Raw genomic sequence first — 57,671 nt, 5'->3', positions numbered from 1 at the left:
TTTGTATTAGTAAGCATTCTAATAATCCAAGCATAATGACGACAGATGCTAGTCAAGAATCGTAATATCTTCTTTATTACCTAGATTTTCAGTTAGCTCTTTTAGCAAGTCTAATAAGTCTGAGTCCTTATCAGAAAATAAATTATGCCTAGTGCTTACAATAAAATTTTCATGAGCTACATCAGTGAGCTTATTCTCACTAAGGAGTTCGTCTAGTTTTTGACATTCAAATCTATAAGCATCATCAAAAATCTTACCCGCAGGCGTCTTTAATTTGAAATCACTTATTTTCTCATCTTGGACTAACAGAAATTTGTAGATGGTATCTTTTGCTGTTTTTCTTTCAAAAACACAGCAGAGAGAGTTAAAAGGAACGTCATAATCCTCTTTATCTTCATTTTTTCTCCATTCAAATAAATGAAAAACTGCTGTCAATTTGCCATCAACATCATCGTTAGTACTTTCAATAACATCCTCAAAAGAACTATTAATGATTCTTTTGTAGTAGCTAGAAAGAGGAAGCAAAATCGTCGCCTTGCTCATATGATTGTCATCCAGTCGTGCAATCATACCTAAATCAACTAAAGTGTTATTCCAGGTGTTTACAGTTTTAGCTGTCACTCCTAGAGATTCTGCTATAGTACTGACCGAATGCCAGGAATCTCCTCCTTCATTCTTTGCCTTAAAACAGTAATAAAGATACAAATTAATGGCTTTATTATTCGGCAAATATTTCTCAAGTTCAGTTGGAAGAATAAAGTAACTATCATTGATATTTTTCCTGAACTGTCTCCAGTCTCTATAATTCTGTTTATAAAGTTGTGGAATGGTTTTTCCACCTTTAGAAAGCCCTGCTATCCTAATCAATCTTGTTGCTCCTTTCTTGAATATGTCATGATAATACAGTAAATTTTACCTACAGTCCAGCACTGTAATAAATAAGCCTATGTAATTAATTTCGCATAGTGTAGATAATATTTCTATTTAAGTTCGCTACAATTAAACAAATATGTATAGCAAACTACGACTAATAGACTACTAAGAAAACTATAACGAAAACTTCTAAGACAACTATTACAAAAACTACTAAGAAACTGAGTACACCGAATTTTCTGTTTTCAAGGAAAGTTTTTTCTTTCTTACATTTCTTAACTTTTTCTAATGAGACAGAGCAAGATTGGTAAATAGGACACTCAAATACAAATTTTCATAGGATTAATGAGGAGTATCAATTAGAAGAAAAACGAAATCTTTTTTTGCTACCTACACGATATCTTCTCAATTATTAAATATGCTATACTTAGATTTACGTAATCAGACTTGCGCTGCCCGTTGTTGAACTTCCCGGTAGCGATCTTTTGGGGTGGTCAATAATGGAAGAAGAAGTGATATTTAAAAAGCGTTGGCAACTAGCTTCAAGTGAGCAAAGAGCAAGATACAATAATCTGTTGTCCTCCTACCCTGGGATTGAATGGAATTATAAGGAAAAGAAGTACTTACTTTGGTTGTGTCAGCTCGATATAGCTACCTTTGAAACATTTGAAGTGATCCTGGACAAAATTAAACATAGCAATGACAAAAGAGCGAATCTATAAAAAATCCGCTCTTTTTTATTTTGCTACTTCTGTCCGATTTAATTCAGGCATTTCAGCTGTAAGATAATTCCGTGCAAAATCTAAATCAGTGGTCCATTCTTTGATGTGATCCTTTTGAATGATAAGCGGCATGCGATCATGGATAGGTGAAACTGATTCATTAGGTTTGGTCGTCATTATGATCGATTCCGTTTCGAATCCTGCACCAGTCTTATGGATACGGTAAAAGCCGCCTAAGTAAAAAACGTCACTATCCCTTGCAGAAAATAATAGTTTTCGCTTCTCGGAATCCCATTCATAGAATCCTGATATCGGAAAGACGCAACGTGTTTCTCTGAAGGCTTTTGAGAAAGTCTTCTTTTCTTCTACTGTTTCCGCACGTGCATTGATCATGAGCTGTCCTTTTTTAAATCCTTGGAATCCCCACTTAGTAACACCAGGAACAAGTTCGGAATCCTGATTAATTGCTAAGGTGACAACATGATTGGAAGGGAAAATTTCGTTGTATCCAACTCGAATTTGCTTGCTTGCAGCGTTCGGAATTACTTGATCATAATAGTCCTTCAGCTCGGAAGATGCTAAATCAAAAAAATATCGGCCACACATGTTCTTTCCTCCTAATTGAGTAGTTGTTTAAAAAATAGGTGTTCAGAGAGCAATTCTAAGGCAATTTTGGACGGGTTCAATGCATAGTTACCTTGAATCGTCCTCTAAAAACGGCTGGTAATACTCATTTTTGACTATTTCTATCTCATTTTCTATTTTACTCTCTTTTTGGATCTTGCTGTTGTTTGAAGAATCTGAGTTGGAAAAGTAATCGATATTAAACCACTTCTTTTCCTTTTTAATTTCGATATGTCGGACGTCCGGCCAAAATATTAGTTGATCATTGAGTACAAAATAATCTTCATAGGCTTCTCCAACAAACTGTCCTTCGATAGGATCTAAAAAGCGGCCAAATTCGTCTCTTGTATTCAGCTGGATAGACACTGCTTTGTTGTAGAGGAAAGACTCAGATAAAATTGCGTCGATCTCTTCTCTAGTCATAAGGTCGAGACCAGCAATATCTTTTGTCGCCCAGGATTCATTTTCTTTGATTCCTTTGACCAGCTCTTCCATGGCATATGCAGTGCCCCACTTAAGACCAAACGGTCGATCGCGGTACAAGTTGTAATCGATAAATGTTTTTTTAGTTCGCTTGACCATGGCTTTCTCCACCTTCAAGGCCGGCCATTCCTCCGGCATGTCCACCTACTAGGCTACTGCGTGCGATCGCACGTCCGCCTTCTAATAGACTGTTGGCATGGATGATCGATTTAAAGCCGTATTTCTTTCTGATCGTGTCTACAACATAATCTACCTTAAGGTCTCGGACTTGCTCGTCAGGATCTGCAAAAAGGTCCAGCTGTAAAGCATTCGAAAACACGAGTTTTGAGCAATTAACGCCAACGTTACGTATATCTTGATATTTATAATGACGATCAAATATCTGAAGCAAATATTGGGCAATTTGTTTACTACTGTTCGTTGCTGGCACCTTCATTTGTTGGTGAAAGCCTCTGCTTCCTGATCGATCAACATAGCCCATTGAAAAGCCAATCCATAGCGATATGACTTCAGCTTTCGCTCCTGCACGCCGTAACCTGGTTGCTACTTGGTCGGCCATTTCTTTAATGACGACTTCGATTTCTTTACGACGTGTGTAGTCACGATTCAATACCTGACTATTTCCTATAGACTTTGATTTGACAGTATATTTCTGACCTATAAAAGAACGATCGATGCCCCAGGCATGAGCAAATAATTGAGTGCCTAACACACCAAAATTTTGCTTCAGCTGGAAATAATTTGCGTGAGCTAAATCGTGCATGGTAAATATGCCCATACGATTCAATCTAACAGCTGTACGACGTCCGATCCCCCACACGTCGGTTATGTTTTCAACAGCCCAGAGTTTTTTTTGGACGTCTTCGTATCGCCATTCTGCTTTCATATCTAAGTTCTTTTTGCTTTCGAGATCAAGAGCAAATTTCGCTAAGAGTGGATTATCCCCTATTCCGATAGTCGTGAATATGCCTGTTTGACGATAAACGTCTGTTTGGATCATTCTAGCTAAGTCTCGAGCGTTCTTTGCGCCAAACAGTTTTAAGGAGTCTGTGACGTCTAAAAAGCTCTCGTCGATGCTGTATACTGCATGATTTTGTTCGTCAGCATACTTTTTATAGATATTGTTAATCTCCATATTTTTACGCATATAAAGTGCCATTCTTGGCGGTGCAATCACCAAATCCTTCGGATACGGAAAAGGAAGATCACGAGATCGACTGACGTTTGAAATTCCGTATGCTTGTTTTGCAGCTGGACTAGATGCCAGGATCAAGCCGCTGCCCCGCTCAGCTGGATTTTCGGATGGATAAGACATAACAACAAGCTTGGTTTTTAATGGGTTAAGTCCTCTCTCAACGCATTCTACTGACGAATAAAAGGACTTGCAATCGATACAAAGAATATCTCGGGAAGGTTCTTTAGTATAATCAAATTTTGGATTTACACCAAACTGCATAACCATAAGAAAGCCCCTTTTCTAAAAATGATACGTTTTATATACACATTAGAACACACGTTCGCTTTTTTAGTCAAGAGAACAATATCAATCTATATTTTTTACTATTTGTATATTTTACTATTTGTATACAAATATCTCGACCAATTTCATTAAAAATAAAAGAACGGAGAATTGAATTACAAACAATTCTCCGTTCTTTTTAATTCGATTTCTTCTTGTCTCGAGCTTCATATGTTTTCATATACATTTCAAACATAGTACGCTCTTCAGAAGACATAGAATTTTCTAAACGATCTAAAACACTTGAAATTAAATCGTCTTGTGTCTCAAAATCTAACGTGTTTTGCAAAGCATTTACTCTGTTGACATTATACTTTTGGATTCTTACGGTTCCGTAAACTTTGTTCTTTTTTGGTCTTCCTACTTTTTTTTCAGATGAATCAATCGGTTTTTGTACAGTGTGTGCAAACTCGTCGATATTGAATGTTTTTTTTGGTTTAGATGTTTCTGCCTCAGGAATTTCTTTTAAATTTTTCTTTCTGCTAGGATCTGTTTCAAATTGTTTTACCATGGTTTTATTCTCCTATTCTCTGAAGAAACTCTTCGGTAATCTCAGTATAAAATTCATGTAACTTAATATCATGATAATCCCATGTTGCAGTGTAATCCTTATCAGCTATGCCTTTTCGGTCATAGCCTTTTAATCGTTCCATATGTTTAACGATGTGAGTAAAAACGTATTTTTCTCCGAAACTGTCTAAAGCGTCTTTAATAATTTGATTATCAATACCGGAGTCATTTTTCATAAGGACTGGTAAAACCCCTGCTATATCAAAGTCTGCATTTGTATATTTATTGTAAAAAGTTTGGGCATACTCCCAAAACGCTTCGGCTCCGTCCAAGGATCGTTGTTGAGTTTGCAATACAATTATCAAAAAATCCGCAGTATATAAAGCTGTATTTGTATAAAGAGAAATTGTTGGAGGACAATCAATTATTACAAGGTCATAATCATTTTCAATCTCCTTAAGAAGGTTACCGAAATGGGCAATTCTCTTCTCTTTAAAATTTTCAAGAGTAGTTGGATAAACTAATTCAATAAAATCAGGATAATCAACAAAATCTAAATGTGACGGAAGAAGAAATAAATTTGGCATGACTTCAACAACAGCTGAAGATAAATCTTCTTCTTGAATAGCTACCATCATAGTTTTTTCATTTGGCATTTCTGAGTTATTCTGTCTGGTGTACGTTCTATTTAACATTTGGGTAGAGTTAGCTTGAGGATCAAGATCGCAAAGGAGAACCTTCTTTCCAAGCTTAGCTGCTTCATAAGCAAACATTACTGAATTTGTGGTCTTTCCGACCCCGCCTTTGAAATTACCAAAAACAACTTTTTTTGTCATACGTTTACACTCCTTGTCATCATTTATTACTACAAAAATATTTTACCATAAATATTTTTGTACTACAATAATTATTTAAAGAAATTACTATTTGTATATTGTACTATTTGTATATTGTACTATTGATATACTCTACTATTTATATATTTTACTATTTGTATATTGTACTATTTGTATACATTTAACTTTTGGAAAAATGCACATAATGTCTTATATATCAAGATATATTATTTGTATATTCTACTATTTGTATATTCTACTACTTATATATCTGTCTATTTGTATATTCTACTATTTGTATATTCTACTATTTATATATTTTACTATTTGTATATTCTACTATTTGTATATAAAAATTATTTGGCTATATACTTTTCTAAAAAAATACTTTATACCTTAATGTAATAGTAAACATAGACAAGGTATGAAGAAAAGAGGCGATAAAATGTCAAACTTTAATTTCTACACTGCTAATGAAGTCTACGCTGAAAAATACTTCCAATTACCAAAAGTATTCTTCACCAATGAGAAATACAAAAAGATGAGCAACGATAGCAAAGTAGCATACGCTATTCTTAAAGATCGATTTTCATATTCCGTTAAAAATAAATGGGTCGATAAACAAAATAGAATTTACTTCGTGTTCACAGTCGAGGAATTAAAAGATATGTTGAATTGCGCGGAGGGGAAAGTAGCAAAAGTCAAAAAAGAGCTGACAGAAATGAACCTGCTGTTTCAAGAACGCGGTGGATCAACCTGGATAAATGGCGTAAAATTAAATACGCCAAATAAGCTATATCTAGGAAAGCCGGAAGCTACAGCTGAAGATGTTTATTTAATAGATCAAGCAGAGTCCCAAGCGTCTTCTGGAATTGCGAAAACCGCAAATCCAGAGAAAGCCCATTCTAACAACGAAAACTCTGGAATTGCGAAAACCGCAAATCCAGAGAAAGACAATGATACCAAGGGTTCTTCTGGAATTGCGAAAACCGCAGACAATCTATACTATACTCCTTCTTTAGACACTAATAGACACATAATAGACACTAGAGAAGCAGAACAAGAGGCTGTATTGCTAGAAAATTTTGTCACCCTAATGCAAGACGATAGTATTGCAACTTTCATACCTGAAAATGCTTTGTCCTTGATAAAAACATTTTCAAGTACGTTGAAAGACGCTAAGAATACAGTGAAAATTATTCATAATGGCAAATACAAAGCTGAACAAGTGTTACAAACAAAAATTGTCTTTGAGGAATTGCCATTATACGGAGTAAACACAAACGAATTGTATAATACATTGCTAAAAGCCTACCAAAAACAAAAAACAGAAAAAGTAACTAGCATGGATAATCTTATTTTCACGTATGTTAAAAATTGGTTTATTGAAAAAGCAGGGCAGGCAGTCTTACAAGCAAACCAGCAACAGCCAAAGAGTGGTCCTAAGATCCCCATGCATGATTGGTCAGAGTCTGTTTGATGATTGAGAACATGAAAGAAAAGGGAAAGTCTAAGGTGTGTCTTTAGGTGTCTGCCCCTAGCTGCTTGTTTTGAACTATGGTATTATTACTGCAAACGTAGTAATAATGCTTAAGGAGGCTTGCCGGCGATGTCTGTCAATAAGTACGTGTATCCTCATCCAGTCAACGTTTTTGTGATTCGGCAGTTAGGGATGACCATTGATGAATTTTGTGAGCTGCATTCGTATAAGCAGGGGACAGTGTCCAGCTGGATCACTCGAAATCGAACCGTAAAAACACTGCCTGGTGATTTCTTTTATTGCTTATCACTCTCTTCAGGACAGTCGATGGACCATGTCTATCAAGAACTACTTATGCTCGAGCAGGATTTTTTGAAGAGTTTAAAACCAAAGAAAAAGAAGACGAAGTTAGATTGAATAGAGATCTTGAAGCCTGATTGATAAGTTAAAAGCGAAATTGTCGGCTTTTCTTCACGAAAAATTTGAATTTCCCCTGTAAACTTTTATTAAGTGAAGCTATTAACTTAGTAAAGGAGGGACTAAAATGGGTTTATTAAAGTCTGCTGTAAAGTATAAAGCTGCAAAAAAAGTAACAAACAAAGCTTTAGGTGATGGCGTATTATCGAGTGTTGTAGCTGCAAAAGCCGTTAAGAAAAGCAATCAACGAAGCAATGAGCGCCGTAACAAGCGTTCCTAATCTAATCCCTTCAGAAAGATCAACTAGACAGTCCAATTGGATTGTCTGTTGTTTCGCTGTCACGTGAATGATAGGATACTGAAAAAGGAGCGGATGAGCATGAACAGAGCAAAGAAAGTAACTTTAGGATTGAGCCTAGTAGGATTGACTACTGGTCTAGTTGTTTCTAAGAAAATGATCAACAAAATTCATAATGTATCAGATCGTCATAAAATAAAAAAAGTTGTGACGAATAATTTCGACGGAAACGAAAAGCTGTTGGATATCGTCGATCATTTATCTGAGGATGAGATAAGCACTGTTGCAAGAATTATTAAAAAAAGTGATATTTGACCGTTCGTCTTTATACTAAAAAAAGCGCACAGCTGATTGAAAATTGTGCGCTTTTTCTTGTTTTTTTATCGTTTTAAAGTTGCAATGAGTATGTCTTAAGCTCAATCACGTAAATTATTACGCAAATTCCATTGTTTGATTGGTTCCACTCATGATAGACTAAATAAAAAAATGTAGGAGGCGGCTTATGGAATACAAATATGTTCGAGATAATATACAAATCACAAGACCCAGAAGTTAAAATCAAACACTATTGATCTATCAAGAGTAAAATATGTTAAAAGCAAAATAAAAGCCGACTAACTCCTTTTCGCGAGATAGCCGGCTCTTTTGTTAACTTTTACGAAAATAATATAGCGGTTTTCCTAGAGAATGGCCGTCTTTTAACCTGGTGTATGACTGTTCTATTTGCTTGGTTTGATTCATATCAGGAAACAAGATTTGTACAGTTTTTAGAAATTCACCTATTTCGTCTAGAATTTTCTTTTGATCATCAATTGTCTCTGCTGAAAAATAGTTTAGACGATATTCAAAATAATCTGCCAACAGTTTGTATTGATGATCATTGAAGTAGTCTATGTATTGTCTATAAACTGATAAAACTTGTTTTGCTTGTGTAAACTGATGCTGGTCAACAAGTATATCTAGAATGTTTGTTAAAGCTTGAGGTAGGTAGTACTGTACTGTTTTTTGAATAGAGTATACTTCCGAAAATTTAATATCGATCAATTTAGTGACTATTTTTTGAAATAAATTCTCATTTGCTGATAAAAAGATTGTAAAGTCACCGATAAATTGATAGTCAAGGGTAGTCAGATAATCTGTTTCAGCTATCTGATTAAAGATGTTAGTTAAAACTGAGTAATCTACAGGTGGGATTCCAGAATACCGATCATGAAAGTGGTTTTCGATCATTAGTGAAAAGCGTAAATGTTCGATTTTTTGATGCTTACTACTTTCGATCTTTTGATAAAAACAGCTTATTTTTTCCTCAGTCGGATGGTCTAAGGCGTCACGAAATTCTTTAACGATTATGAGATCCTCGTTTTCTATCAATCCAATAATGTCCTCAATATCCTGGTTACGTGCGTTTAACCTTAGCAGAAGTTTTTCAGTTTCATCCATTCTCAATCTCCTTGATCCGTGTTTTATTTTTGAGTAAGCAGATTGAGTAATGACCCCATCGATTAGTTCGGGGCGAGGAATTTTCTTTTTCTCTCTCAAAAACTCGATTGCTTTCAATTTTATTTTATCCAGAAGATTCAAAACCTTTCTTAATTTAAGGAAATATTTAGAGAAATTTTCCATAAATGGAAAATTTTTGGTCATTTTGCTCGCTTTTTAGAGCATAATTTGACCAAAACTTGTCAAAATTTAAAAATTTGTTACGCTTATTTCAGAAGCCGGCATCTAATAACAATTGAGGAGGAACTCACAATGTTAAACACTTTTAGTTTATTTGATTTTTTACGCGATATTCAAGTTATTAAGCCTTAGTGGAAAAGCATTAAATTATAGCAATAATGTCTGTAAAAAATTGCATTTAGTGATCAAAAACAATTAGAAATTTATTGCATATGATTTACAACTGTGATATTTTGGAGTTAACTTAACAACTGATTTTTGTGCGTCTTATATCAAAGGCAAACAAAAAGGAGCCACCGATGATCTTCTCGCTCTATTAGGACTGCAATCCTTTTAGAGGTCGCTGAAGTTCAAAGGTGTCCATTCAACAAGCTACCACCTTGCTGAACGGAGATCGCTCCTTGTTGTTATAGCATAAGCTACAACGGCATTATTATAGCAAACTTACAAGTAATTATCATGAGATTTTGGAAATTTTTGTTTTTTCTCAAGGAAACTCTCTCATTGAGAAGAAACGATTGTCCAAGTCTTACGGATAAATACTTGTCCTTAAGCAATGGGGAGACAAATGTTCTTTATTCGAACATTTGATTTGGGGCTTTAGGTGATTTGCAGCGGTGTATGCAGCTATAACAATTGAGGAGGGGATTTCACGTTTACGTGAGATCCCCTCCTTTTTGTTTGTCTTTGAACAGTTTTTTAGTTAAAAATCTTAAACGGGGAATGATTTCAAATGTCAAAAGGATATACGATTCAATTAAGTGACTTGACAACTAAAAACGAAATAGTTGTGCAGTTATTCAACGGACAACGATGGAAGATACGGAGAAATGCGGCTATACGCTTCACAACCATGCTTCAAGATGGAAAGACCTATGACGTTGAATTCGCTGAAGGAAGTACAGAAGCGATATTTGATCAGATCAAACTTATTTTTGATTCAAAAAGCCGCGTGATTGGACAAAGGATCCAAAAAGAGTTGCCCTTAAAAACAACACGGGTGAATGATATTTTTCACGTACAAAAACCAGGTTATCCAAAAGTACCTATGGCTATTTATCATATGATCGACGAGCAACAAAACAAAGAGTATGGTGAGTCGATGGCTAAGTATTGGTACTCGAGCAAGAACAAAAGGTATGTAAAAAAATAGAACGTTAAGCTAAGACGTTTTATATTTGCTAGTTTTAGCAATAAATCCTCTGCTGAAGGTTGATAACGAACCGTCAGTATTTCTAATTGAATAGGGCGAAGGACAGCCCCTCTGGACTAATCAGCCTGGCTACTAAAGGGTCCAGCGACCATAACCAACATTCGTTTGGTGTGCCAAAATCATTGAAGGATTTGCCAAGACTTACCGTTTGTAACGAGCAAATATCCGGCCTTCATAGGAGTTAGACTTCTCCGGTTGTAAAAGTTTGCGCTTGATTGTCCTATAAAACTAGTAAATATAAGACGTTTTAAAAGAAAGGAGTGGATCTGAATGAAGGGAATTGAAGATTTTGTTGCGGACGGATGGGAAATGACTATGGAAGTGTACAGCGACACAACAAGTAAAAAGTTTCATGTGTTTTTGTTTGGACATAAAACATTTACTTGGGAGTTAGTCGGTGAAGGGAATACGTATGATGAAATGATGGTCGATCTGATCGATTGCGAGAAAGAATTCATGGAAACGTATCTCTTGTCACTTTTATTTCAAAGGAGTGTGGAAAATGATGGAGCAATACTTACCGAAGAAACAGCAGCTTGATCAACGTTTGGATCATTATTGTATCTGGTTTTGGCGAATTGTTTTACTGGGTTTTGTCGTAATGATCCTTGGATCATACTTCTTAAGAACAGAAATGTTCTTTGGAGTCTTGTGGGGACCATTGGCTATGTATGCAGCATGGAACTTGTTAATTTCTATGCTAATTTGTATAGGTATTAAAATTTCATGAGAATAAACATGCATTTTATAGTGTATTTCGATATTTTTGTTATTATTATTAAGTAATTACGTTTAAAATTCATAATATTGATAATATTTTAAGATATATGTTGTAAATTATATTTAATCGTGTAATAAAATATTTTCTATTTGTCTGATGTGTCTTCTTGACTGAGATTTGCCAAGGAAAGCAAATCTTCTATCTACGTAATTTGTTAAAACAAGAATGGCCTGTTTTAATAACCAGTATCATTTGTGTAACTCTTTCATTTGAAATCTCTCCTAAGACTCGATATATGAAAGAGTTCCTTGGTGAACTTCAGTTAAGAATTTCCATCAATTGATTAAAGGATAGTAGTAAAACTCTCCGCTTTGATCAGTAGCAAGACCAAAAGTATCTCCGATAATAAATGATTCAGGGCTAGCAATTAATGTTTCAATACTAAAATTGTTCAATTCAGGATCAGTCACAGTCAAGGGGAAGGTAATATCTTTAGTTTCAGTCGTTACGGTGGCAGCATTGACATCATCAAAATGAACAAAGGAAATTAATGCTTCTCCTAAATCGATTAGTTCTTTGTTTGTAGCTTTCTGCAGTTGTTCAAAGGCAGATAGCTCTACTGATGTTGAAGTCTCTAGGTTTTCTCGATAGTCATTTCTGGTGCTTCGTGTTTGATTGATTAGGATGGCACTAATGCCGATAAAGATAATAGGTAATAAGATAATTATTTTTTTCTTCATGTACTCCTCCATATGAAAAAAGTAGACCCTACTTATAGGGCGCTACCTTTTCTTTCTTATAACAGCTAACTGTTTTGCGTATGCCTCGACTTCACTTTTCAAATACAGGCGTACAATTGCAGGACCTTTACCTTCTTTACTTTCGTAAAAGGGCTTAATAACACCTGTTCGAACAGATTGTTGGAAAGTTTCTGGAGATTGTTGGGTAATTTTGATTGCCTCTCGTTTTGTTAGCAGATTTTCTGAGATCCAAGCTTTCAGTTCTGTGGGATTCGTAATATTCATGTTTTCACCTCTCATCGAAAGAACTAGGTAACAAATATAGTATATAAGAAAAAAATTTGAAAATCTAGATAAAAATACTTGTAATGCTATTATAGTAATGGTATTATATTAATATAATAAAAATGACAAAGAAAGAAGGAAGTAAATATGAAAATTTTAAAAGTGTTAGCAATTGGAATTACAGTTGGAGGTATGGCATTAGCCATTCATACCGAAAAGGCTGAAGCGACTGAGTGGTCCCCACGATCAGCGGAACAAATCAAAGCAGATATTTCAGGAAACAAATACACAATCGTTTGGGGCGATACACTTAGTGCTATCAGCGAAGCAACTAACATTACAGTCGAAAAATTAGCTCAATGGAATAGTATTAGTAATGTTGACTTAATCTTCGCAGGCAATACAATTTCATGGGATGGCAATGTTGCGACAATGGAAAATGCTCAAGGAGATACAATCAGCCAGGCTGTGATTCAAGAAACACCAGCAGACAGAGTGGATCCAACGAAACCAATCGGCGGTGGGACTGGATCAAACACTTCAAACAACGGAAGTAATGGTTCTGGAAATACGGACAACACAACGAATCCTCCATCAAACAATGATAATGGGGCAGGGAACGACAATGGTACGGTGACACCTCCTGCAGGCGGGGACAATGGATCCGGAGACAACGGGTCAACCACACCTCCTACAGGTGGAGATAACGGATCCGGCGGTGGCGGTACTGATGTAACACCTCCTCCAGGAGGAGACAATGGTACTGGTGGCGGTGATAATGGTTCAGGCGGCGGAGAAACAGATCCTGAAGAAGAATTGTACCGCGTGACACCATTAGGTAACAGTGGTATGGAGTTTGACACGAACATCGAAGCTGCTGAATGGGGTCTAGCTCAGACAATGGATCCAGAAAGTCCTTGGTTTGGGATGCGCTCAACTTCAAAACCATTGTTTTGGTCTAATGGTGAAGTATTAAGTTATTCAGTAGATTTTTATTAAAATAAATGGATGTAAAAGCAGGTGAAAGATAGTTTTCACCTGCTTTTTTGTGTCTGAAAGGAGTTGGAAGAATGATCCGCGCACCATGTTTTTACTTTTCACACAAGTTTGAAGAATTCCATTCTAGGAGGAGAAAAAATTGAAAATCAAAAAACTAAATAAGGTGACAACATTCCTTGCTCTTTTATTTACAATGGGGCAACTATTTGTCTCACCTGCTTTAGCAGTTGCGGATCATATTGAATCCACACGTATGACTGCAGTCTCTAATGAAGATGATGAGGAACAAATCGAAACAGTACCAACAGAAGTAAAGCCGTTCCGTTCCGATGAAGCAATCGACGAGATAAAGAGAAGTGCCGGTTTACAATCGGAAAATGCACGCGCTAACGATAGTCCAGATGCCAGTGAATTACCAGTCGTAGAGACAATTGGTGATTCACTTTTTATTTTGCCTTCAGGAACCGAGGTTAAGTCATTAGAAGATACAGAAGAAGTTGATGTGACCGGTGACTTTGATGAGCGTTATACGATGGATTATATACTCGAGAATGCGAAAAGCACGTCAGAACAAGAAGAAATGTTAGCTAAATCAGAAGAATATGCACGTTTAAGACAGAATTTCACTCGTGCAACTGGCTATACGATTGAAAATATTCAAACCATTAATCACCAAGTGTGGCGTAATTTGCCAAACGGAAACAACTTTTTACATGATAAGTTTTATATGTACCGGATTCGCGAAACTGGTCAGATTGCCTTTTGTATTGAAGAAGGTGTCCCGGCTGGGTTAGGTAGTGGAGCAACACAAGAGAACCTAGCACAAGTAGTTTCTAATCCACAACTAAGAGAACGTCTATCTATGACCGCTTATTTTGGGTGGTACGAAAATTCAGATCAATCAGCAGCTCAATATGTTGCTGTCCAACAAATGAGCTGGGAATTGTTCGGTGGAGAAACACTTTCAACTACTGTCCCAAACTATGCGAGTCGCAAACAATTTGTTGAATCAGAAATTTCTAAATACAACACACGACCAAGCTTTCATAACCAACGAGTAACAGTAAAAGTTGGTGAAACAGTCACAATTACAGATACAAATGGTGTTTTTGCTAATTACGCAATGAATAATTTGACTAACACCGCAAATGTCACGCTTCGTCAAGAAGGAAATCGTCTACACATTACAGCTCACGCCAATTCAAATACGAATGGTACAGTATCGATTGCTCGAATTCCGAAAGAATTCGCAAGCGCTGCATTGGTTTATCGTGTTGGAAACGGACAAAGAGTAGGGGTTTTGCATGTTGATGATCCGATTACAGTTAACCTTAACATTGACGTACTAAAAGAAGGACATGCTGAAGTCTTGAAAGTCGACGAAGAAACGGGACTTCCACTTGCGGGTGCTGTTTTCCGTTTTGTAACGTCCGATGGACAAGAAAAAGAACTTACCACCGGTGCAGATGGAAAAGCGCGTTGGGAAAATCTTATGGTGGATACAACGGTAACCATTACAGAAATCAAAGCACCAAATGGTTATATTTTAAATTCAAACCCACAAACATTGACGATTCGGGCCAATGAGACAACCACTGTTCGATTTGATAATAAGGAACAGCTGGCGAATCTGACGGTCATCAAAGAAGATGAAGAAACAGGAAACGCCCCACAAGGTGCCGCAACGCTCTTTGGTGCGAAATATGACTTGACGGATGCAGATGGAAACTTCGTCGCAACTTTGACGATGGATAACGTTGACGGGATCTCTCAAGCAGAAATCAAAGGCTTGAAACTAGGCACTTATTTCCTACAAGAAGTTGAAGCACCAGTTGGGTACAACTTGGATCCAACGAAACACGAAGTTCAATTAACGTACGCTGGTCAAAATGAAACAGTTGCGATTCACAGCCGTACTGTCACAGATCGTGTAATCAAAGGGCATATCGAAGGCTACAAATTCGGTTCTCGTCCATTGATTCCAAACTCTTTAGCAGACATATTGGAACGAATCTCAGGAACCAATCAAGACATTAAACCTCCTTTAGAAGGCGTTGAATTGACCGCAACTGCTCACGCAACAGGACAAGAATATGTGGTTACTACAGGCGAGAACGGCTTCTTCCGTTTTGAAAACCTGCCGTATGATACCTATACGATTTCAGAAACAAAAGGTCCAGATGGCTATCTATTGATTGAACCATTCGATGTAACTATCTCTGAAGACGGCTATACGCACTTCTTCTTACTGGAAGACCGAATCATTGAGTCTCGTTTGCACATTGTTAAAGTCGATGAAGAAACCGGGGAAAACATTCCTTATGCCGGCGCACAATTCAAAATCTTTGATACCTGGGCAAATGATGGCGAAGGGGCATTCGTATCGATGCAGCGTCCGAATGATACGGAAAGCACCGACGTCTTTGAAACAAATGAAAAAGGTGAGATCGTCACAACCGAAAGCCTTGCATGGGGCGTTGATCGCTATGAATTGCATGAAGTAAAAGCGCCAGAAGGGTATGTTTTACTTGAAGAGCCAATCGTCTTCAGTGTGACGCAAGAAGATTCTGACGGGATGATCCGAATTGAAGTGCCGAATCGTTTAGCACGTCAAGACGTCCAATTGATCAAACGCGATCGCTTGAACGAACAACCTTTAGCGAATGTACCATTCAATTTATACCAAATTGAAAAAGATGGGTCTGAAACGCTTGTTGATGCGTTCTTAACGGACGAAGAAGGCATGATTTCACTTGAAGGATTACCTTACGGCGAGTATAGATTCGTTGAAGGGCAACCATTACCAGGGTACCTTGAATTAGAAGAAGACATTGACTTCTCCGTTACTGTCGAAAACGACGGTGAATTGATTGTGCTAGAAGTCGTGAACGAACGTGAAGACTTAGAAATCACGACATTATTTGCGACGGTTGATGGTGAAAAAATCGTGGATCCTACGATCGATAACCGATTGGAAGACAAAGTATGGATCAAAGGGGACGCCATTGAAATTGGGCACACCTATACGATCGTTACTGAATACGTGAATCGCTTAACTGGTGAAGTTGTAAGCCGTGATACAACGCAATGGACAGCGAAAAGCAAAGAAGATGAATTGTCTGTTTTCCTTGATTTACCGGCAAACACCATGAAAGATGGCGACGAAATGACTGCCACTCATGTCCTTTGCTATGATGAAGAACAAGAGGAAGAAGTTGGCCGTGAGGTTGATTTAGAGAACATGGATCAAACGGTTCATTTTGTCGCACCAAAACGTGAAGGGGAGCTGCCGAAAACAGGAAGCACAGCTGGTATGATTCTAACTGTACTAGGTGTGAGCATTGTAAGTATTGTCGGTGGATTCTACTTCTTCCGTAAGAAACAAGCGTAAGAGGACAACTACGTGCAGAGGAAATAGGCTGCACGTAGTTGTTTTGTCATATAACTGCTTAGGAGAGGGAATATGATACTAAATATTATCCAATATTTTAGGGGAAACATAGTAGCTGGTATCTTTATTTTTCTTCTAGTGAATACTTGTATCTATTACGTGAGATATAAATTGAATGAGAATGGATACAATACAATTGAAGCATACTTCATTATTGTACAAACAATACTTATGGTCACCATCCTAGTAGGTATTGCTTGGCATTTTTTCATTGATAATTATCACTAAGGAGACAAATCATGGATAAATCACTTTGTTACCTAAAATTGATTGACCTTTACATGACCTAATCACCGCTCAAACGTCGAATTTATAAAAAGGAAATAAAGAAGCTGATCACCTTGAGCAAGCCAAAAAGTATGTCATTAGAAACATTGATTGATCACGAATTATTAGATTTGTTAGGTCAAATTCCTTTGAGGAGATCAATCTTGTCCCCATTCTATAGTCAATTGGAGTTTTACGAGAAACTATCAGAACTCCTATGATCCTAATGCATTATAGGTTACGTACGCAACAAATGAACAATCGATTGATCAAAATACTTATTTTTCATACGAGAGTGAAAAAATTGATTACACATTGCCTTTTATCTTCGGTATGATAAGAGAGGAAAAAAAGGAGGATTTTTTAGTGAAACAATCAAAAAAATGGATCGCACTTGCACTGGTTTGCAGCCAGTTTTTAACATCTATTCCAGCTTCAGCTGCACTTGTTGGTCCAGAGGATATAGCAGAATCAACACCAACCGAAGAACAATCACCGGCTACTCCTGAAGACCAGGAGTCACAACCAAGTGAAACACCTGAAGAAACACCAAGCGAACCGGTGAATCCACCTGTTGAAGAAGGCCCTGCTGTTCCGGAAGTTCCTGAAGAAACGCCAGAAGAACCTACACCAGCACCAAAACCAGAAGATCCAAAACCGGTGAACCCACCAAAAGAAGAAGTGAAACCAGCACCAACACCGAAGCCAGATCAATCAACGAATCAGGACGCAACGCCGGAGACCGTGCAGCCAGCGCCCGTTGAAAATCAACGTCCGACTTTACCAGAGCTAGCAGAAAGCACGCCAGCTGAAGCCAATCAATCAACGGCCATTGAAATCACTCCTGTCAAGGAAACGTGGGATTTCATTAAAGAAATTGGCGAAGATGCGCGAAAAATCGGTTTAGAAGAAGACCTCTACGGCTCAGTTATGATCGCACAAGCGATTCTTGAATCTGCCAGTGGTCAAAGTAAGCTTAGCCAAGCCCCTTACCATAACCTTTTTGGGATCAAGGGAACCTATGAAGGAAAGGGCGTCACCTTCAAAACACAAGAAGATGATGGAAAAGGTAATCTGTATACGATCGATGCAACGTTCCGTCAGTATGAAGATTACGAAGCGACCTTCAAAGATTATGCGAAGCTTTTAAAAGAAGGTTTAGCGCATGATAATGACTTTTATAAAGGTACCTGGAAGTCAGAAACGGACTCCTATGAAGACGCAACAGAATTTTTAACCGGCCGATATGCGACGGATACACAATATGGCGAGAAGTTAAACGCCCTAATTGAAGCCTACGCATTGACTAGCTATGACAAAGAAAAAGCTGAATTACCAGAAGGCACTGACGAAATGATCCACCCTGTGGCTAATCCGGTCGTATCTTCTTCCTTTGGGCCACGTGGGGGAGGATTTCATCGAGGCGTCGATTTTGCGGCACCACTAGGCACACCAATTTTTGCAAGTCTTGCAGGGACCGTGATTCGATCTGAATACCATGCGTCATGGGGCAATTACGTTGCTATTGAACACGAGAACGGACTAACAACACTCTATGCCCACAACAATCAAAACTTAGTGACCGTTGGTCAAACCGTTGAGCAAGGCGAAATCATTGCTTCCATGGGCAGCACCGGAAACAGTACCGGTCCTCACTTGCATTTTGAAGTGAGTTTATCGCCAAGTTTGACACAGGATCAGTTGATCGATCCTATGACTGTCTTACCAAAATAAGCGTTACCCAAAAGAAAGTACTTCGGTGCTTTCTTTTTTTTATTTCTAAAAGAAAGGAAAAAACACATGACCGAAACCACAGAAGAAAAAGTCCTCCATTTAACCGTCGGAAAGGAAGTCCGACTGACCTTCACCGCAAAATTTGAGCGATTACGCTCGATCCAATTGAGTTTAAACAAAGTATCAGAATTGATTCGCAATGGCTTAGTGACGCAGGAAACATTGACTGAAGTCGATCGAATCGGGTTGATCACGAAAAGCAATCATAATACCTACGTTCAAGTAAAAGATATTCGGCAGGTTCCGATTGATCCAATCGAAGTCATGGTGCCAATCAATAAGAAGAAAACGAAGGCAAAATTTAATCCCGATGAGTCATGGGCGCGGCAGGGCTGGTTTGAATATATCGTCTCGGATACTCAAGAAATATCACGAGAGGATTTGTATAGTTTAAACCAGCTAAATGAAGCGTCTCAAAAGAGGAAGAAGAAAGGATCTAAATGATATGGAAGGGTTCGTTTTAATTAGCACATTTGTCTTAGGCATTGTAGCCGGCTATTCACTGCAATCGGTCATTTTACCCGCATTGAATATAGAAGACTGGCTCAAAAATCGTTCGATTCAAAAGAAATTTTCGTGTAAGAAGAATGACTATACCTTCTTTGAGGAAGGAATAGACGACTTCTACATTCTTACCATCAATAATAAGGAACGTCGGATCAAATTTTCCAAAAATCGACCGTATACGATCGTGTACGATCGGGAGGTTGATATGGCATAGGAGGTAATTTTAATGGACTGTCGATTTATAGAAGTAGAAGGATTATCCATGGCTTGTCCGAAAACCATGTCATTAAAAGAAGCAAATCGAATGCTTTTCAAAAAAAATGAAGAAGTCGATATGGAAGGTATTGACGTCACATTCCACTATGAATTGATTCAAGATGAACGAGTCGTCTTACGATCGCAGCTTTCCTTGCCGGTTTTTGATTTTGACTGGTGGGAATTATTGGAAGAATTTCTATTTGAAAAAGGTGCTTCAGAAGAAGTCGTTAATCAATTTTCAGAATCATTCAAAAATAGCTTAGAAGATGTTCCTGAAATAAAGACGGTCAAACCTAAAAAAGAAAAAAAGCCAAAACGTAAGAAAGAACGAATCTCAAAAGAAAAAGTACAAAACAAAAGGACACTGACCAAGTGGCTCTATGGTGTGGGGATGGTGTTTGTGTCCCTTGCACTACTTGTTGTTCTTGGCTTTGGTGTGAACCAAGTCTTTTTCACTGAAGGGCAAACCTTGACCTATGAAGAGCTTATCGACCAACAACAATTTGAGGAAGCCTATCAGCTGTACCCCAAAGAACAACAAAAAACAGAAACCTTTTTCTATTACTATGCGCTGGATAATCGCTCAGAAGCGACGTTACGACGCTTTCGCGATTTTCACGAAGAAAACGAAACGACGTTTGGTTCATTTGATTTGGCTATTTTGCAAAATAACTATAGTCGAGCTGTTTCAGCCTATGAAGAACAAACCGAAGCTTTCTCAAATGATCCTGAACGTTTGGCTATCGTTGGGTATTGTTACTTGAAAGTAGGAGAATTGGATGAGGCGAAACAAATCAATACCCAGATCAACAGTATTGAACTTGAGAAAAAAATCGTTTTATACGAACAGCTGACCCTTCAAATACAGGCGGCTGAAAAAGAAATAGAGGCTTTACAAGAAGAGGCAACACTTGATCGGGAAGAACTTGAACAACAATTGAATGACCTGTTTGACTTAAAAGAAGAACGGCTAAATTTATGAAAGAAGGGAACGACGTATGACAAAAGAAACGTCTAAAAAGATGACCAAATGGCAAAAAATCGGATTAAGTTTGATTTGCATTACAGCTATTACAGGTTTTATGTATCCAGCATTTTCTCAAAATGATCAGTCAACACAACCCCAGCCAGAACAAGACACGAGAAAGCCCCTTGAACGCTTAGATGAGCAAGAGAACGATCGATCACCCTTAGATAGGGTCACTCAAGAAAACGATCGGTCCTCACTCTTTGATCGGGTATTTGGCAATGACGGTACCGAGTCGGTTTTCCAACAAGTTTTTGGTAACCAGACAAACCGTGAAACCATTGATCGAAGCCCTATTTTAGACGCATTGGCACAAGCCGATGACCGTGAACAGAATCAAAACGTTGTTCATAACCCTGGAAATGAAGGGCCGTCATTAATTGATACAAATCGACCAGTGACACCAGATGAGCCGGAATTGCCGATCACGCCCCTTCCTCCTCTTCCTGAAGAAAACGATCCTTTAGAACCAGTACCGCCAATCAATCCAGAAGAACCAGTTATACCAGAACCACCAGTGAACCCGCCGGTCAATCCGCCAGTAAACCCTCCTGTAGATCCACCGGTGATTGAGGTAAACTATGACCGCCTTGAGACGTTGGTTAGCCAGGCGCAATCGATCAATACGAATCTCTATTTGTCTTCTGGTGTCTCGACGTTTGTTTACGAACGTCGCGTGTCTGAAAGAATGTTGGAAGATCGTAATAGTACGCAAGCACAAGTAGACTTACAAATCAGTCGCTTACAACAAGCGATCGATCAGCTGGTTTTAAAAGGGGATTCGACGACATTAAAAGCAACGATCCAACAAGCCGACACGATTGACCGTGAACGGTTTACACAAGAGAGTCTTGCTCGATTGGATGAACGTGTCTTAGAAGCGAATCAAATGCTTCAAACCGATGAACACACGCAAGATGCCCTTGACCGGATGAATCGGCGACTCGTCAGAGCCATCGATCAGCTGGAAGAGCGGCCTTCATTGGAACTTGCTTTGCTTGATTTACAACGACTGATTGATCAGGCAGAAACGTTTGAAGCGCAGAACTATACAGCTGACAGTTTCGCTCGTTTGACAGCGACAATAGAAGACGCGAAAACGTTGGTAACCGAAGGAACGGCTTCTGAAGAAGCGATTCTATCCATGCATGAGCGTTTAGAACAAGCAATCGACCAATTGATCGAAGTAGCGAACACAGATCAACTGGCTTCTCTAATCGCACACGCACGGTCATTAGATAGCGGCAATTACACACAAGATAGCTGGAACGTCTTAATGGACGCCTTAAATCAAGCAGAAGGACTACTCCAAGCACACGAGCCAAGTCAAAGTGATGTGGATCAGGCTGCTGAGAATCTCAGATTAGCGATTGATCAATTAGTCGTATCAGAAATAGAAGAACCAGCTCCGGATCCTGAGACGGACAATGATGAACCGCTATTACCAGACCTTACTGAACTTGAGTCAGTGTCAGAAAGTGAAGTTGAACAAGTAACTATTATCGAATGGTCTAACGAACCCTGGTCAAATCCTAGTACAAACGAACTTGATCTACCAGAAAGTACAGACACTGAAGAAAGTGAAGCACCAGAATTGATTGATGTCAGCCTAGAAGCGTTCTTTGATGAAGCGCCTTTGGAGCTGGATTCAGAATGAAAAAATTTATTGCCTGGCAAATCGGACCAAGTCTCCTTATAGGAGCGCTTGGTCTTTTATTATTGATTGGTCTTATCGGTGGAGGAAACCAACAGACGCTACGATCAGAAACTGCTTCAGGAGGCAGTATTTGTTCCCCCTCAGGCGATTATGACAAAGATAAGATCGATGAGGTCTTGGAGCGAGCCGGAGCCTTTAAAGGCAAACGAGCAGCCTTTGAACATGCCTCGGCTAAGCATAACGTTGATCCTGTCTTAATGATCGCCATTTCTATACATGAAACCGCGTGGGGAACGAGTCGTGCCTTACTTGAGCATAATAACCCTTCAGGGCAGATGCGTGGAAACCAAATTATTCACTTTGATTCGCTTGAAGATGGGTTAGAAATGACCGGACAAACCTTAAACAATTTATGGAATGAACGCGGCTTGAATACGATTGAAAAACTAGGTTCTGCTTATGCACCTGTGGGCGCTGGTAACGATCCAACGAATCTAAATATCCATTGGGTACCAACAATTCATAAATTCATTGAAGAATTAGGTGGCTTGTCCGGTGGCTGTGAAGGCGAAAGCGTAGAAGGGGATTTGATCACTGGTGCAGATGGTTTTGTGGTGCCAATGAAGAATTTCACGATCACTTCTCACTATGGCCCAAGATGGGGAGCATTTCATCGAGGAATCGACTTAGCTGCTCCTGAAGGCGAACCAATCTATGCCGCAAAAGATGGCATCGTTACTCGCTCGGAATATCATTTTTCCTGGGGAAATTATGTGACGATCACCCACGAAGGCGGTGCAACGACACTGTATGCCCATAATCAACGAAATGTAGCAACCGTTGGTCAAAAGGTCAAGCAAGGGGAATTGATTGCGTATATGGGGAATACGGGACATAGTACCGGTCCGCATTTGCATTTGGAACTTTGTTTAGACAACAGCCTAGCCCAAGACCGATTGGTAGATCCCTATCCAGTCTTTTTCGGAAATAAATAAGAAGAAAGGAAACAAAAATGCAACCGTCAAAAAAAATAGCCCTTGTGGTCATGTGTGGTGTCTTGTTGCTTTTGTGTGTCTTTTTTCTCTCTCGTCTGTCACTTAGTGATAGTGAAGAAACCCTTCAATCGAGCAATGATACAGCGATACAAGGGAATCGGGAAGTAGAGCAAGAGGCGCAAGAATCCACTACAAAAAGCACAACCACAAGTGAACTTAGACAACCAAGAACTGAGTTAAGTGACGAATCATTCACCGATGTCCATGCAGCTCTTCTACAAGCGGCATTTATCTATGATTCGTTAGATACACAAAAAGAACAAATGAAGCCCTTTGCTTATAGTGAGAATCGTTATCCAGCATTAGGAATAACCGAAGGCGTGCCCGTCTATCAAGACCTTGCGTGCAAAATTATCGAAGAGACGAGCTTCTTTCGCCAAATTGATGAACAAAATCAAGAAGTGCTAACAAGGATCCACGTACTCTACGATTCGGACCATAATCACGACCATGAAACAGGGGAACACGCCCATAAAGAAACCAACCAAGTCCTGCTTGTCACTATTCATTATCGACGTTCCGGAGAGACCTGGTTGGTCTATGACTTAACCTACGAAGAAGATCCGTCCAATAGCCAATTCTATTCAAATTAAAAAGGAGACTTTCAATGAACAACCAAGAAACCAACCAGGTGAATGACCAAATAAATGAGAAAAAAGAACAATACGCGCCACACTTTGATCAATATGAAAAAAAGGAACAAACCATTATCTATATTCTTTGGCAGATCCAGAATCGAAAAATTCGTGTCGGGAGTAAGTTATTCTTTGAGCCATTGAACAAAAAATTCGGATTATCAAAGTCACAGTGGCCACTCGTTAAAGAGTTTTTATCCGGTGCTGGACTGCTCGTCGATCAAGTGGTCATTGCAGAATCAATTCCGAAATATTTGAAAGAAAGGTACGGCATTGTGAATGAGTGAAACAGATTTTTTTGATCCCAGTGCGTTGCAGGGATCCACCCAGGGACAAAAGAAAAAGAAAGAAAAGCCGAAAAAAGAAAAACGACCAAAAAAGAAAAAGAAGAAAAAAGAACCGAGTAGCCTTCGCTTTCATCCAGTAACGGTGAGACAATGGCTCACCTACTTCTTTTACTTCACATTTTTGGTCATGTGCGTCGTTTCTTTTCTTTCTTATAGCCGTATGAATCAGCTCGCTCATATTGCCGCTACGGGTGTCCAAGAGGCAAAGGCAGTAGCCGAATCAACGTTAGAAGCAACGCAAGAAGGAGATTGGAGCCGTCACGTTGGCGAGGAGTTCTTGACCCATTATTTTACGATCGAAGAAGGAACGTCACGCAGTGATCTGGAACAAGTCCTTTCCCCTTACCTGGCACAAGGTCTATCCATGAATGACTTGATTCAATTTTCTGTTGGAAATACGCGATCGATCCAATCGATTCAAGCAATTACGCAGAAGGAGAAAGAAGCAGACGAGATAGGCTTCACCTTTGAAACGACGTACGACGTTGTCTTTGTTGAGAGGGAACAGACAAATCAAGTACGTGTGTCCTTACTTACCAATATTGAGAATGGCGAAGTGAAAGTCTTGCAGCCACCTAGTTTCTTGAGCATGACATTCTCTGAGAATCATGAAGGAAACACGGCAAAAGCAACGATTGATCCATTCCTGACGGAAGGAGAAAGTCTTGAAGAAGGGGAAGCTGCACGTGTGGTTTCATTCGTTGAAGACTTTTTAACCCTTTACGTTCAAAATGATCCGAATCTGAAGCTAGTGAGTGACGTCGCAGGTGTCGGAGCGGATCAAGTCAGAAATATTCAAGTATTAAACTTAGTCGAAAAAGAGGGCCAGTTGATTGCTGAAACGTCCTTCCAATTATCATTTATTGAAGGCAATTTCTTTACCTCAACTGCTCGTTTAACGATTTCTGGGGAAGCAGGCTCTTACTTTGTCGATTCTGTGACCCCTTTTTAAAAAAATAAACCCTATTTGGAGGAATGAAACATGTTTGATTTTAGTAATTTATTTAGCGAATTTGCCCCACAGCTCGTCTTTATTTTAGTGGTGGTCGCAATCTTTATGGCCATTGCAGCGTTTATGACCCAAGGGATCGGACGAGCAATCGCATCGATTATGTGTGTGCTTGTGTTGATTGCCTTGATTATTGTTCTTGATAACGCATGGGAAATCGGAAATTGGTTCAAAGACCAATTCTTTGACCCTTCCGCTTCAAGCACAGCCATTTTTCTATCGCGTTTTTACTTGTGAGGGATAATCAATGGAATATAACTACACAAGGGAATGGAAACAGCCTCATAAAGTCTATGCCATCGGTGCAATCAATCTGAGTCGCTTTTTCCCTGAAGGGGTCAAAGTCTCATTTTTGATTGGTATCGGGGTCATTGCAGGACTTGTTTTTGGCTCCTGGATTCTCTCTTTGGTGTTTGGGATTACTTTTTTAAGTAATCTCTTTCGCCAAACATGGATCGTTCTCATTTTCTTCCTGAGCGTTGGTTTGTGGGTGCTGTTTAGCTTGTCATGGGATAAGAAACGCTTCTCCTCTTTTCTGATGGGGCGATTTAAGGCAACCGCAAGAGGAAATACGCAAACAGAACATGGTCATAAAGTAGGGTTCATGGAAACACCACTTCAGTTTGTAGATAAAAGGAAAAAAGGACGTGTCTATCAATGGAAACCCAAGTAGCCTACGCACAAACCCCTCAAGACAGCTGGTTTCGCAACTTTATCTTTATGAAGGACGGTCATGTTTGGGTAGCTTATGTGATCGATAAGACCTACTTTCCATTGAATGAACCAGAATTTTTTAAGCCTTATATCGATGATGGACAAGAACTGTTTGCCCATGATGAATATGAATACCGGGTACTTGATATCTCTGAGCGATTTCCTTTGAAGAAACAGTTCGACACAACAAAAACAGAATTGGTCCGTGGCCCCTTAAAGGGCATTGGCGATTACTATTATGACGAGGCCTTCAGTATTTTGAATCAAGAATTGAAAATCTCTCGATCAAAAACACTCTTATTAGTGAAGTTGACAAATAAGCCGATTCCAGTAGATCCAATCGACTTCATTCGACTATTCAAAGATGATTTTGCCAAAAAGGTTCGTGAGGTGGTGACCGGTCAACCGGCACAAACCCAAGTAAGTTCTAAGGTTTATATTGAAAAAGAAGAAGCATTGTACCAGGATCTTTTACATGCCAAACGTGTCCGACGTGCAACGGAAACAGAGCTGAAAAAAATTCAATACCACCTCTATCACCCCAACACAGCTGTCATTCCAGAAGAGTTCAGCGACGCTGAAATGACCGAGGGGATCGTGACGATGCATAAAGGGTATTTGACCATTGAACAGATGGATCAAACCCACTATACCGTCTTTCTTCCACTTGTGGGGATGCCAAGCTCGCTATTTGGCAGTGGCTTTATTCATGAAGTGAAGAGCAGCTGCTATTTTCCGATCGATATTTTCACACCAGCACGCTTTACCCCGACGGAAAAAGATATGAAGCATGTCCGAAAAATGTTCAAGCGAATCAAAGAACAAATGGACGATCATGATACGGCGAATGCCGAGTTAGACGACGATGAAGTGATTCTGATTGGGGACGAACGATTGAAGAAACTTCATCATGATCTAAAAAGAGAAAACCGACGAAAAGTCGGTTTTTCTCTTTGGTTTATGATCAGTGCTAACTCCTTAGAAGAGCTTGAAGAACGAATCGATCACTTAAAACTCGTCTTCAAAGGCACGGACTATAAGCTTTATCGTCCACTGGTCGATCAACTGACCTATTTCTATCAAAGTCAGCTAGGGGCGCCTTATACCTTCTTTGACTATGAACAACATGCCACGACGAGTTATCTCATGGATCTCGGCTTTGATCTATACAGAACAGTAGGAAATAAATATGGTCTTCCACTTGGTCGAATCATCACTCATAAGGATTTTAAAAATGTCAAAGAAGCGATTCAGTTCTCAAGTAACTTAGTCTACTTTTCACCTCATTTAACGAAGAAAAATGTTGAAGGAAGTGTCCATGCCAACGGGAATACCGTCATTACTGGACCTTCAGGGGAAGGGAAATCCACCCTGGTCAAATATATTTTCCTTTGGCTTTTATTCTTTGGTCAAAAGACCCTCTATATTGAGCCAAAGAACGAAATGGTGAAATATGTTCACGATGCCAAACGCAAATATAGTCATTATCCCGAGTTTGTGGCGCTTTGTGATAGTATCCATTTCCTTACCTTATCAACGGATGATCAATACCGAGGCATCTTGGATCCATTGATGTTATTACCAGGGGAACAAGGCATGTTAGAAGCAAGACAAGTCTTGTTTCAACTAGGAGAAGTGAATCAAGACCCGTCAAAAGCTGCTCGCTTGAAGCGAATCATTATTGATGCCATCGAAGCAGTGGATCAACAAGCAGACCACCGGCACCTCAGTGCCGTTATTGACCTGATCCGACAAGAGGATAAAGATTTGGGGGCAGTATTAAACAGCTACAAAAAGGGGATCGGGAAAGTCATTATTGGAGATGATGACAGTGAATCCATCGGGTTTCATTCCCAGGTCACCGTTCTAGGGATCCAAGGACTCTCTTTGCCAACAAAAGAAGAAAAGGAATATGGCAACTTAGGTCCTGATAAAATCGCTAGTGAAGCGATTATGGACGTGATCATGCATTTAGTATCGATCTTCTCAACGAATATGGAAGAAGATGCGAGTGTCATTATCGACGAAGCCAAAGGGTTTATGGATACGCCACGTGGAAAATACCTGGCTGAAGACAACTTGCGTAAAGGGCGGGCATATGGAACGGATATGACGATCCTGATGCAGTCTTTCGCCGATTTCGACAAAGAAACGGCGAATGATCTGATTTCCTATAAATTTGCCTTTAAACCAAAAGCCAAGGATCAACAAGAACAAGTTCTCTCCTTTTTTGGCATGTCCGTCAACAAAAGCAACAAAGAACGGATCGAATCCTTGAAGCAAGGAACCTGTCTGTTTCAGGATCATAAGGGTAGAAATCAAGCCATTGCGATCGATGTCTTATTCGCAGAATGGCTTGAGGCAATCAAATCGACCGATACGTCCGATGAAGGAACACAAAAAGCTTTAGCGCTTGAGCAAGAGGATGAATTCTAGAAAGGAGGAACTTATGAAGAAAAAGTGTCTACTGTTTCTTGTCTTACTGTTTTCGTTCATCGGATTCAGTGCGTCACACCCGATTCAGGCAGAAGCGAAAACAGAAGTCATGTATGTAGCCGTCAGCGAAGAAAAAGGCTTTCCAGTAGTGAACAAAGAGCCGACAGAAGACAAAGATGAAATCTACAATAGGTATGAAGAAAACTCCTTTTCTTTAATGAATAAGGAGTTTTCAAGCCTGAATAAAATCAATGAATTTCGACAAAACTTAGATTCCATGATCAAAAATTGGGTGTGGTCGGCTGCTTCAGCAATCGGACGGTTTAACGCGCGAATGGTGAAAGGTCTTTTCTCCTTGGATCTGGCGACGCAAGTGAAGGAACCCTTTCAGGAATTGTCTTTAGACTTAGCCAACTCTCTGGTCAACGTAGCCACAACCTTTGGTTTGGTTATGGTTGCCCTTTTTATGGTCATTAAATACGCAACGACCGGACAATTCTTTGAAGCCGTTAAAATCTTTGGACTAGCGATACTGACTATGATCTCGTTTGCGATTTTTACGGATCCAAAAGGCAATGAGTTTTTCTTTGACGGCGTGATCTCGATCGATCACCAACTGGAAAAAGCTCTTGCAGGGGTCAATCCTAACTTCAAGCCGGAAGGACAAACTCACTTTGTCCCTGGAAATGGTGAAGAGGATGACAATGATTTAGCGAACCGATTGGCTGCAGAGGTCTTTTACAACAATGTGTACGTGCCATATCTTTACATGCAATATGGTACCGCAGATGAAGCCGAGATACGAGAACAAGCCATCGAGTATAACGGTCAAAGTTTTGATCGGATTGGTGCATTATTAGATAATGATTCTGCTTCAGAAGCCCAGGTAGCGTTTGTAGAAGACGTGACAGACTATGAGGTGGATGAACTAGGAAATACGAATCCGATCTATACAAACGCCTTTCGATGGACTGGACTTGCGTTTTTGTATGTGATCACGAACGGACTTCAGTTTTTCATTTATGGTCTTTTAGGAATCGTACGAATCGCCTTTCAGTTCTTATTGGTTGCGATTCCTGTCTTTTTCCCGATCGCATTGATATTTGCCATGGTGATTCAAGGAAAAGATGTCTTAGGGAGTTACTTCAAAGGGCTTGGGACGATCATGTTTATCAAAGGTGGGATCAGCCTACTGATGGTGATTTTTATGAGCTATGTGACATTGGCTTATAGTGTAATGAATACCCAAACAACGGATCCGCTAGACCGTGTCATTACGTTTATTGCTTGGATCTTAGCACCGCCATTTCTTTGGACCTTTCGACGGTTCTTAGGCATTATCTTCACACCTGGACCCTACGCAAGCAAATTAAGTCGTATGGGAATGGCTCTACGACACCCGATTCAAGCAAATAGGCAAGCGAAAGCTGAACAAGCAGCGCAAAAGGCTGCACGTCAACAGCAACGAGAAGATGCCAAAGAGCGGTATAAGAAGAAACAAGCTGCAGCTGAAAAGAATGGTGCTTCCAGTCATGGGTTGAACGAGGTAAACAAGAAAAATAAACCTGAAAATGCCCTTAGAGCCGAACGAAACAAAGCCGCAGAAGCGAGTAAAAAAGCTGAATCTACGGACAAAGAAAAAGATGCAAATGGCCAAGATTTGAATAAACCAACGGACAAAGACAAGCAGGACTTGCGCGCGCAACGCGCCGCTCGTAAAGAAGTTGATCCAAAGGATTCAGAACAGCCAGGATCAGATGACAATGAATTGAATAAGACAAATGGTCAATCTGGACCGGTCAGTGATCGACGTCAAAATAGACAGCAATCCACAGATTCCCCTCAACAATCTACGCCTACTCCTGAAGAAGCGTCGTCTCAAGACTTGAATAAACCACGTCAGGGACAGGAGGAATCGGAGAAGCGGACACAGCGTAAGGAACAGTCAACTGGTTCTGGAGAAGCGCAGGGCAGAGAGAAACAATCAGAACGAGACTCTTCTAAGGAAGCTGCCGTTGAATCCAAAGTCGCTAAGACAGGAAAGCAGACACCTGCTCAACAACGTCAAGAACGTAGTGAACCGACACAAAGTACTTCAGATGTTGGCGCAAAGACAAAGAGTGTCGAAACTAATGCTCGTCAAGTAGATCGTACCACAGGAGAACCCACGTCGAATCAAGGGTCAAATTCAACGCATAAAAAAGGACAAACGGTTCGAAATCCAGCGAAGGCACCGAAAAAAGAACGCGGGAAATCCGCAAAGAAACAAGCAACGAGTAATGAACAAAAACATGTCGGAGCAGACAAATATCTTAAGAAAGACAATCAAACCGTCCGTCAACCAGTGAGGAGAAAGTAACTATGAGTATATGGAATCAAGGAGCATTTGACGCCGCCTTTTCAGATAAGTCCCCTTCAGGAGGCGGCGCAAAAGAGCCACAAGGAAAGTTAAGTCAGATCAGCCTAATCGTTTCTGGGCTGTTGTTGGTCTTCTATCCTTTCACGATTGTCGGGCTCATTCCTTTTTGCTTTTTGTATTGGATCAGTCAAAAAGAAAAGAATGGCGCTTTAGGGAAACGTGACTATATCCCCTTATTTGAACGATACCTTGTGCTATCGGCCGTCGTTTATTTTGGTGGATTACTCGTCAATTTTCTTCTAGCGTTTCTTTGGACACCAATTATTTACCTCAGCTGTTACAACTTCTTTCCGCTTAATTTCTTACCAAACAAGCTGCCATTTACCGTTGGCAGCTTGTTTGCGTTATTGCTTGGATCCGTCACACAATGTGCATTTTTTGCCCTTGTTGTTGGATTCGTCAGCAAACGGAAAGTAAAGTCCAAAGAAGAAGAACTATCAATGATTCGAAAAAGTAAAGACTACAAGAAACGAAAAGAGAACAAGTTTGACATCGTGAAAGAAGAAAATGAACGATTTAAAGAAGAACAAAAAAAAGAAAGAACTCAGGCACGAGAACGAAGAGGCATGGGTGAAACCACGACCAAAGAACCGCCTTTGTTCGTTGGTGTTGAGGAATTCGGTCATCCTTATACCATGTCATTTTCTGAGTTGAATCAACACGCGACCTTTACCGGAACAACAGGGAGTGGGAAAACCACCTTGAATATGATTTTTATCGACTATGCGATTGAATACAATATTCCGATCTTGTACATCGATGGAAAAGGAGCCAAAGACACCTTAGAATCGATTGAGGGAATCGCTAATAAGTACGGAAAATCAGTCAAAGTTTTTAGTGATACGGAAAACGTCCGGTACAATCCTATCAAACACGGGAACAGTGTTATGGTGCGGGACCGATTGATCACACTTGCCGAAACAGAAAGTGTCTTCTATTCTGGTGCAGCGAAATCACTGATTCAAGCAACGATTCAATTCTTAGACTTGTTTGGAATCGATCGCACGCTTCAACAAGTGTCCGAGTACTTCCTACCAAGAAATGTATTAATGAAGTTTTTGGATACGCAGCTAGACGAGAAAGAAGACTTACTGTTCATGGCTGTCGAAGAAAAAGAAGAGAAGAAAAAGAAATCCACTTCAAAGAAAAAAGAGACAGAAGACAGCGAGGAAACCGATGACCAGCGAAAGAAAAATCGTTTGGAAGAGTTGGATATTGAAGATGAAATCAGTAGTGATCCCGTCGGTGAAACGTTGATTGAGATCAATCCAGACCACTTGCCATTAGAAGAGCTGTACTATTTGATCCGGCGCTTTCGCTATCTTCTTCCTCAAAAAGAAAAGGATATGTTCAAAAAATTGTTCATGCGCTACGAACATAAAGACAATCCATTTTACCTTTATGCCACGTCCGAAGCCCTGCAGACAAACATCAATATGTTGATCGATAGCGAACTAGGATACCTGTTTGATACGTCTGAAGAAGGCGTTGAAGAGCTTGATTTATTAAAAGACAGCCAAAATAATGAGGTCATGTTTCTGACATTGAACGGGTTGGTGTACAAAGATTACATTAAAACGCTCGCTCAATTTTTTGTTTCCGAAGTGAATTATTTAGCTTCTGAGAATTATATCTACAGTGAATTTAAACCTTTCTTACTTGTTTGTGATGAACCGTCTGTCTACATGAACGATTCATTTTTAGATACGGTAAACAAAGGAAGAGGAGCCGGCCTTCATACAATTTTCAGCCCACAGATGTTAGCAGACATTGATCGAATCGATCCAATACTGACAGAACAGATGGTTGGTAACTGTAACACGTACTTCATCGGTCAAGTCAATTCAGGAAAAGAAGTCGATCAATGGACGTCTTTAATTGGAACCTATAGCGACGTCGAGAAGACCTCAATGGTGGAACAAGAGCATGGCTATAGTGACGTTGAGAAGACCGATTGGGTAGCTTCACGAGGAACGGTTCGTAATGTTCGAAACTTTTTGGTCCATCCAGACGAGTTCAAAGATTTACGTCAAGGCGAGTTTGTGGTCTACCGAAAATCTAAAAGCGTACGTGAACAAGCCGTGCGTGTGTACGTTACAAATCCAGCTAATCGTTAACTCTAAATATGAAAGAAACAGTTAAGTGTAAGACATTTAATCAATATTTTAGTCGATTATTTGGGATTCACCTGGGATTCAGTCGGGATTCACTTGGGATTCACCTGGGATTCTAGGTCCGTGGGCGCCTTGCCGCTGAACGTTGTCACACCAAGGTTTATTCTTCCTTTTTGCTAAAGCAAAATTCCTGACCATTTACGGACAACGTGGGAAAAATCCCCAGTTTTACCGTAAATGGTCAGGAACCGGAATAATAAACCAGTGACAACAGCGGCAAGGCGCCCACTAAGTGGAACAAATTATGATAGATCAAAGTGAGGAGAGTAGATAAATGGGAGATGGAAAAGATTAAAGGGATCAACCCCCTACCCCCATTCATGGGGGTCTCTAACTATCACCCTCCGCCCTCTTTCAATCATTGAAAGAGGGAACTTACAACTACCCCTTGCGCCAACGCCCCTTCACCAATTCTTGAAGGGGCTGGCACAGAACCATAACCCTAAATGAGATAATGATGCCTTAGTTTTGATTGTATCTTAGTGTAGTCCTAACCATAACCCAGAAAAAGATAGCCTACACTTTTACTAGATAGCTTAAAAATATTGGTTCGAGGCAACAACAACCCCTTGCGCCCGCGCCCCTTCACCAAACCTTGAAGGGGCTGTCGCTGTTCTATGTGCCAAAAATGGTAAGAGTATATTGTCTGGCTGATTTGGCCACAAATTTACGAAACAAACCAAGGCAAACGAAAGGTGTGATTAAAATTCGAGAATTACTTTATAGCAAATATACTACTTTCGATAAAGAAAATGCAGAGTGGCTAATCCTAAATCTATTACACGAACTTAGGATCATGAATCGAACACAATTAATATCTCTAATAAATTTAGAATTTTCATATAGTCCATCTTCTGTTCATAGAAAAATTGCTAACCTTTTACAGCACGATCTTATATCTTATATTACTTGGGACGAAGATAGAGGTGAACGCTTTTTCTTTTTAACAAAAAAAGGACACAATTCGATTGGGGGAATATACTCCTTTCCAAAAGTCCCCGAATATAATTTGAAACACCATATAGAGGTTACAAATTATTTAATTGAATCCATTCGCTTGGCAAAAACAAAACCAACATTTCTGCTGGCTCAGTCAGAGCGTCGGCAAATGTACGAGAAGAAAGATATGTCCAAAGCAAAAAAAGGTACGCTCTTTCATGTTTCAGATTATATTTTACGATTTGAAAATCGAATGAACAAAATTAGTAATTGGCATTTTGAAATTGAGCTGACACTCAAGTCTCAAAATCGATACACCAAGGCAATCTTTCCTAAGTACCTTCGTGTTCTTACTCAGAAAAAAAATGCTCAATTAGTTTATGTGACACCCAGCAACATCATTTATAACTCCCTGGACACGTTCAAGGAATATTTTATATTGAAACAACAAGACGAAAAATTAAAGATAGATCCTACAGCTTTTGATCGACTGCATATCGTATCCAGTAATGAATTTACTTCAGTCTTGGAACGAATGCTAGATGAAAACGACTTTATCAATGAAAGATAAAATCTAAAGAATGGAGACCAGCTCTGAACGAAACGACTATTTAATTAAGATGATTTTTTTTGTTGCCCCGACACTCCGACCGCCTCCACCGCTTACGGGACAATAAAAAAAGGAAAGACAAGCTTTCCAGTTTCGGCGTTTATGTAGTTTTTTCAGTGATTTGATGATATAATAAGTATGTAAAGAGGAGTTGCGTCAACAACTCCCCTTATGACAGCACCGATTAAAGACGGTGGCGAATATAACTATATCAAAAAGAAATAGCTTGTCTGCTCGCTAAAGTGACGGCTATTTCTTTTTGTCGTTTTTAAGCAACTTGACAACCAGACTGATCAAAGCAATGGTAAACATACCAAAGCCAAGGATGGTCTGAATTGTTTCGTATGCAGACAAAAGGCGTCTCCTTTCATAAGATATTGGAAGTACGCTCATACGCACCACCTCACTTTCATTGGATAGCCACCGTCATTAAACTTTACTGTCACCTACTATTATATCATAAGAACCAGTCTGAATCCTTAATTCTAAGGCATTTGGACTGGTTTTTTCTTTGTTGCATAGAGGTATTTCTTCCTTCGCTTCAACCACCACCGCCGCTACGGAAGAAGCCATATATTCAACAAATGACAAAGGTTAAAGGCCAAGACGAAAATAGCAGAATAGAAAGGACCAAAGAAAATGAAAATTGTTCATGGAGAATACTACAAGGATGAAGATTATTACAAGAAGCGTTTTTATAAAGCAATAGCAGAACATGAACTTCCAGAAGGTTATCAAATCAAAAGGGAAAATGAATTTCTTGAAAATCATCAGTACTTTTTAGTTGCTGATTTAACACAAAGAGATTTGCGAAAAATGATCAACGTAGCATACCTAGATCCGTCAAAACTGGAATTAATTTCTGTAACGAAAGAAGAACGAAAAATTCACTCTTCCATAGCAACGATATTAGAGTATCAGGAAAAAAATAAATTCGCCAAAATCGATGATAAGGAACCCCCTAGTAATCCATTGGAAGTTGTCCACTGGGGATACTACAAAAAAAGAGGAAACAACCATTGTGTTTACGAAACAATAGATATTGGCCCACTTCCCGATGAGTATCGTGATAAGGAGAGCGAGGAATTACACAAAAATCATTTTAACTTTTTTACAACAAATTTAGTAGAAACTGACCTAACTAAGGTTATGGGGGGAGGATTTATAGATACAAAAACGTTAGATTTGATTCCAGCAACTGAAGAAGAAATAGCGGTTCATAACGCTATGTTCCTATTACACAATTACAGCTATATAAATTAGAGGGATATAGAATGATAGCCCTCATATCGGATTATTGATTGATGAAGATATTAGAAAATAATTCGTCACTAAATGGATCAATTTTCTCAGCTTCTGAGAATGACGAAATATTTAAATACAGTATATTTTCAGAAACTTTATTCCAAAACATCGGTAAGGTGGTATAAACTTCGAAAAGATAGCCCGTCTTCTTTGAAAATACACTATAAATGTCGGGGTATTCCTTCATTATATGCTCTTTTGAAATAAGTAGTGACGGGAAATGTTTTTTCTTATCCGTGTAATTAAAAGGGTTCTTTCTAGGCCATTGGCTGAAAGTTATACTCATGACTGATTCTTTCGTTGTAGCAGCCAATTGAGCTTTTCCACAATAAATCGTCGGGTATTTTTGATCAACTAACTCCTCAAAAAGAACGTTTGCAGAGATTGGCTTAAAGAGATACTTTATTGGAACAACCACACCATTACTTTGACGAGTTACTTTAAACTCAGGATCATATTTCAACATTTCTACATGATCTTGGAGTGTTTTCAAATGTTCCCTTGTTGGTCGCTTTGAACGTGGTGTACTCAAGTCTTTTTTAGGTAATGAGCTAGGTGAAAAAAATTGCGTCTCTGCAGCGTCCTTATCGGGTGATTCTTTCTTTGTGCTCACACTTTTTCCAGAAGAAAAACCTTGTTTACCGGATAAGTCAGAAACAATATCACCAGTTTTAATTCGTTCAAATCGTTCAGCTGGATTATTCGATTTAGAGAAAACAAGATCTTTGTTTTTAGGATGAAATTTGCAAGTCTCAATGTGAGCAATATTTACACGACAGCTAGTGATAAACGAAGGCCTCCGTTGGTGTTCTGGCTTGATTGAGTGGCCAGTAACTTTAGCAGAGCAACCATCAGTTGGGCAAACAAACTCATATATATCGTGAATATATTGTCCAAATAGTTTTTTTGCAGTTAACGGGGATATTGCAAACCCTTCATGTAACGTCGGATGATCCTTCAAGTACTCGATTGCTGAAGCCTCTGTAGGAATTGCTTTAGTTATCAGATGACCCATAATCATTACCTCGCTTTTTAATAATATTTTATCATAAAACAATATTTTTATAATAAATTAAAGTGAAATGTTGAATAGAAATTAAAAAGTAGCTTTGCAGGTTAATAATTCAGTCAATACTCCGTAATTCCTCTAGAGATTCCGTCGTTAAGGAAAAAGCGTTGTGATCTCTTCCAAAAAAGTCAAAAGAAAATTCAAGTAATAAGAGAAGCGGAACCTCATTGACAAGCAATGATTTCCGCAGGGCGTAAGATTCCGATGCCGGAATCTTTTTTAGATTGTATTGACTGTCAGAGCGCAACGGATTTGTTTCATTCCTGTTTGTTGGTTTCGCTCCTATCGAGCAGCTGCTATCGGTTTGGCGAGAGTGCTTATACACCTTCCGCATTCAGAAAAAGAAGGGGCGGAAAAACTTTTGCAAAGAACACAAAACTTTTTCCTACAGCACTCCCTTTTTTTCTGCCTGCTCCACGTGTAAGGGCTAAGCACGCCAACCCGCTATCAGCTTCAGCTCGAAATGATCGATATCAACCAACAAAGAAAGGAGAATTCTAAACAAATCGTTGCAGACATTCAATAAAATCAAATTTTTTCACCACCCACAAATCGCTTAACTGAAATGAACTTGTCAGGAACAAAACCGACCAATAAGGAGAGATTCACATGGAAATTACCGCAGTAAATATCAAAAAGAGTTTGAGAGAGCAAGGAATTGATACGAAAAAGGTACGTATTCGGGTTGAAATGGTGGGCTATGGAAGTACTTCTATCAAAGTAACATTACATGATTTAACGCTTGAAACAGAAAAAGTTCGTCACGAAATCCAAAAACGGTGGGGGAGCATTCGCTATGACGAAAAAGTACAAGGGGAGATTTTAGAGGGCTGTAATACGTACGTGTTTTGCGATTATGATGACGATGTTATAGAGCAAGCGATTCAAGCGAGATATGCGCAAGCAGAGGTCATTTATCAACGTTTAGAACAGTTAGACACATACGATGGTGAACAAATATTTGAAACTGAAACGATGAAAGCCGTTGCCTTTTTCAAAAACAAAACAATTTCATTGATGATGAAAGACCGCTCTAGTTCTATTCAATATCGCAAACATACGTTGAATAGTGTTTATGACCTAGCACATGCCCTTGTTTTTTTAGAAACGATCGGTCACTTCGGGAAACTCTAAACCAAAGAATCAGGAAAGGAATGATTAAAATGCCAATTAATTGGATAGAGTTGGGAGAAAAATATACGTTGACCGAATTAGAGGGAATCAAGCAGGCAATCGAATCGCTGAAGGACTTACACAAAGAACAACACAAAACAGAGGAAAAGGAGACGCACGAAAGGGTTTCATAACCCTTTCGTGCAAAAAAAATGATGATAAATGATGGTAAAAAGTACAAATGTAAGAATTCTTTTGTCTTTCAAGAGGAACTCATTTCCCGAGGAGATGTTATAGGTGTCAATCATATCGAATCACCAGTAGCCTATTGCGACGTGTATCGTGAAGATGACCATGGTATGAAACGGCTCAGAACGATCGAAATCAACTTGGAACGCTTAAAACAATCGATCGATTTTGAGAGTGAAGCGACTTATTACGGCGAGTGTGAAGAATGTCGCTACATGTTAAACGAATACCCAAGCGGTGCTTGGGGCGTTGGGTACGTTTGCGCACCTTGTGCAAAAAAACTAAGAGGTGAATATGACTAATGCCAAAGGAAATGTTTGAAAGAATGATTCCGCTTATAGGAAGTGCCTTTGGTATCGGAATACTCCGGTCATTGGCTTTCGGATTTTTAAGTGGAATCGTGAAAAGAGCGATTAAAAAAGTAGTTGGTATTGTAATTGTCGCTCTTTGTGTATGGCTATTTATTAATTATTGGAACTAAAAAATTATTTAATGGAAAAGAGGAAAAAATATGATTAACAATGTGACTTTAGTAGGACGTTTAACGAAAGACCCTGATTTACGCTATACGAGCGGTGGAAAAGGTGTGGCTACTTTTACCCTTGCCATCAATCGAAACTTTACCAACCAAGCGGGAGAGCGTGAAGCAGACTTCATTCAGTGTGTGATTTGGAGAAAGCCAGCGGAAACCCTTGCTAATTATGCTCGTAAGGGTACATTGCTTGGAGTGACCGGACGAATTCAAACACGTTCTTATGACAACCAACAAGGACAGCGAGTCTATGTAACTGAAGTTTTAGCAGACAGTTTCCAATTGTTGGAATCAAAGGCAACAAGCGAACAACGACAAAGCACACAACCGAGTCAACCCACTCAGCAAGCCAATCGTCAGAATTACAACGAGCCAGTAACATCTGGTTTGCCAAGTGATAGCGACATGCCTGCAGGCGCACCAGTAGGAGCAACGTTAGACGTTTCAGATGATGATTTGCCATTCTAAAGCAGAACAAGGAGGTCAGCCGCTTCGGCGGTTGACTTAGTACATAAAAAATAAAGGAACAAGTGAAGCGGAACCTCCTTGCTAAAGCAATGAGATCCGCAGGTGGAAAGATTCCGTACCGGAATCTTGGTTAGATTTGAAGAAATGTCAGGGCGTTGGGCATTTGTTTCACTCCTGTTCGTTGTTTCGTCCATCGATCATGCTGCTATCGGGTTGGCTAGTTCGCTTATACACCAGCGCCAGTCAGAAAAAAAGGGGCGAAAAAACTTTTGCAAAGAGCGCAAAACTTTTTTCTACGGCATTCCCTTTTTTTCTGCCTATCACCGGTGTAAGTTCTAAGCACGCCAAACCGCTATCAGCTATGCTCGAATGTCCGAGATCAACAACGAAGAAAGGAGAAATAAAAACAAATGCCCAATGACATTTCTTAAAATCAAAACTTTTCGCCACCCACAAATCGCTTAACTCAAATGGATTTGTAAAGACAAAAAACAAAACAAAAAATGGAGGAGATTTCAAATGGAATTTATCACAAATAACGCAATGATTGTTACGGCACTACCAAGCTTCAAAAAAGAGGTGAAGAAGGCACACGGCTTTGCAAAAGCACTGTTTAAGGATTCGGTTACACCGATAGTATCAAATCCAATCGGCTATCAAACCTTTTTTATCAGCATGACTGGTGCGTTGGAAGGAAGTGACCAATACAAGGAACTTGAAAGTAAAAGAGGAGAATTCACTGAATTCATTGATAGTTTTGGCTTTGAAGATGATTCTAATCTTTTCCAGCTGGTCGATGTCTCTTACAACGAAGTGGGAGAAATCGCGATTGAGAACAGCTTGTAAGAGGATAAAAAATAGTCAACCGCTTCGGCGGTTGACTGATATTTCTAATAGGGAGACGTGATACAGATGGCTGAAGAGTTAACTTACTATGATAAAAAGTATGATCGAGGGTGGTATCGAAACGGTAAGAGGTATCGATTTTTGTATATTGTCGCAATAGGAAATGTCGCAAAGTACCAAACAAAAACCGCCTATCTAAGAAATTGGGAAACGATGTCGTGTGAGAATCTAGAATTACATGAAGAATGGTTCAAGGAAGCTGAATATTTGGGTTTGGATTTGCCCTTTGATTAACTTATTTTCTGATATACAGGAAAAAGAGCGTCAGAAACAAATAAAATTATTGGAGGAAAACATGAAAGACAAGCGAAACTATCAAAAAATGATCACTACAAAATTACTGAGCCTATCAGGAAAACGAAATATCTCTACCGTTTTCTTCGATTGGGTGCATATGATGGCTTATGCTTATTCAAACAGTGTGGATAAAGGACAGTACGACGAGCGAGAAGCCGCCTACTTGGCGACTGTCGGCAAATATACGAGGGAAGAAGCTTTTCTGCTTGCGGACTGCTTAGGATTGCTTAGAATGGCGTTTGAATACAAGGTGCAAGATTGGCTAGGTGCAATTTACATGGAATTAAACATAAACAGTAAAAATTCAGGTCAATTTTTTACTCCTTCTCATATCGCAGAATTGATGGCTAGAATGACTTTTACCAACAATGAGCCGTTATTAGAGGAAAAGGGATGGATTGGCTACTATGAACCATGTGTAGGTGCTGGTAGCATGGTTCTAGCTTTTGCGGTAGCAATGGAAAGCGGGGGTTATAACTACCAGAAGCAACTGAGAGTGGAGTGTGAAGACATTGACGAAAACTGCTTACTGATGGCTTATGTGCAGCTTTCATTATGTGGGATCAATGCCGTATGTAAAGTGAAAAATTCCATGTCGGGTGAGGAAACGTCCACTTGGTACACACCGTTTCACATGATAAATCCCGCATGGATCACGAGGAAGAAGAAGGCACCAGCAATAGAACCAAAAAGGAGACAAAAAGAGGAACCAGACGTTTGGATTATTCCTGAAGGAGCTGAACAACTCGCCTTGTTTTAATTGATTTTACGGAAAGAAGAATGGCGCTAAGCTTCCTTCTTCTTTGCCAAAATCTAAATTAAGCAAATTAGGAGGGATTGAATGGCGAATAGATTTAGAAAAAGAGCCTATTTTAAACATATTATTGATGAAAGGAACAAGGGAATTAATCCATTTACCTATATTTTTCCAGAAACCGTATATGAGCTGTCTTGGAATGATTTTTTTGAACTTAGCGAATTTCCTTTGGGACAGAGGGAGTTTGTTAAAGATGAGTATCGTAATTACTATATTACTTCTAATCAAGCATTAATTGATTCACACGAGGGAAAAGAATTTAATACATTGGAAGGTATGAAGCTTTCTTATCCTCAAATGTCACTTTTAAAAAACAAATTTCCTCGCAGCTATGAAATGTTATTGAGAAATCTTCAAAAGAAACTTTTGAAAGATTCGTATAGTAAATATGAAGAAGTTCCAATAAAAATAAGGGTCAAATTTGAAAATGTTCTCTTTTTTAAGGCAGATTCAGCAGTGAAATTTTATGACGATTTTTACAACGACAGACAGGATTAATTATTTTGCAAGTCAAGAAGTTTGTTAGTGGAAGAAAAAACGGAATTGGAGGGTTGGAAATGGAGTTAATTAGTGCAGAAGGTAAAGAACGAATTAAATCGGTTTACAGAGATGTATGTATCGCAGAAAACGCATTTAAGAATGATGTTGGAGGTCACAACGGAAATTTTGAACAACGTAAAATCGCTATTGGTGACGTATTTCAAGCTTTAGGCATGATACATGAAGCCCGAAATATAGAAAATGAAATCTCAAACCAGACTTGGACTAGGAGTTACCATGCCGATGGGCGAATTAATTATGAGTTAGTCCAGTAGTGACAGATATCATAGAATGGAGAGACTTTATCATGATGGGAAAAAAGCAGCTGGAAGGTTTCCTTAAGGCATTTTCGAATGACAAATCTAAAGAGATTGTTTTTACTGATCCAAAAAAAGACACAGCAAATCCAAATCAAATATTATCGGTAGTAAAGGGTAGATTCTATACACTTGAAGAATTTGATGAAACCTTGGCACAGGGATACATTAAACTAATTCAAACTGAAAAAGGATTAGGGGTAAAAGTTATAGACACTTACAATCAGCAAACTAATGAAGAGGAAGAAAAATATATAAATTCTGGATATATCAAAGTTGGGTATCCACCAAAATAGCAGAAAAAAACTCTATCACCTCATACAATGTTAACACTTTGCCTTTTTCATAGAAAAATGTCAACAGGTGGTATAGAAAGGAAGAGAATGAATACATGAAAACTTTTGCAGTCGATTTTGCTTGCTATGATTTTGGCGATCTCGTATTTACTATGAAATGGATCCACGCAAAGACGGAGGGAAATGCTATTGATCAGCTACTAAAAGAACATAGAAATATTCATGTTCAAGATATTAGAGAAATCCGTGATTATATCAAATAAGAGGAGATTGTTATGAAACATAAGTCAAAATTTATCCTTGCAGCGTTTATCAGTTTGCTTGGGTTCACCGCTTCATTGGTGGATTTATCAGAAGTTGATGTTCAGTTGCCTGCTTTCTTCGATGAATGGACTGCCCAGGAACAAATCTCAGCTGAAGAGATTGAAAATCTTCCTGATTTTGACGGTCAGAACGTTGTCATACAAGTAAATAAAAACCGACCAAGTTTTACAGCTGAAGAGGCATCGATCGATGCAGGGTCTTGGCAAACCTTTTCGGATCTCGATTCGTTGAATCGTGTCGGTGTCGCAAATGCGATGCTACACCAATCGATGATGCCTACAGAAGAACGAGGCGATATATCAAACGTCTATCCTACCGGTTGGAATCAGAAAAAGCTTGAAAATAATGTTTGGCTCTATAATAGAAGTCACTTAATCGGCTTTCAAATGACCGGTGAAAATGATAACTGGAAAAATTTGTTTACCGGCACTCAACAGCTGAACCAGATCCACATGGTTCAATTTGAAAATGAAGTGGCCAACTATTTGAGAAAAACCAATAACCACGTACGCTATCGGGTCACACCGATATTTAGAGAGCGAGAATTGTTGCCCAGAGCGATTCAAATGGAAGCACAAAGCATTGAAAATAATGACGTTCAATTCAATGTCTTGATCCACAACGTTCAAAATGGTGTAACGATCGATTATCAGACTGGAAAAGCCACAAACCCATAAATCACTCAAGGTCAAAAGAACAAGTTCAAGAGAAAAGAGAAGCGGAACCTCCTTGCTAAAGCAATGAGATCCGCAGGTGGAAAGATTCCGTACCGGAATCTTTGTTAGATTTGAAGAAATGTCAGAGCGCTGGGCAGTTGTTTCAACTCCTGTTCGTTGTTTTCGACCACTCGATCACGCTGCTATCGGATTGGCGAGAGTGCTTATACACCTTACGCAGGCAGAAAAAAAGGGGCGGAAAAACTTTTGCGAAACCCACACAAAACTTTTTCCTACAGCACGCCCTTTTTTTCCGCCTACTCCAGGTGTAAGGGCTAAGCACGCCAAACCGCTATCAGCTATGCTCGAATGTTCGAAGATCAAACAACGAGAAAGGAGGAGTATAAACAAATGCCCAGTGACATTTCTTCAAATCAAATTTTTCCGCCTCCCACAAATCGCTTAACTCAAATGGATTTGTAAAGACCAAAACAAAAAAAGAAAGAAAAGAGTGAATGATATGGAAACAGTTTATGAAATCGTCAAAGTGAAACAAGAAATTTGTGCAATGGAAAAGTTTGTTCCGCTAAATACAACCTCAAGTTATACGATTGCGACATGGCTTCAGAATGAAATCGGATTGGACACACAAGAAAACCTCGTTCTGCTTTGCTTAGATGTGAGAAACAACTTGACTAGCTATTCAGTGGTTCATCGAGGAACCATCAATCAAACGTTTGTCGAACCAAAAAATTTATTTCAACGAGCGTTATTGTCAAACGCTTCTCGCATTTTGATTGCACACAATCACCCAAGTGGGAACCCAAAACCAAGTCTTGCAGATAACCAAGTGACCGAACGGTTGGTACGAGCAGGAAAGCTGATGAGCATTGAATTATTAGACCACATCATCGTTGGCAGTGATGATTACTACTCGTATCGAGAAGAAGGCAAGTTATGATTCCGAGTGTGCTTTTCTAGCAGTTAGAAAAGCACACAAATCTTAAAATGTGGAGGGAAAACGATGAATCGAATCAAACGTGTAGCACTTGAAAAATTAACAAACGAACTGACTGAAAAAACGTCACCTAGCGAGAAATTGATTTTTGAATGGTTAGGTAAGCAGAAGGATATTGCGTTGTATCAAGGAATTTTAACTCCTGAAAAATCACTTAAAAAGGCGTATCAATATGCTTACTCACAAGCGACACAATTTCAAGTCGGCGGGTGTGCCATTATCGATGATGAATTAGTTTACTTATGGATAGCGCACTACTTTAAACAACCAGTTACCGTAGTTACCAACGATTTTTCCAAAGAAATGATTCAAAAGAGCAAGACAAAGCAAGAGGAGCCTAAGAAACCGCAGAATATCAATCAGGTGAAATCGAAGAAAAAAGAAACGAAGGAAACCAACAGCAAAAAGAACAAGCCAAAAATGATGGAAGGAGAGCAATTAAGTTTGCTAGATATGTTATGAGAAAGATGAAAACTGCCAATGACTACGCCAAAAACTGCTTGAAACCACCAAAGGCATTCTTTGAATGGTGTTATTACAATATGCCCACTTATAAGTGGGCAAACAAACAGCAGACGATCATTGCTTCTGAACGCAAGCATTACTTTACCGAAGAAAAACGGCTCACGAAGAACTCACGACTAACCTTCTTTGACCGTAGAGACCATTTTCAAATTATCTTATCTACTAGTAGGCGAATCGAGATTCAAACCTATGAAGTTCGTTCCTTACTTGAAAAAGGCAAGCAACACTTTCGAGTGACATTAGTGAATTTAGAACACTTTAGCAATGATAAACATATCAAAGTCGGTGCCGTTTCAGATACAACCTATGACTTTCGTTTGGTACAACTTGGCAATATGCTTTCCATGTATGCACAACGTCCAACCCTCTACCCAAATAATTGGAATGACCGTTTGTTCACTGTTTCAGAGTTGCGGTATCTGACAATCGATTCCATTTATGGTGATGAAATTGCCTTTATCTACAAGTACCGACAGAGAATCGAATATGCACAACGAATCAATGCGCCAGCGTTAGCCAAGCAAATTTTAGAAATGAAGTTAGATATGCGGTCAATCACGATGAACTGGTTGAAGCGAAACAAAGTATTTTTCAGAAATAGCAATCGGACTTACAAATCCTATCAAGTAAAGCAAGCAATAGAATCAATGGGAACCAAGTATATTTCAGGTGTTGAAGTATTTATGGATGCAGATGATATAAACAAGATACCCGAAGGAGTTAAGCCAATCACATTCCAGAATTACCTCATGAAACAAAAGCGAACCATTGGCTTTTATCAGGATTATCTCGATATATTAAATGAATTAGGGATACCAATCACGCCAATGAAACGGCTGCCTAAAGACCTAAAAATGGCACATGACAAAGCTGTAGCCACATTAAATGCGATGAAGCGTGAGATTGTAAGAAAGGAATTTGAAAAACGAGCAATTGAAGAAGCTTTTCTAGAAATGACCATAAAAGATGTGCAATTTATCTTGCCAAAAGAAGCAAATGACTTGATAGAAGAAGGAAAAAGTTTGAAGCATTGCGTGGGGGGAAGCACTTATATCAATCAACATGCGGATGGGAGAACGACCATTGTGTTCGCTCGAAAGACCGCTGAGCCTGACAAACCGTATTACACAATAGAATATCGTGGTTCTAGACTTATTCAAGTAAGTGGTTGGGATAACAAGAAACCAGATGAACAACTAAGAAAAGTAGTTAATCAATGGTTACACATTGTCAATGAACGAGCCAAGACAAAGGAGAAGAAGCATGTTGCCTAGCCATTCAAGACACAAAAAAAGCTTATCTTAATTAAGAGTTAAGATAAGCAGGTAACGATTTAGCATTGTATTTGCGCCTTTATTATAGCAAAAAATAAAGGTGCAAACAACGTCTATCTGTATGGTAGACTAAAATAAAAAGACAAGGGAGCGATACCAATGGTCAAAATTCAAGAAGAAAACGGTCAATTCGTGGTTTATGTGAGAGGAGCGATTGCTGCTAGCTTTCTAACCAAAACCGAAGCGGAAGCCTTTGCGGTGAAACAAACCCAATACCCCACACAAGAAGAAACGTTGATCACTGATAATCAGGAGGACGTGCCTAATGGAATCAGAGATTAACTATTTGACGGTGAATCAGGTGCTAGATGTCCTGATTGATAAAGGAACGTTGTCGAAGGATGTTGCAGATACGTTACGTGTCCCGCTTTGGCAAAAAGAAGGACCACTGGATAATCATGGTCCAACAGATGTCTTTAAAGAGCTGGTACGCAGTGCCGGTTATTATTTACGGTACACCTATTCAGATGACCGAGAATGTAATTTGTACTGGTTGATAGAAAGAGAGTAGGCGCTAATACTTCACATAAAACAGAAACAATGAAGCGGTTTACTCAGCATACGTTGAAGGGATACGCTTTACAGAAAAAGAACAGCTAAGTGTTTATGATTTCAATGAAAGGAGCGGTTGATTTTGTCACAAGAAAGAAAATGTTTTGGCGGTCAGTGGAAAATACCGATAACGCCTTATAATCGTCGCTTGTATTGGCCACCAAGTTGGATTGAATGTGATTGTGGGGAATTAGCAAAACAAGTAAGAGAAAAGAAGGGAGACCATTTTTATCCGAATGGTCGCTATTTATGCAACACATGTCATCGAGAATACGAAAAGGTAGACGGCTATGACCGATTTGATTTAGTAAATAATGAAAAGAAAATCTGAGGTGAATTCTCTTGGCTATAAGTGATTTAAAAAGAATTTACTTCTACAATGACCATGCGATTATTGTTGATAAATCAGTAAAAGAGTATTGTTGTGTATCAGACCGATTGGGGATTTTGAAAGTAAAAGATATGATTGGTTTCTTCATATGCCATGAGAATTTAACAGAAAAGGAAAATCAGCTGAAGAAACAAAAGTACAAAAAAGTAGATTCGATGATCGATCGATATGCTAAATTATAAATGATTGACTTTTGCATTACATTGTAATACAATGGTTATATAGATAACAAGGAGGGATTACAATGAGCGTTACAACGATAAGATTGAATGAACAAGAAGAGGCATTTTTTCAAAGCTATGCTGAGCTAACTGGTCAACCTTTATCAACTTTAATGAAACAAGCATTAACTGAAAAAATTGAAGATTATCTGGACTTGCAAGCGGGATCTGAAGCTCTAAAAAATCTATCTGGTGAATCTGTCTCTCTTAAAGACATGATGAAGGCTGAAGGTTTATGAAGTATCACGTTGAATTTGATAAACGCGCACAAAAAGAATTTTTGAAGTTAGATAAACCCATTCGAAAGCAGATTCTGCTTTGGTTGAATAAGAATATCGACGGTTGTGAAAATCCGAGATGGACTGGAAAAGGTCTTACGGCTGATAAAAGCGGCTTGTGGCGATATCGAATAGGAAAATATAGATTAATATGTGATATTCGTGATGATTATGCTTTGGTTCTAGTTATAAAAGCTGGCAAGCGAGAAACGATTTATGAAGGCTAGTTACTCAGTGATATAAAGGGGTCAGAAACTTTAAGTTTTTGATCCTTTTTCTATAGTAAACAATTTTAAAAAAAACTATAATGATAAAATTTATCAACATGTGAATTAGTTAGTTATTTTTAGTTATTTCATCTGTCTATGAAAATAATGATTTCAAATCGATTTAAATTCCATGTAAGCTTAGTCATGTAAGAAAGAAGTATGCATACGAACTTACAGAAGAAGTGCCAAAAACCTTCGTTTTTTAGAATAAACATTTGTTATGTATTCTCTAAAATAGAAAACCTATTCTAACAACTTTTCCAAGACATTCGATGGTATCGGATGTCTTTTTTTATTGTTCTCTTAAAAATGAAGAATTTTGAGACAAAAATAGGAGGAGGGACATGGTAAAGAAAAGAAAAGGCTGGCTGATCGTCGCTTTACTGCTCACCTTTTTACCATTCACGTTGGTCACAGCGACAGAAGTCCAGCAGGTTGAAACAACAGGCACTATTGGCTTTACCGGGTTCTACGAACCCATCGGCACACCTGATCCACCCCCGCCTGGCAGTGAGGGGGAACTGCCCATCACAGATATTGCCAAACCAGGCGGCTCATTACCACAAACAAATGTGGTCAGTCAGACTTGGCTCATTTGGTTAGGAATTAGCGTCATCAGTCTTGTTTTTCTTCTATGGCAGAAAAATAAGAACCAAAAAAAACTTAATTAAAAGAAAGCAGGAATTATCACATGAAATTACTACGTTTAGCAACAATTGTCGCATTATCAACTACCGTTTTTGCCGGAGGTTCAACTGCCGTTTTTGCCGATGAAGTCCGAGACGTAACTACCGAAGGTCAAGTACAGTTCCGCGCATTTGATCCTGATGAAGACGGTGACGGAGAAGATTCTGAAGTAATTAATCCAGATCCAGATGGACCAGATGTAGAGATTAATCCGGACATTCCTGGAACAACTGGTCCTTTATCGATTATAAAAGTTGCTACAATGAACTTCGGTACTCAAGTAATCTCAAACCAAGATCAAACCTATAGTATGGTGGCAGAAATGCAGCAGTTAACTGGAACAGAAGGTGAAGATAACAAAGTCCCTTATGTCAGCTTTGCTCAAGTACAAGATGTCCGCGGGACCAATGCCGGTTGGGACCTACAGGTCAGTCTTTCTAACTTTACATCAAATACACAAAATAATGTGTTGACCGGTGCAGAAATCGAATTTGTTGGTTCTCGTATTCAATATGAAGGAAACAATGTAGCGAACGCCCCTTCGGCGCATGCGGCTGGTTTGACACTTTCACCAACAACTGGCGCACGATCCGTCATGACTGCTTCAAGAGGTCAAGGTGCTGGTTCTTCATCTGTTGTATGGGGAAACCGAGCAGAGTTGAATACACAATTTGAGGATGAAGAGATTGAAACGGTACTGAACAATGCAATCCAATTATCTATTCCTGGATCAACGGCAAAAGATGCGACGACCTATACTGCAACTTTAAGTTGGGAATTGACATCAACACCGGATGAAGATGGGCCGGAAGAAGAAACACCGGATGAAGATGGGCCGGAAGAAGAAACACCTGAAGTAGACGCGTAAGATACTCAACCGAATTTAATGGGAACTATTGACAGCGTTACAACTATTGTAGCGCTGTTTCTTCTAAGAAAGGATATCATGATGAAATACCGAAAATACAACCACCGAAAAACCATAATGGGGCTGCTTTCGATCCTAATACTGTTTTTATTCTTGTTTCCACGCATGGGATATGCGAATGAGGGGACACTTACATTTCACGTCACCCCTGAATTTCCTGAAAGTCAAATAGAAGGAACGAATAGCTATTTTAATTTAACTCTAGGACCAGGGGAAACAGAAGAATTAACATTGACGCTACAAAATGCCAGTAACGAACCGATCAAAGTACAAGTTACACCTCATACAGCGTATACCAATGTTCATGGTGTTGTCGAGTATGGAAAAGATGCACAAACAGCTGATTCGACTTTGACACATTCTTTAAATGAACTGATTGAGCCGTCTGAGGAGATTGAACTTTCTGGAAACGAAACAAAGTCAATTGTCATACCCATACATATGCCAAAAGAAGCCTTCGAAGGTTTTTTAGTGGGTGGATTACGTATCGCTGAAGTCAAAGAAGAGCAAGACGAAACGCCGAGTGATGAAGAGGGTGTGGCGATCAAAAACGAATTTGCCTATGTGGTAGGGGTTGTCGTTAGTAATTCTCGAGATTCTGTCCAACCAGATCTGGAACTATTGGATGTGTTCGCAGATCAATTGAACTATCGTAATGTGATCAGTGCGACGATTCAAAATTTTACACCGACATTTGTCAATCGATTGGCAGTGGAAGCAACCGTTCAACGAGTAGGAGAGAACGACGTTCTCTATGAAGCCAGTGAAGAAATGATGCAGATGGCCCCAAATTCTAACTTTGATTTCCCCATCTCATTAGAAGGGGATCGTTTTCAAAGTGGTGAGTATGTACTGAACCTAAGAGCTACTTCTGGTGAAGAAGAGTGGATCTGGGAGCAGACATTTACTATTGAAGCAGATGAAGCTAGATCCTTGAATCGAGCGGATGTGACCATTGATTCAAGCATGAATTGGTGGATGATCGGCGCTATTGGTTTGGTTGGCATTTTATTAGGAGTTATCGTCTATCTTGTTATTCAGAAAAAAGAAAATCCGAGTAAGGTGAAAAAATAGTAGGAGGCTTATGATGCAGGTTAAAATTCGAAATTTACCAGTGCTATTTGCAGTAATCATTTTACTGACTCATTTGTTCTTAGTACCATTGAGAATTGTTTATGCACAAACGCATATTGAACTCACGGAACTACAAGATATAGAAAAGGAAATAGATGATGAGTTTGATTTTAGCTTTAGTGAAAATTATTGGAATGATGAATCCAATAATGAAGAAAGTTTAGATTTTGAAAATCAAGAGTCAGAAGACGCTATAGAAGATACGATTGAAGAATCTGACAGTAAACTTGATAGCACACGAACAACATGGTATGTGAGAGGTTGGGATGAATTTCTGGTGTCCTATAATGATCCTAGTGTTACCAGAATTGTTTTGTTAACTGATATTTTTGGAAGTACCACACCACCAATTCGTACTACAGACCTTGTCATTGATGGTAACGGGTTTACCATTGATTTGCAAAATCAAACGTTTCGTGTTGGGGGTGAAAATACTACATTGACAGTTCAAAACACAACTATTCTATCGCAAGCCACGTCAGCATTTACAACTACAGATAGGGTTCATTCATCAAACATACAATTCGTATTTAGCGATATAGCATTTGGGGGAAGTGGCCGTTTTGTTAGCTTACATTCTGGTCAATCGACATTAAGAATGACAGTAGTATTTGATGGAGGAGTAAATAGTTTTTCCGAACCTAACTCTAGCAACCAGCTATTTGTAGCTGTATCTGAAATTCATCTTAAAAATAATACTACGGTTATCAGTCAAGGACAAATATTTTCTTCTGGGTTAGCAAATAGTATTGTAGAATTAGCAGATTCACTGACAATAACAATAGACAAAGGATCAAGTTTGAACATAGAAGATGCTGCCGGATCTATGTCTGTCGCAAATCTAAATGTTTTTGGTGAATTTTTTATGTATCGAGAATCAGGTACTCTGATTGCAACATCTTCTTCTGGAAGTGAACCACTTAAAATAAATGTGGGAAGTGAAGCGAACCTTAAGTTGGAAAGAGGACGTGGGAATTCACTCTTTGGTACTTCTAGGGATGTCATAGTTTCCTTAGCAAAGGGATCAAATTTTGATCTACTTAATAGTGGTGGAGGAAGGCTTTTTCCTGCAGGAAGAAATGTTAAACTGGAAATGGAAACTGAAAACCTAGCACTATGGGATTCTGGGCTACAAAGTAGTAATGAAGCATCTATAGTATTTTCAGATATAAATTTGTCTCTATCTGGCATTAACGGATCAGTAATTGATTATACAAATAATGAACGTTTTCAAGAACTATATGGTGAAGATGGAGTGAATTACTACTCACGAATAAGTAGTATGAATGTAAAGGAAATGGATCGATATGTGACTGTATTTTATTTGAATGATATTGGCGAACTTCTTGCAGAAAAAGAAGTTATTACTGGTTTGTTGGGCGAAGAATATCAGACAACTGACAAACAATTTGATCACTTTTCGTTAATTGAACCACCACTAAATAATTCAGGCGTTTTTTCAAGGGAACTTACGGAAGTTCGCTATTTATATAATCCCACGATCGTTTCTCCTGTAGATCCAATTGACCCAGAAATAGAAATCGAACCTGAAAACAGACCAGAAATTCCTGAAAATCAAAGACTTTTCAGTATTGACTTTGTTTCGCAATTTCAGTTTGGTATAAAAGTAATATCAGTAAAAGAGCAAACATATTATGCAAAGCCGCAAAAATTAACAAATGAAGATGGCACAGTAAATGAGTCTGAAGAACGACCAAACTATGTCCAGATTAGTGACCGACGCCCTGAAAATGAGCGCAATGGTTGGCAATTAGCGGTTACTCAAAAAGAACAATTCAAGAATCAAACGAATCAAGAATTGACCGGAGCACGTATAAATCTGTCAAACCAACAATTAGTATCTGCACAAGGGGGCGAAGCACCCTCCTTACAAGTACCCAATCCGTTGGTATTGGTACCAGGAAACAAGCGAACCTTGATTCGCGCAGAAGGAACTGAGGGAACAGGTACATGGATCTATCGTTTTGGTGATGGAGAGACGGCAGGCGAAAGTGTCTCACTGGATGTACCAACAGGTGTCAATCCGGAAGCCACCAATTACTCAACGACTCTCACTTGGGAACTAAGTGCAGTTCCTGGTAATTGATAGCTGCAGGGAAAGACAAAGTGCTGGATTGACTCGAAAGCTTGTTATCACCAATGAGCAGCATTATGAGAAGGACAGAACAGTCGTTGCCCTTTCAAAGGTGCCAGAAAAAGGTGAGATCCAAGAATCGTTAGAAAGAGTAAACTTGTAATTGGCTGTACTAGAAAAAAGAACCATAAAATTTAAAAGAAGGGTGGCGTACTCCTATGATGACTGCAAAGATCTATATCGATTATTTTGAAAAGGAACTAGCAAATGAAGGAAACAAACGTGCTAGATTAAAGAAGTATATGACAAGCTTATTTGAGCGATTAGTTGAGTTAACGTCAAGTATTTCACCAGAAACATTTTGGGCAGTTTTTCCTGAGATATTGGGAATAGACGCCAAACTAACCCTTTTACTAGAGTTAATCTCATTTGATGATTTTAGCAATGATGAAATCATACGAATCGTCGAAACCGATTATCAAACCTATTTTAAAGAATTATGTGGATATGACTTAAAGCAAGAAACAAAACCATCAATAATTTTTACTGTATGTTAGCTCGTTTAGTTTTATTAATAAAAAAGAGTGTGGGGTCAGAAACTTTTGAGTTTTTGATCCTTTTTCAATTGTTTCTTTCATGGCTTATTCAGCAGTTCAATTAATTATGTTCAGCTAAGTATTCAAGTTGTGGACATTATGGAATTTCTTCGAGAGGTCAAAAACTTAAAAGTTTTTGATTTTTTTTCTATATCCAAATGTTTAAGAATAAAATATAATGATAAATTATATCATTATAGAAATTATCTAGTAATATTCTGTTATTTCATACACCTATGAAAATTATGATTTAAAATCAATGAGAATATAGTGTAAGCTAATTCATGTAAGGATAAAGTATGCATACAAACTTACATTAAAAAGTATCAAAAACCTTCGTTTTTTAGAATGAAAATTTGTTATGTATTCTCTAAAATAGAAAACCCATTTTAACAACTTTTCCAAGACATTTGATGGTATCGGATGTCTTTTTTTATTGTTCTATCAAAAACGAAGGTTTTTAAGACGGGTCAAAGGAGATAGGAATTAAAAAAACTCAAAGGATTACTTATCTCCATTATTTTTATCCAGTACGGTTATTGTCCAAAAAATTCACTTTGTCGAGACAAATCGGGCAATTGGTTTCGTCTTTTGTATGAACCCATTAGCACGCCTGATTCAGCTCCAAACGAAAGTATTGTGATACCACCAATAACCAAAGTCGTCAAATTAGGAGCAACATTATCATAAATAAATGATAATGGATTTTCTAGACTCCGTTAGTTAAGAAATGTTATAAAAAAATTCATTGAATATAAAAAAGAGGAGCAATTTAAATGGTTATGAAAAAATTAATTCCAACATCAATTTTGACATTATTAGTATTAGGAGGTGCCGCAAATTCTGCTTATGCAGCAATTTCTGCAGATGGTCAAAGTGGAGACACAAGAACAACTGTCGGATTTACCGACGACAATAACATTGTTGACCCTACGGAAGGGGAGATCGGACTAACAAGAATTCCTTCCACTTTTGATTTTGGAAGAAGCAATAAAGTTAGCACAACAGTACAATCTATTGCAGCAACAAATGCAGGAGCACAATATGTTTCAGCTACTGATTTACGTACTGCGAAAACAGCGTGGTCGATTACAGCTCAAGCAAGTGAAATGGTTAACGTATTGGATAGATCCGACAAAATTTCAAATGCCACATTGCAAATTTCTGGAGATGCAATGACTCAAAAAGATGGTAACTGGAGCGCTACAAATGATGTAGCTGTTAATACGGTAAACCTAAATTCAGGTGGGGATAGTGCAAGATTTGTATCTACTACTGCAGCGGATACTTCCTCATTGCCAGGTCAAGAAGTTGGTGCAAGGTTAAGTAATATTCAATTGAACTTAGCGGCAAATCAAGGGACTTCCGAACAGCAATATAGCGGAGCAGTTACTTGGAACTTAGAAGCTGTACCTAACCCAAGCTAAAAAGTTTAGAAGTTAATGGGAATCTTAGGTGAGTATGCAAACACCTAAGATTCTTTTAGCTTGGTGTGAAGGTGTAAAATACATAATCGAATTATTTATTTGGGGGATTAATTATGCAGATAAAAAAATTAAATAAAGGTTTATCTTCTTTACTAATTGTAATAATATGTTTGATTTTTAACCAGAAAGTAGCCCATGCGGAAGAAGCTATTGGGTTTTCTGTTAGTCCTGTTTTTTCAGAAAAACAAGTTGATTCTGATTTGGGTTATTTTTATTTGAGAACAGAACCTAATACAACACAAGAAGTAAAAGTAACTATAAAAAGTTTGCGAGAAGCGCCGACAATCATTTCTGTTCACGTAAACGATGCAGTGACGAATGATAATATCTCCGTGGAATATAGCAATGATACTCCTGAATTGGATGATAGCTTAAAGAATCCTCTGAGTGAGCTGTTGGAAGTAAAAGAAAATGAGCAAGAAATTACGGTTTCAAATTTTGAAGAAAAGACAGTCACTTTAACGTTATCTTTACCAAAAGACCCTTTTTCAGGCATTAAGTTAGGTGGAATTCGCTTTATTGAACAATCTCAAGAAGATGAATCCGAAGGATTAACAAATCGCTATGGTTATACTGTTGGAGTAATGCTAACTCAAGATAATGAACCATTTAATGAAGGAGCGGATTTACAACTAGATGGAGTAGGCGCTAAATTGAATCGAGGAATGAAAGTAGTGTACGCAACGCTTCAAAATCCAGAGCCTAAGTTATTAGGTGGATTAACGATTGACGCAAATGTTTACAAAAAAGGTGAAAACAAGCCACTACTATCTGAGAGTAAACAACAATTATCGGTAGCGCCGAATTCCTCATTCTCTTACTTTATTCCATGGGGGATAGAAGACTTAAGAGCAGGTACTTATGAACTTCGAATGACAGCGACCTCTGGAGAAAATAGTTGGGAATGGACTGAATCGTTTGATGTTGGAGCTAAAGAGGCTGACGAAATTAATGCACAAGCAATGAATCGCTTGACTTTAAGTGGGACATTAAAAATAGGGATCCTCTTTTTAGGTATTCTGACTATTGGCCTTACGTTATATCGAATGATTAGGTTGAAAAAAGAGAATTAGAATAGAAAGAGAGTCCAAAGAATATGACAAGAAGATTGTTTTATTTTCTATTGAGCATAGGATTACCTGCCTTTACCGAAAGGTGTGATTTAGAAGTTTCTGCGCAAGAATTAAAAGAACCCCCTGTTTGGTTGGACTTTATTAAACAGGAGAAACAAGAACATCCTACTTATCTATCTTCTATTGTACCTGAGCGCATTCCTAGTGATAAGCATAAACAAACTGGTCGTTTGCCACAACTAAATCAACAATCATTACACTGGGCTTTATGTAGTGGAGGATTGTTGATTTGTTTAATCGTAATTCCTTTATTGTGTAAAAAAAGAAAAGTCATACAAAGGGTGGTGGCGTAATGAAACAGGTACTATCTTTAACACTAATTCTTTTGTTAAATTTGAATACCCTTCTGTCTGCAGCTATGCCGCTAGTTTTTGCAGAGGAAAAAATTGATCAAAGTGAGTACTCAGAAGTTCTTAAAGACGGTAACAAAGAGTTTACGGAAGAAAATAATAATATTGAAGATGAAAGTACTAAAGAGAGTACAACTTCTACATCAGATGAAAAAGAAGAATGCCTAACTGAAAGTACTGCAGTTAATGAATACCCTGCTGGTATTCAGTCAAATGAAGAACAAGAGATGGCAGATATCTCCTTACCCAAGTCAGGGATAAGAGATCTAATAACTTTCTGGACACGACCAACAGGTGTTCCGGGTACTAATTTACGATTGACTGGCAATCGATTGCGTGCTAGTTCATCAACCGGAGTTTTCATAAATACTTTTGAGTCAGACGTGATCGAGTATTCTATGGATATTTATCGAATAAATAGTAACGCTGAAGTAATATCTACTGAAAATAATATTTTTAGTTTTTCTGCGATGGGGAATGAACGAAATACTGCGGCTAATACTCGCTTTAATGATACTTCACCTGATATAACACATGGGGACATACTCGAAGTATATCATCGTGAACCGCAAAGCATCTTCCTAGGCCAAACTCTTGACCATCCATTGTCGGTGAACAACAACCGTGCATATTTAGAACTAACTGATGGAGGGTATCGTTTATTACAATTTGACCGAGTCATTACAAAAAACGGAACTATAACAGCAGCAACCTCTGATGAAGAATTGGATGATCGAATTTCTGATTTTTTGGACATGTCTGGTACACCTAATGTTGAAGCAGTAGGCTTTGTTGAATATCCTGATAGATCTACTATAGGATCATCAACTGGGACAATACGTGTTCAAGAAAAGCTATCTACGGGAAGATTTGTGCAAAAAGATTATACAGTGGAATTTGAAATCAAATCCTTATTCCAATCAGATATAGGAAATCATATAACTTTCAGGGCACAATCATCAAATTTTAATGCCACTAGATTAGTGTTAAATGGAAATCGGTTGCGTGCTAGTTCACCAGGAGAGTTTATCATAAATGGTACTGATGCAGCTGTGATCGAGTATTCTATGGATATTTATCGATTA

Annotated in this window: 63 protein-coding genes and 1 pseudogene; 53 read left to right on the top strand and 11 right to left on the bottom strand. The window is 38.7% G+C overall.

Translation table 11 applies throughout. From position 1 onward, the window contains the following. Positions 1–48: 48 nt before the first annotated feature. Positions 49–867 carry a helix-turn-helix domain-containing protein gene (locus ACIPK1_RS16285; RefSeq protein WP_086333112.1) on the bottom strand — a complete coding sequence of 273 codons (819 nt, stop codon included), beginning with the start codon at positions 865–867 and terminating at the stop codon, positions 49–51. Positions 868–1,373: 506 nt separating this feature from the next. Between ACIPK1_RS16285 and ACIPK1_RS16280 the strand changes: the two genes are divergently transcribed. Beyond that, on the top strand, positions 1,374–1,595 hold the full coding sequence (locus ACIPK1_RS16280; protein ID WP_086333113.1) for a hypothetical protein: 222 nt from the start codon (positions 1,374–1,376) through the stop codon (positions 1,593–1,595). Positions 1,596–1,610: 15 nt separating this feature from the next. Here ACIPK1_RS16280 and ACIPK1_RS16275 read toward each other — a convergent pair whose 3' ends face one another. The 5 genes from ACIPK1_RS16275 to ACIPK1_RS16255 all read right to left on the bottom strand — a co-directional run bounded on the left by ACIPK1_RS16275 (position 1,611) and on the right by ACIPK1_RS16255 (position 5,567). After that, complete coding sequence (locus ACIPK1_RS16275) at positions 1,611–2,201, bottom strand: SOS response-associated peptidase (RefSeq protein WP_086333114.1); 591 nt, start codon at positions 2,199–2,201, stop codon at positions 1,611–1,613. An 87-nt stretch (positions 2,202–2,288) separates the two neighbouring features. Further along, entirely contained in the window at positions 2,289–2,801 is a 513-nt protein-coding gene (locus tag ACIPK1_RS16270) for a hypothetical protein (protein ID WP_400451334.1), read from the bottom strand. Continuing rightward, on the bottom strand, positions 2,785–4,164 hold the full coding sequence (locus tag ACIPK1_RS16265; RefSeq protein ID WP_400451330.1) for a Y-family DNA polymerase: 1,380 nt from the start codon (positions 4,162–4,164) through the stop codon (positions 2,785–2,787). Before ACIPK1_RS16265 ends, ACIPK1_RS16270 begins: the two co-directional genes overlap by 17 nt. A gap of 196 nt (positions 4,165–4,360) precedes the next feature. Continuing rightward, positions 4,361–4,732, bottom strand: a complete 372-nt coding sequence (locus ACIPK1_RS16260) for a DUF5388 domain-containing protein (protein ID WP_086333117.1) — start codon at positions 4,730–4,732, stop codon at positions 4,361–4,363. Between the two features lie 4 nt (positions 4,733–4,736). Further along, complete coding sequence (locus ACIPK1_RS16255; protein WP_086333118.1) at positions 4,737–5,567, bottom strand: ParA family protein; 831 nt, start codon at positions 5,565–5,567, stop codon at positions 4,737–4,739. Positions 5,568–6,012: 445 nt separating this feature from the next. On the opposite strand from ACIPK1_RS16255, the gene ACIPK1_RS16250 reads away from it, so the two are divergent. The 4 genes from ACIPK1_RS16250 (at position 6,013) to ACIPK1_RS16235 (ending at position 8,077) form a co-directional block, all read left to right on the top strand. After that, complete coding sequence (locus ACIPK1_RS16250; RefSeq protein WP_400451329.1) at positions 6,013–7,047, top strand: replication initiator protein A; 1,035 nt, start codon at positions 6,013–6,015, stop codon at positions 7,045–7,047. Between the two features lie 129 nt (positions 7,048–7,176). Continuing rightward, positions 7,177–7,464, top strand: a complete 288-nt coding sequence (locus tag ACIPK1_RS16245) for a type III secretion system protein PrgN (RefSeq protein WP_086333120.1) — start codon at positions 7,177–7,179, stop codon at positions 7,462–7,464. 127 nt (positions 7,465–7,591) lie between these two features. Then, positions 7,592–7,744 carry a hypothetical protein gene (locus tag ACIPK1_RS16240; RefSeq protein WP_176257037.1) on the top strand — a complete coding sequence of 51 codons (153 nt, stop codon included), beginning with the start codon at positions 7,592–7,594 and terminating at the stop codon, positions 7,742–7,744. Between the two features lie 99 nt (positions 7,745–7,843). Continuing rightward, positions 7,844–8,077: a hypothetical protein gene (locus tag ACIPK1_RS16235; RefSeq protein ID WP_400451328.1), complete on the top strand. Its 234-nt coding sequence runs from the start codon at positions 7,844–7,846 to the stop codon at positions 8,075–8,077. 333 nt (positions 8,078–8,410) lie between these two features. On the opposite strand, the gene ACIPK1_RS16230 is transcribed toward ACIPK1_RS16235, so the two are convergent. Next, the gene (locus ACIPK1_RS16230; protein WP_400451326.1) at positions 8,411–9,406 is read right to left on the bottom strand and encodes a hypothetical protein; all 996 of its coding nucleotides are present in this window, start codon (positions 9,404–9,406) and stop codon (positions 8,411–8,413) included. Between the two features lie 769 nt (positions 9,407–10,175). Here ACIPK1_RS16230 and ACIPK1_RS16225 point away from each other — a divergent pair. Together ACIPK1_RS16225 and ACIPK1_RS16220 are read left to right on the top strand one after the other, a co-directional pair. Then, positions 10,176–10,595, top strand: a complete 420-nt coding sequence (locus tag ACIPK1_RS16225) for a hypothetical protein (protein WP_400451325.1) — start codon at positions 10,176–10,178, stop codon at positions 10,593–10,595. A 330-nt stretch (positions 10,596–10,925) separates the two neighbouring features. Continuing rightward, positions 10,926–11,195 carry a hypothetical protein gene (locus ACIPK1_RS16220; protein ID WP_325907861.1) on the top strand — a complete coding sequence of 90 codons (270 nt, stop codon included), beginning with the start codon at positions 10,926–10,928 and terminating at the stop codon, positions 11,193–11,195. A gap of 516 nt (positions 11,196–11,711) precedes the next feature. Here the strand turns inward: ACIPK1_RS16220 and ACIPK1_RS16215 are convergent. After that, the gene (locus tag ACIPK1_RS16215; RefSeq protein WP_400451324.1) at positions 11,712–12,116 is read right to left on the bottom strand and encodes a hypothetical protein; all 405 of its coding nucleotides are present in this window, start codon (positions 12,114–12,116) and stop codon (positions 11,712–11,714) included. 42 nt (positions 12,117–12,158) lie between these two features. Then, positions 12,159–12,401 (bottom strand): hypothetical protein, encoded by a 243-nt coding sequence (locus tag ACIPK1_RS16210; protein ID WP_270290914.1) that lies wholly within the window; start codon positions 12,399–12,401, stop codon positions 12,159–12,161. Positions 12,402–12,593: 192 nt separating this feature from the next. Between ACIPK1_RS16210 and ACIPK1_RS16205 the strand changes: the two genes are divergently transcribed. The 17 genes from ACIPK1_RS16205 to ACIPK1_RS16125 all read left to right on the top strand — a co-directional run bounded on the left by ACIPK1_RS16205 (position 12,594) and on the right by ACIPK1_RS16125 (position 34,660). Next, entirely contained in the window at positions 12,594–13,400 is an 807-nt protein-coding gene (locus ACIPK1_RS16205) for a LysM peptidoglycan-binding domain-containing protein (protein ID WP_400451323.1), read from the top strand. A gap of 145 nt (positions 13,401–13,545) precedes the next feature. Continuing rightward, on the top strand, positions 13,546–16,791 hold the full coding sequence (locus ACIPK1_RS16200; protein WP_400451333.1) for a SpaA isopeptide-forming pilin-related protein: 3,246 nt from the start codon (positions 13,546–13,548) through the stop codon (positions 16,789–16,791). 693 nt (positions 16,792–17,484) lie between these two features. Then, on the top strand, positions 17,485–18,852 hold the full coding sequence (locus tag ACIPK1_RS16195; protein WP_400451322.1) for a peptidoglycan DD-metalloendopeptidase family protein: 1,368 nt from the start codon (positions 17,485–17,487) through the stop codon (positions 18,850–18,852). Between the two features lie 66 nt (positions 18,853–18,918). Then, positions 18,919–19,356: a hypothetical protein gene (locus ACIPK1_RS16190; protein WP_400451321.1), complete on the top strand. Its 438-nt coding sequence runs from the start codon at positions 18,919–18,921 to the stop codon at positions 19,354–19,356. 1 nt (position 19,357) lies between these two features. Then, a complete protein-coding gene (locus tag ACIPK1_RS16185; protein WP_062806355.1) occupies positions 19,358–19,633 on the top strand; it encodes a hypothetical protein in 276 nt (91 codons plus the stop codon). A 12-nt stretch (positions 19,634–19,645) separates the two neighbouring features. After that, positions 19,646–20,659 (top strand): hypothetical protein, encoded by a 1,014-nt coding sequence (locus ACIPK1_RS16180; protein ID WP_400451320.1) that lies wholly within the window; start codon positions 19,646–19,648, stop codon positions 20,657–20,659. Between the two features lie 16 nt (positions 20,660–20,675). Continuing rightward, the gene (locus ACIPK1_RS16175; RefSeq protein ID WP_400451319.1) at positions 20,676–22,361 is read left to right on the top strand and encodes a hypothetical protein; all 1,686 of its coding nucleotides are present in this window, start codon (positions 20,676–20,678) and stop codon (positions 22,359–22,361) included. Then, on the top strand, positions 22,358–23,356 hold the full coding sequence (locus tag ACIPK1_RS16170) for a peptidoglycan DD-metalloendopeptidase family protein (RefSeq protein WP_140966557.1): 999 nt from the start codon (positions 22,358–22,360) through the stop codon (positions 23,354–23,356). The genes ACIPK1_RS16175 and ACIPK1_RS16170 overlap by 4 nt, the downstream gene beginning before the upstream one ends. A gap of 17 nt (positions 23,357–23,373) precedes the next feature. Next, a complete protein-coding gene (locus ACIPK1_RS16165; RefSeq protein WP_400451318.1) occupies positions 23,374–24,009 on the top strand; it encodes a hypothetical protein in 636 nt (211 codons plus the stop codon). A gap of 14 nt (positions 24,010–24,023) precedes the next feature. Then, entirely contained in the window at positions 24,024–24,338 is a 315-nt protein-coding gene (locus ACIPK1_RS16160) for a hypothetical protein (protein WP_400451317.1), read from the top strand. Continuing rightward, the gene (locus ACIPK1_RS16155) at positions 24,331–25,350 is read left to right on the top strand and encodes a conjugal transfer protein (protein ID WP_400451316.1); all 1,020 of its coding nucleotides are present in this window, start codon (positions 24,331–24,333) and stop codon (positions 25,348–25,350) included. The genes ACIPK1_RS16160 and ACIPK1_RS16155 overlap by 8 nt, the downstream gene beginning before the upstream one ends. A 30-nt stretch (positions 25,351–25,380) precedes the next feature. Continuing rightward, on the top strand, positions 25,381–25,644 hold the full coding sequence (locus ACIPK1_RS16150; protein WP_016620957.1) for a hypothetical protein: 264 nt from the start codon (positions 25,381–25,383) through the stop codon (positions 25,642–25,644). A 10-nt stretch (positions 25,645–25,654) separates the two neighbouring features. After that, the gene (locus tag ACIPK1_RS16145; protein WP_270290923.1) at positions 25,655–26,080 is read left to right on the top strand and encodes a TcpE family conjugal transfer membrane protein; all 426 of its coding nucleotides are present in this window, start codon (positions 25,655–25,657) and stop codon (positions 26,078–26,080) included. After that, on the top strand, positions 26,065–28,557 hold the full coding sequence (locus ACIPK1_RS16140) for an ATP-binding protein (protein WP_400451315.1): 2,493 nt from the start codon (positions 26,065–26,067) through the stop codon (positions 28,555–28,557). The genes ACIPK1_RS16145 and ACIPK1_RS16140 overlap by 16 nt, the downstream gene beginning before the upstream one ends. Positions 28,558–28,570: 13 nt before the next feature. Beyond that, positions 28,571–30,916 (top strand): DUF4199 domain-containing protein, encoded by a 2,346-nt coding sequence (locus ACIPK1_RS16135; RefSeq protein WP_042890271.1) that lies wholly within the window; start codon positions 28,571–28,573, stop codon positions 30,914–30,916. 2 nt (positions 30,917–30,918) lie between these two features. Then, entirely contained in the window at positions 30,919–33,093 is a 2,175-nt protein-coding gene (locus ACIPK1_RS16130; protein ID WP_016620953.1) for a TraM recognition domain-containing protein, read from the top strand. Between the two features lie 685 nt (positions 33,094–33,778). Next, a complete protein-coding gene (locus ACIPK1_RS16125; protein ID WP_016620951.1) occupies positions 33,779–34,660 on the top strand; it encodes a replication-relaxation family protein in 882 nt (293 codons plus the stop codon). Positions 34,661–34,948: 288 nt separating this feature from the next. On the opposite strand, the gene pepG1 is transcribed toward ACIPK1_RS16125, so the two are convergent. After that, entirely contained in the window at positions 34,949–35,092 is a 144-nt protein-coding gene (pepG1, locus tag ACIPK1_RS16120; protein ID WP_074934757.1) for a type I toxin-antitoxin system toxin PepG1, read from the bottom strand. A 246-nt stretch (positions 35,093–35,338) separates the two neighbouring features. Here pepG1 and ACIPK1_RS16115 point away from each other — a divergent pair, with 246 nt between their 5' ends. Then, positions 35,339–35,962, top strand: a complete 624-nt coding sequence (locus ACIPK1_RS16115) for a hypothetical protein (protein ID WP_016620948.1) — start codon at positions 35,339–35,341, stop codon at positions 35,960–35,962. A gap of 31 nt (positions 35,963–35,993) precedes the next feature. Here ACIPK1_RS16115 and ACIPK1_RS16110 read toward each other — a convergent pair whose 3' ends face one another. After that, on the bottom strand, positions 35,994–37,019 hold the full coding sequence (locus ACIPK1_RS16110; RefSeq protein WP_400451314.1) for a hypothetical protein: 1,026 nt from the start codon (positions 37,017–37,019) through the stop codon (positions 35,994–35,996). A 663-nt stretch (positions 37,020–37,682) separates the two neighbouring features. Here ACIPK1_RS16110 and ACIPK1_RS16105 point away from each other — a divergent pair. The 28 genes and pseudogenes from ACIPK1_RS16105 to ACIPK1_RS15970 all read left to right on the top strand — a co-directional run. Further along, the gene (locus ACIPK1_RS16105; RefSeq protein ID WP_016620944.1) at positions 37,683–38,207 is read left to right on the top strand and encodes a hypothetical protein; all 525 of its coding nucleotides are present in this window, start codon (positions 37,683–37,685) and stop codon (positions 38,205–38,207) included. 191 nt (positions 38,208–38,398) lie between these two features. Further along, positions 38,399–38,737, top strand: coding sequence for a hypothetical protein (locus tag ACIPK1_RS16100; protein WP_016620942.1), 339 nt, complete (start codon positions 38,399–38,401; stop codon positions 38,735–38,737). A 209-nt stretch (positions 38,738–38,946) separates the two neighbouring features. Further along, a complete protein-coding gene (gene ssb, locus ACIPK1_RS16095) occupies positions 38,947–39,435 on the top strand; it encodes a single-stranded DNA-binding protein (RefSeq protein WP_016620940.1) in 489 nt (162 codons plus the stop codon). A gap of 519 nt (positions 39,436–39,954) precedes the next feature. Further along, entirely contained in the window at positions 39,955–40,281 is a 327-nt protein-coding gene (locus tag ACIPK1_RS16090) for a hypothetical protein (RefSeq protein WP_016620937.1), read from the top strand. Positions 40,282–40,347: 66 nt separating this feature from the next. Further along, positions 40,348–40,575: a hypothetical protein gene (locus ACIPK1_RS16085; protein ID WP_016620936.1), complete on the top strand. Its 228-nt coding sequence runs from the start codon at positions 40,348–40,350 to the stop codon at positions 40,573–40,575. 61 nt (positions 40,576–40,636) lie between these two features. Further along, complete coding sequence (locus ACIPK1_RS16080; protein ID WP_400451313.1) at positions 40,637–41,398, top strand: N-6 DNA methylase; 762 nt, start codon at positions 40,637–40,639, stop codon at positions 41,396–41,398. An 81-nt stretch (positions 41,399–41,479) separates the two neighbouring features. Further along, positions 41,480–41,953, top strand: a complete 474-nt coding sequence (locus tag ACIPK1_RS16075; protein WP_016620934.1) for a hypothetical protein — start codon at positions 41,480–41,482, stop codon at positions 41,951–41,953. A 59-nt stretch (positions 41,954–42,012) separates the two neighbouring features. After that, entirely contained in the window at positions 42,013–42,270 is a 258-nt protein-coding gene (locus ACIPK1_RS16070; RefSeq protein ID WP_042890267.1) for a hypothetical protein, read from the top strand. A 32-nt stretch (positions 42,271–42,302) separates the two neighbouring features. Next, a complete protein-coding gene (locus ACIPK1_RS16065) occupies positions 42,303–42,608 on the top strand; it encodes a hypothetical protein (RefSeq protein ID WP_042890265.1) in 306 nt (101 codons plus the stop codon). 95 nt (positions 42,609–42,703) lie between these two features. Next, complete coding sequence (locus ACIPK1_RS16060) at positions 42,704–42,871, top strand: hypothetical protein (RefSeq protein ID WP_016620931.1); 168 nt, start codon at positions 42,704–42,706, stop codon at positions 42,869–42,871. A 12-nt stretch (positions 42,872–42,883) separates the two neighbouring features. After that, positions 42,884–43,609 carry a DNA/RNA non-specific endonuclease gene (locus ACIPK1_RS16055; protein ID WP_016620930.1) on the top strand — a complete coding sequence of 242 codons (726 nt, stop codon included), beginning with the start codon at positions 42,884–42,886 and terminating at the stop codon, positions 43,607–43,609. Between the two features lie 499 nt (positions 43,610–44,108). Next, positions 44,109–44,549, top strand: a complete 441-nt coding sequence (locus ACIPK1_RS16050) for a JAB domain-containing protein (protein WP_016621817.1) — start codon at positions 44,109–44,111, stop codon at positions 44,547–44,549. A 63-nt stretch (positions 44,550–44,612) separates the two neighbouring features. Beyond that, complete coding sequence (locus ACIPK1_RS16045; protein WP_016621818.1) at positions 44,613–45,068, top strand: Cas9 inhibitor AcrIIA9 family protein; 456 nt, start codon at positions 44,613–44,615, stop codon at positions 45,066–45,068. Then, positions 45,065–46,405: a PcfJ domain-containing protein gene (locus tag ACIPK1_RS16040; RefSeq protein ID WP_016621819.1), complete on the top strand. Its 1,341-nt coding sequence runs from the start codon at positions 45,065–45,067 to the stop codon at positions 46,403–46,405. The genes ACIPK1_RS16045 and ACIPK1_RS16040 overlap by 4 nt, the downstream gene beginning before the upstream one ends. Positions 46,406–46,564: 159 nt before the next feature. After that, positions 46,565–46,747: a hypothetical protein gene (locus tag ACIPK1_RS16035; RefSeq protein WP_016621820.1), complete on the top strand. Its 183-nt coding sequence runs from the start codon at positions 46,565–46,567 to the stop codon at positions 46,745–46,747. Next, complete coding sequence (locus ACIPK1_RS16030) at positions 46,731–46,976, top strand: hypothetical protein (RefSeq protein WP_016621821.1); 246 nt, start codon at positions 46,731–46,733, stop codon at positions 46,974–46,976. Before ACIPK1_RS16035 ends, ACIPK1_RS16030 begins: the two co-directional genes overlap by 17 nt. Positions 46,977–47,099: 123 nt before the next feature. After that, positions 47,100–47,348 carry a hypothetical protein gene (locus tag ACIPK1_RS16025; RefSeq protein ID WP_016621822.1) on the top strand — a complete coding sequence of 83 codons (249 nt, stop codon included), beginning with the start codon at positions 47,100–47,102 and terminating at the stop codon, positions 47,346–47,348. 304 nt (positions 47,349–47,652) lie between these two features. Further along, entirely contained in the window at positions 47,653–47,868 is a 216-nt protein-coding gene (gene relB, locus ACIPK1_RS16020) for a type II toxin-antitoxin system RelB family antitoxin (protein WP_023520736.1), read from the top strand. Continuing rightward, positions 47,865–48,134: a type II toxin-antitoxin system RelE/ParE family toxin gene (locus tag ACIPK1_RS16015; protein WP_066025970.1), complete on the top strand. Its 270-nt coding sequence runs from the start codon at positions 47,865–47,867 to the stop codon at positions 48,132–48,134. Before relB ends, ACIPK1_RS16015 begins: the two co-directional genes overlap by 4 nt. 386 nt (positions 48,135–48,520) lie before the next feature. Beyond that, positions 48,521–48,847: an LPXTG cell wall anchor domain-containing protein gene (locus ACIPK1_RS16010; protein ID WP_016621811.1), complete on the top strand. Its 327-nt coding sequence runs from the start codon at positions 48,521–48,523 to the stop codon at positions 48,845–48,847. 20 nt (positions 48,848–48,867) lie between these two features. Beyond that, positions 48,868–49,731, top strand: coding sequence for a WxL domain-containing protein (locus ACIPK1_RS16005; protein WP_400451312.1), 864 nt, complete (start codon positions 48,868–48,870; stop codon positions 49,729–49,731). A 78-nt stretch (positions 49,732–49,809) separates the two neighbouring features. Further along, positions 49,810–50,865 (top strand): DUF916 and DUF3324 domain-containing protein, encoded by a 1,056-nt coding sequence (locus tag ACIPK1_RS16000; RefSeq protein WP_052533219.1) that lies wholly within the window; start codon positions 49,810–49,812, stop codon positions 50,863–50,865. 13 nt (positions 50,866–50,878) lie between these two features. Continuing rightward, positions 50,879–53,032, top strand: coding sequence for a WxL domain-containing protein (locus tag ACIPK1_RS15995; protein ID WP_230322018.1), 2,154 nt, complete (start codon positions 50,879–50,881; stop codon positions 53,030–53,032). A gap of 206 nt (positions 53,033–53,238) precedes the next feature. After that, positions 53,239–53,577, top strand: a complete 339-nt coding sequence (locus tag ACIPK1_RS15990; protein ID WP_016621806.1) for a DUF7006 family protein — start codon at positions 53,239–53,241, stop codon at positions 53,575–53,577. 815 nt (positions 53,578–54,392) lie between these two features. Beyond that, the gene (locus ACIPK1_RS15985; RefSeq protein ID WP_016621813.1) at positions 54,393–55,043 is read left to right on the top strand and encodes a WxL domain-containing protein; all 651 of its coding nucleotides are present in this window, start codon (positions 54,393–54,395) and stop codon (positions 55,041–55,043) included. A 113-nt stretch (positions 55,044–55,156) separates the two neighbouring features. Continuing rightward, positions 55,157–56,176 carry a DUF916 and DUF3324 domain-containing protein gene (locus ACIPK1_RS15980; protein WP_016621814.1) on the top strand — a complete coding sequence of 340 codons (1,020 nt, stop codon included), beginning with the start codon at positions 55,157–55,159 and terminating at the stop codon, positions 56,174–56,176. Between the two features lie 23 nt (positions 56,177–56,199). After that, entirely contained in the window at positions 56,200–56,529 is a 330-nt protein-coding gene (locus ACIPK1_RS15975) for a hypothetical protein (RefSeq protein WP_016621815.1), read from the top strand. Continuing rightward, positions 56,529–57,671: pseudogene (locus ACIPK1_RS15970) on the top strand (hypothetical protein); the annotation flags it as partial. The gene ACIPK1_RS15975 and the pseudogene ACIPK1_RS15970, both read left to right, overlap by 1 nt.

The organism is Enterococcus sp. NPDC086594 (assembly GCF_044746145.1).
Taxonomy (GTDB): Bacteria; Bacillota; Bacilli; order Lactobacillales; family Enterococcaceae; genus Enterococcus_D; species Enterococcus_D entomosocium.
The sequence above is the reverse complement of the archived record's forward strand: the minus strand, read 5'-3'. Positions and strand labels throughout refer to the sequence as shown.

Coding starts and splice junctions, on each gene's coding strand:
- ACIPK1_RS16280 (WP_086333113.1), top strand. CDS start 1,374: ATGGAAGAAGAAGTGATATTTAAAAAGCGTTGGCAACTAGCTTCAAGT.
- ACIPK1_RS16275 (WP_086333114.1), bottom strand. CDS start 2,201: ATGTGTGGCCGATATTTTTTTGATTTAGCATCTTCCGAGCTGAAGGAC.
- ACIPK1_RS16270 (WP_400451334.1), bottom strand. CDS start 2,801: ATGGTCAAGCGAACTAAAAAAACATTTATCGATTACAACTTGTACCGC.
- ACIPK1_RS16265 (WP_400451330.1), bottom strand. CDS start 4,164: ATGGTTATGCAGTTTGGTGTAAATCCAAAATTTGATTATACTAAAGAA.
- ACIPK1_RS16260 (WP_086333117.1), bottom strand. CDS start 4,732: ATGGTAAAACAATTTGAAACAGATCCTAGCAGAAAGAAAAATTTAAAA.
- ACIPK1_RS16255 (WP_086333118.1), bottom strand. CDS start 5,567: ATGACAAAAAAAGTTGTTTTTGGTAATTTCAAAGGCGGGGTCGGAAAG.
- ACIPK1_RS16250 (WP_400451329.1), top strand. CDS start 6,013: ATGTCAAACTTTAATTTCTACACTGCTAATGAAGTCTACGCTGAAAAA.
- ACIPK1_RS16245 (WP_086333120.1), top strand. CDS start 7,177: ATGTCTGTCAATAAGTACGTGTATCCTCATCCAGTCAACGTTTTTGTG.
- ACIPK1_RS16240 (WP_176257037.1), top strand. CDS start 7,592: ATGGGTTTATTAAAGTCTGCTGTAAAGTATAAAGCTGCAAAAAAAGTA.
- ACIPK1_RS16235 (WP_400451328.1), top strand. CDS start 7,844: ATGAACAGAGCAAAGAAAGTAACTTTAGGATTGAGCCTAGTAGGATTG.
- ACIPK1_RS16230 (WP_400451326.1), bottom strand. CDS start 9,406: ATGACCAAAAATTTTCCATTTATGGAAAATTTCTCTAAATATTTCCTT.
- ACIPK1_RS16225 (WP_400451325.1), top strand. CDS start 10,176: ATGTCAAAAGGATATACGATTCAATTAAGTGACTTGACAACTAAAAAC.
- ACIPK1_RS16220 (WP_325907861.1), top strand. CDS start 10,926: ATGAAGGGAATTGAAGATTTTGTTGCGGACGGATGGGAAATGACTATG.
- ACIPK1_RS16215 (WP_400451324.1), bottom strand. CDS start 12,116: ATGAAGAAAAAAATAATTATCTTATTACCTATTATCTTTATCGGCATT.
- ACIPK1_RS16210 (WP_270290914.1), bottom strand. CDS start 12,401: ATGAATATTACGAATCCCACAGAACTGAAAGCTTGGATCTCAGAAAAT.
- ACIPK1_RS16205 (WP_400451323.1), top strand. CDS start 12,594: ATGGCATTAGCCATTCATACCGAAAAGGCTGAAGCGACTGAGTGGTCC.
- ACIPK1_RS16190 (WP_400451321.1), top strand. CDS start 18,919: ATGACCGAAACCACAGAAGAAAAAGTCCTCCATTTAACCGTCGGAAAG.
- ACIPK1_RS16185 (WP_062806355.1), top strand. CDS start 19,358: ATGGAAGGGTTCGTTTTAATTAGCACATTTGTCTTAGGCATTGTAGCC.
- ACIPK1_RS16180 (WP_400451320.1), top strand. CDS start 19,646: ATGGACTGTCGATTTATAGAAGTAGAAGGATTATCCATGGCTTGTCCG.
- ACIPK1_RS16175 (WP_400451319.1), top strand. CDS start 20,676: ATGACAAAAGAAACGTCTAAAAAGATGACCAAATGGCAAAAAATCGGA.
- ACIPK1_RS16170 (WP_140966557.1), top strand. CDS start 22,358: ATGAAAAAATTTATTGCCTGGCAAATCGGACCAAGTCTCCTTATAGGA.
- ACIPK1_RS16165 (WP_400451318.1), top strand. CDS start 23,374: ATGCAACCGTCAAAAAAAATAGCCCTTGTGGTCATGTGTGGTGTCTTG.
- ACIPK1_RS16160 (WP_400451317.1), top strand. CDS start 24,024: ATGAACAACCAAGAAACCAACCAGGTGAATGACCAAATAAATGAGAAA.
- ACIPK1_RS16155 (WP_400451316.1), top strand. CDS start 24,331: ATGAGTGAAACAGATTTTTTTGATCCCAGTGCGTTGCAGGGATCCACC.
- ACIPK1_RS16150 (WP_016620957.1), top strand. CDS start 25,381: ATGTTTGATTTTAGTAATTTATTTAGCGAATTTGCCCCACAGCTCGTC.
- ACIPK1_RS16145 (WP_270290923.1), top strand. CDS start 25,655: ATGGAATATAACTACACAAGGGAATGGAAACAGCCTCATAAAGTCTAT.
- ACIPK1_RS16140 (WP_400451315.1), top strand. CDS start 26,065: ATGGAAACCCAAGTAGCCTACGCACAAACCCCTCAAGACAGCTGGTTT.
- ACIPK1_RS16135 (WP_042890271.1), top strand. CDS start 28,571: ATGAAGAAAAAGTGTCTACTGTTTCTTGTCTTACTGTTTTCGTTCATC.
- ACIPK1_RS16130 (WP_016620953.1), top strand. CDS start 30,919: ATGAGTATATGGAATCAAGGAGCATTTGACGCCGCCTTTTCAGATAAG.
- ACIPK1_RS16125 (WP_016620951.1), top strand. CDS start 33,779: ATGGTAAGAGTATATTGTCTGGCTGATTTGGCCACAAATTTACGAAAC.
- pepG1 (WP_074934757.1), bottom strand. CDS start 35,092: ATGAGCGTACTTCCAATATCTTATGAAAGGAGACGCCTTTTGTCTGCA.
- ACIPK1_RS16115 (WP_016620948.1), top strand. CDS start 35,339: ATGAAAATTGTTCATGGAGAATACTACAAGGATGAAGATTATTACAAG.
- ACIPK1_RS16110 (WP_400451314.1), bottom strand. CDS start 37,019: ATGGGTCATCTGATAACTAAAGCAATTCCTACAGAGGCTTCAGCAATC.
- ACIPK1_RS16105 (WP_016620944.1), top strand. CDS start 37,683: ATGGAAATTACCGCAGTAAATATCAAAAAGAGTTTGAGAGAGCAAGGA.
- ACIPK1_RS16100 (WP_016620942.1), top strand. CDS start 38,399: ATGATGATAAATGATGGTAAAAAGTACAAATGTAAGAATTCTTTTGTC.
- ssb (WP_016620940.1), top strand. CDS start 38,947: ATGATTAACAATGTGACTTTAGTAGGACGTTTAACGAAAGACCCTGAT.
- ACIPK1_RS16090 (WP_016620937.1), top strand. CDS start 39,955: ATGGAATTTATCACAAATAACGCAATGATTGTTACGGCACTACCAAGC.
- ACIPK1_RS16085 (WP_016620936.1), top strand. CDS start 40,348: ATGGCTGAAGAGTTAACTTACTATGATAAAAAGTATGATCGAGGGTGG.
- ACIPK1_RS16080 (WP_400451313.1), top strand. CDS start 40,637: ATGAAAGACAAGCGAAACTATCAAAAAATGATCACTACAAAATTACTG.
- ACIPK1_RS16075 (WP_016620934.1), top strand. CDS start 41,480: ATGGCGAATAGATTTAGAAAAAGAGCCTATTTTAAACATATTATTGAT.
- ACIPK1_RS16070 (WP_042890267.1), top strand. CDS start 42,013: ATGGAGTTAATTAGTGCAGAAGGTAAAGAACGAATTAAATCGGTTTAC.
- ACIPK1_RS16065 (WP_042890265.1), top strand. CDS start 42,303: ATGATGGGAAAAAAGCAGCTGGAAGGTTTCCTTAAGGCATTTTCGAAT.
- ACIPK1_RS16060 (WP_016620931.1), top strand. CDS start 42,704: ATGAAAACTTTTGCAGTCGATTTTGCTTGCTATGATTTTGGCGATCTC.
- ACIPK1_RS16055 (WP_016620930.1), top strand. CDS start 42,884: ATGAAACATAAGTCAAAATTTATCCTTGCAGCGTTTATCAGTTTGCTT.
- ACIPK1_RS16050 (WP_016621817.1), top strand. CDS start 44,109: ATGGAAACAGTTTATGAAATCGTCAAAGTGAAACAAGAAATTTGTGCA.
- ACIPK1_RS16045 (WP_016621818.1), top strand. CDS start 44,613: ATGAATCGAATCAAACGTGTAGCACTTGAAAAATTAACAAACGAACTG.
- ACIPK1_RS16040 (WP_016621819.1), top strand. CDS start 45,065: ATGAGAAAGATGAAAACTGCCAATGACTACGCCAAAAACTGCTTGAAA.
- ACIPK1_RS16035 (WP_016621820.1), top strand. CDS start 46,565: ATGGTCAAAATTCAAGAAGAAAACGGTCAATTCGTGGTTTATGTGAGA.
- ACIPK1_RS16030 (WP_016621821.1), top strand. CDS start 46,731: ATGGAATCAGAGATTAACTATTTGACGGTGAATCAGGTGCTAGATGTC.
- relB (WP_023520736.1), top strand. CDS start 47,653: ATGAGCGTTACAACGATAAGATTGAATGAACAAGAAGAGGCATTTTTT.
- ACIPK1_RS16015 (WP_066025970.1), top strand. CDS start 47,865: ATGAAGTATCACGTTGAATTTGATAAACGCGCACAAAAAGAATTTTTG.
- ACIPK1_RS16010 (WP_016621811.1), top strand. CDS start 48,521: ATGGTAAAGAAAAGAAAAGGCTGGCTGATCGTCGCTTTACTGCTCACC.
- ACIPK1_RS16005 (WP_400451312.1), top strand. CDS start 48,868: ATGAAATTACTACGTTTAGCAACAATTGTCGCATTATCAACTACCGTT.
- ACIPK1_RS16000 (WP_052533219.1), top strand. CDS start 49,810: ATGATGAAATACCGAAAATACAACCACCGAAAAACCATAATGGGGCTG.
- ACIPK1_RS15995 (WP_230322018.1), top strand. CDS start 50,879: ATGCAGGTTAAAATTCGAAATTTACCAGTGCTATTTGCAGTAATCATT.
- ACIPK1_RS15990 (WP_016621806.1), top strand. CDS start 53,239: ATGATGACTGCAAAGATCTATATCGATTATTTTGAAAAGGAACTAGCA.
- ACIPK1_RS15985 (WP_016621813.1), top strand. CDS start 54,393: ATGGTTATGAAAAAATTAATTCCAACATCAATTTTGACATTATTAGTA.
- ACIPK1_RS15980 (WP_016621814.1), top strand. CDS start 55,157: ATGCAGATAAAAAAATTAAATAAAGGTTTATCTTCTTTACTAATTGTA.
- ACIPK1_RS15975 (WP_016621815.1), top strand. CDS start 56,200: ATGACAAGAAGATTGTTTTATTTTCTATTGAGCATAGGATTACCTGCC.